Source organism: Nonomuraea glycinis (genome assembly GCF_014646515.1).
Lineage (GTDB): Bacteria > Actinomycetota > Actinomycetes > Streptosporangiales > Streptosporangiaceae > Nonomuraea > Nonomuraea glycinis.
Genome location: NZ_BMNK01000017.1, coordinates 111,375 through 162,951 on the forward strand (window position 1 = coordinate 111,375; position 51,577 = coordinate 162,951).

The 51,577-nt window shown below is 70.5% G+C and carries 51 protein-coding genes and 1 riboswitch (1 of these 52 running past the window's edge); of the genes, 37 read left to right on the forward strand and 14 right to left on the reverse strand.

The genetic code is table 11. The annotated features are described in order from the left end of the window. Both IEY87_RS35860 and IEY87_RS35865 read right to left on the reverse strand, forming a co-directional pair. Positions 1 to 614: the 5' portion of an aldo/keto reductase family protein gene (locus IEY87_RS35860; protein ID WP_189143281.1), read on the reverse strand. Its footprint begins 388 nt before the window's first position; only the first 614 of its 1,002 coding nucleotides appear in the window; its start codon is at positions 612 to 614; the stop codon falls past the left edge of the window. Between the two features lie 170 nt (positions 615 to 784). Then, positions 785 to 1,369, reverse strand: coding sequence for a DUF3043 domain-containing protein (locus IEY87_RS35865; RefSeq protein WP_225277985.1), 585 nt, complete (start codon positions 1,367 to 1,369; stop codon positions 785 to 787). Positions 1,370 to 1,546: 177 nt separating this feature from the next. On the opposite strand from IEY87_RS35865, the gene IEY87_RS35870 reads away from it, so the two are divergent. The 7 genes from IEY87_RS35870 (at position 1,547) to IEY87_RS35900 (ending at position 8,516) form a co-directional block, all read left to right on the forward strand. Beyond that, complete coding sequence (locus IEY87_RS35870; protein ID WP_229699434.1) at positions 1,547 to 2,338, forward strand: PspA/IM30 family protein; 792 nt, start codon at positions 1,547 to 1,549, stop codon at positions 2,336 to 2,338. Beyond that, entirely contained in the window at positions 2,335 to 2,613 is a 279-nt protein-coding gene (gene pspAA / locus IEY87_RS35875; protein ID WP_189143282.1) for a PspA-associated protein PspAA, read from the forward strand. Before IEY87_RS35870 ends, pspAA begins: the two co-directional genes overlap by 4 nt. 4 nt (positions 2,614 to 2,617) lie before the next feature. After that, a complete protein-coding gene (htpX, locus tag IEY87_RS35880; protein WP_189143283.1) occupies positions 2,618 to 3,517 on the forward strand; it encodes a zinc metalloprotease HtpX in 900 nt (299 codons plus the stop codon). A 5-nt stretch (positions 3,518 to 3,522) separates the two neighbouring features. Next, positions 3,523 to 4,080, forward strand: coding sequence for a PspA-associated protein PspAB (gene pspAB, locus IEY87_RS35885; RefSeq protein WP_189143284.1), 558 nt, complete (start codon positions 3,523 to 3,525; stop codon positions 4,078 to 4,080). 25 nt (positions 4,081 to 4,105) lie between these two features. Then, positions 4,106 to 5,461, forward strand: coding sequence for an alpha/beta fold hydrolase (locus IEY87_RS35890; protein WP_189143285.1), 1,356 nt, complete (start codon positions 4,106 to 4,108; stop codon positions 5,459 to 5,461). Between the two features lie 72 nt (positions 5,462 to 5,533). Further along, positions 5,534 to 7,870 carry a serine/threonine-protein kinase gene (locus IEY87_RS35895; protein WP_189143286.1) on the forward strand — a complete coding sequence of 779 codons (2,337 nt, stop codon included), beginning with the start codon at positions 5,534 to 5,536 and terminating at the stop codon, positions 7,868 to 7,870. 40 nt (positions 7,871 to 7,910) lie between these two features. Then, positions 7,911 to 8,516 (forward strand): SIMPL domain-containing protein, encoded by a 606-nt coding sequence (locus IEY87_RS35900; protein WP_225277971.1) that lies wholly within the window; start codon positions 7,911 to 7,913, stop codon positions 8,514 to 8,516. Between the two features lie 75 nt (positions 8,517 to 8,591). Here the strand turns inward: IEY87_RS35900 and nadA are convergent, their stop codons facing one another. Then, positions 8,592 to 9,743, reverse strand: coding sequence for a quinolinate synthase NadA (gene nadA, locus IEY87_RS35905; protein ID WP_189143287.1), 1,152 nt, complete (start codon positions 9,741 to 9,743; stop codon positions 8,592 to 8,594). Between the two features lie 163 nt (positions 9,744 to 9,906). On the opposite strand from nadA, the gene erpA reads away from it, so the two are divergent. Together erpA and IEY87_RS35915 are read left to right on the forward strand one after the other, a co-directional pair. Continuing rightward, on the forward strand, positions 9,907 to 10,260 hold the full coding sequence (erpA, locus tag IEY87_RS35910; protein ID WP_189143288.1) for an iron-sulfur cluster insertion protein ErpA: 354 nt from the start codon (positions 9,907 to 9,909) through the stop codon (positions 10,258 to 10,260). A 114-nt stretch (positions 10,261 to 10,374) separates the two neighbouring features. Further along, positions 10,375 to 11,361 carry a carbohydrate kinase family protein gene (locus IEY87_RS35915; protein ID WP_189143289.1) on the forward strand — a complete coding sequence of 329 codons (987 nt, stop codon included), beginning with the start codon at positions 10,375 to 10,377 and terminating at the stop codon, positions 11,359 to 11,361. A 43-nt stretch (positions 11,362 to 11,404) separates the two neighbouring features. Here IEY87_RS35915 and IEY87_RS35920 read toward each other — a convergent pair whose 3' ends face one another. Beyond that, on the reverse strand, positions 11,405 to 11,650 hold the full coding sequence (locus IEY87_RS35920; protein ID WP_189143290.1) for a sulfurtransferase TusA family protein: 246 nt from the start codon (positions 11,648 to 11,650) through the stop codon (positions 11,405 to 11,407). After that, complete coding sequence (locus IEY87_RS35925; RefSeq protein ID WP_225277970.1) at positions 11,647 to 12,789, reverse strand: cysteine desulfurase family protein; 1,143 nt, start codon at positions 12,787 to 12,789, stop codon at positions 11,647 to 11,649. The genes IEY87_RS35920 and IEY87_RS35925 overlap by 4 nt, the downstream gene beginning before the upstream one ends. Positions 12,790 to 12,980: 191 nt before the next feature. Here IEY87_RS35925 and ctaC point away from each other — a divergent pair, with 191 nt between their 5' ends. The 4 genes from ctaC to IEY87_RS35945 all read left to right on the forward strand — a co-directional run bounded on the left by ctaC (position 12,981) and on the right by IEY87_RS35945 (position 17,176). Beyond that, positions 12,981 to 13,763 carry an aa3-type cytochrome oxidase subunit II gene (ctaC, locus tag IEY87_RS35930; protein ID WP_444544172.1) on the forward strand — a complete coding sequence of 261 codons (783 nt, stop codon included), beginning with the start codon at positions 12,981 to 12,983 and terminating at the stop codon, positions 13,761 to 13,763. Positions 13,764 to 13,819: 56 nt separating this feature from the next. After that, complete coding sequence (gene ctaD, locus IEY87_RS35935; RefSeq protein ID WP_189143391.1) at positions 13,820 to 15,427, forward strand: aa3-type cytochrome oxidase subunit I; 1,608 nt, start codon at positions 13,820 to 13,822, stop codon at positions 15,425 to 15,427. Then, positions 15,427 to 15,840 (forward strand): cytochrome c oxidase subunit 4, encoded by a 414-nt coding sequence (locus tag IEY87_RS35940; RefSeq protein ID WP_189143293.1) that lies wholly within the window; start codon positions 15,427 to 15,429, stop codon positions 15,838 to 15,840. Before ctaD ends, IEY87_RS35940 begins: the two co-directional genes overlap by 1 nt. Before the next feature lie 136 nt (positions 15,841 to 15,976). Then, entirely contained in the window at positions 15,977 to 17,176 is a 1,200-nt protein-coding gene (locus tag IEY87_RS35945; RefSeq protein ID WP_189143294.1) for a L,D-transpeptidase, read from the forward strand. A gap of 102 nt (positions 17,177 to 17,278) precedes the next feature. Here the strand turns inward: IEY87_RS35945 and trpD are convergent, their stop codons facing one another. Then, complete coding sequence (gene trpD, locus IEY87_RS35950; protein WP_189143295.1) at positions 17,279 to 18,325, reverse strand: anthranilate phosphoribosyltransferase; 1,047 nt, start codon at positions 18,323 to 18,325, stop codon at positions 17,279 to 17,281. Positions 18,326 to 18,334: 9 nt separating this feature from the next. Next, a complete protein-coding gene (locus tag IEY87_RS35955) occupies positions 18,335 to 18,733 on the reverse strand; it encodes a response regulator transcription factor (RefSeq protein ID WP_189143392.1) in 399 nt (132 codons plus the stop codon). Between the two features lie 196 nt (positions 18,734 to 18,929). On the opposite strand from IEY87_RS35955, the gene ctaE reads away from it, so the two are divergent. Genes ctaE through qcrB form a run of 4 tightly spaced genes read left to right on the forward strand, consistent with a single transcriptional unit; the run spans position 18,930 to position 23,174 of the window. Continuing rightward, entirely contained in the window at positions 18,930 to 19,583 is a 654-nt protein-coding gene (ctaE, locus tag IEY87_RS35960; protein WP_189143296.1) for an aa3-type cytochrome oxidase subunit III, read from the forward strand. A 14-nt stretch (positions 19,584 to 19,597) separates the two neighbouring features. Beyond that, on the forward strand, positions 19,598 to 20,407 hold the full coding sequence (gene qcrC, locus IEY87_RS35965; protein WP_189143297.1) for a cytochrome bc1 complex diheme cytochrome c subunit: 810 nt from the start codon (positions 19,598 to 19,600) through the stop codon (positions 20,405 to 20,407). Beyond that, positions 20,404 to 21,531 carry a cytochrome bc1 complex Rieske iron-sulfur subunit gene (gene qcrA / locus IEY87_RS35970; protein ID WP_189143298.1) on the forward strand — a complete coding sequence of 376 codons (1,128 nt, stop codon included), beginning with the start codon at positions 20,404 to 20,406 and terminating at the stop codon, positions 21,529 to 21,531. The genes qcrC and qcrA overlap by 4 nt, the downstream gene beginning before the upstream one ends. Next, entirely contained in the window at positions 21,528 to 23,174 is a 1,647-nt protein-coding gene (gene qcrB / locus IEY87_RS35975; RefSeq protein WP_189143299.1) for a cytochrome bc1 complex cytochrome b subunit, read from the forward strand. The genes qcrA and qcrB overlap by 4 nt, the downstream gene beginning before the upstream one ends. Positions 23,175 to 23,390: 216 nt before the next feature. Here qcrB and IEY87_RS35980 read toward each other — a convergent pair whose 3' ends face one another. Both IEY87_RS35980 and IEY87_RS35985 read right to left on the reverse strand, forming a co-directional pair. Continuing rightward, positions 23,391 to 23,678 (reverse strand): Lrp/AsnC family transcriptional regulator, encoded by a 288-nt coding sequence (locus tag IEY87_RS35980; RefSeq protein WP_189143300.1) that lies wholly within the window; start codon positions 23,676 to 23,678, stop codon positions 23,391 to 23,393. 18 nt (positions 23,679 to 23,696) lie between these two features. Next, complete coding sequence (locus tag IEY87_RS35985) at positions 23,697 to 25,421, reverse strand: DEDD exonuclease domain-containing protein (RefSeq protein WP_189143301.1); 1,725 nt, start codon at positions 25,419 to 25,421, stop codon at positions 23,697 to 23,699. Between the two features lie 86 nt (positions 25,422 to 25,507). Between IEY87_RS35985 and IEY87_RS35990 the strand changes: the two genes are divergently transcribed. The 5 genes from IEY87_RS35990 (at position 25,508) to IEY87_RS36010 (ending at position 32,374) form a co-directional block, all read left to right on the forward strand. Further along, complete coding sequence (locus IEY87_RS35990) at positions 25,508 to 27,013, forward strand: serine/threonine-protein kinase (RefSeq protein WP_189143302.1); 1,506 nt, start codon at positions 25,508 to 25,510, stop codon at positions 27,011 to 27,013. After that, positions 27,003 to 28,445 (forward strand): serine/threonine-protein kinase, encoded by a 1,443-nt coding sequence (locus IEY87_RS35995; protein WP_189143303.1) that lies wholly within the window; start codon positions 27,003 to 27,005, stop codon positions 28,443 to 28,445. Before IEY87_RS35990 ends, IEY87_RS35995 begins: the two co-directional genes overlap by 11 nt. A 147-nt stretch (positions 28,446 to 28,592) precedes the next feature. After that, the gene (locus IEY87_RS36000; RefSeq protein ID WP_189143304.1) at positions 28,593 to 30,074 is read left to right on the forward strand and encodes a hypothetical protein; all 1,482 of its coding nucleotides are present in this window, start codon (positions 28,593 to 28,595) and stop codon (positions 30,072 to 30,074) included. Positions 30,075 to 30,407: 333 nt separating this feature from the next. After that, positions 30,408 to 31,721, forward strand: coding sequence for a sensor histidine kinase (locus IEY87_RS36005; RefSeq protein WP_189143393.1), 1,314 nt, complete (start codon positions 30,408 to 30,410; stop codon positions 31,719 to 31,721). Beyond that, a complete protein-coding gene (locus IEY87_RS36010) occupies positions 31,718 to 32,374 on the forward strand; it encodes a response regulator transcription factor (RefSeq protein ID WP_189143305.1) in 657 nt (218 codons plus the stop codon). The genes IEY87_RS36005 and IEY87_RS36010 overlap by 4 nt, the downstream gene beginning before the upstream one ends. Here the strand turns inward: IEY87_RS36010 and IEY87_RS36015 are convergent. Next, positions 32,364 to 33,425 (reverse strand): phosphotransferase family protein, encoded by a 1,062-nt coding sequence (locus tag IEY87_RS36015; RefSeq protein WP_189143306.1) that lies wholly within the window; start codon positions 33,423 to 33,425, stop codon positions 32,364 to 32,366. The genes IEY87_RS36010 and IEY87_RS36015 overlap by 11 nt on opposite strands. Positions 33,426 to 33,628: 203 nt before the next feature. Here IEY87_RS36015 and IEY87_RS36020 point away from each other — a divergent pair, with 203 nt between their 5' ends. The 6 genes from IEY87_RS36020 to IEY87_RS36045 all read left to right on the forward strand — a co-directional run bounded on the left by IEY87_RS36020 (position 33,629) and on the right by IEY87_RS36045 (position 40,625). Further along, entirely contained in the window at positions 33,629 to 34,891 is a 1,263-nt protein-coding gene (locus IEY87_RS36020) for an NYN domain-containing protein (protein ID WP_225277968.1), read from the forward strand. A gap of 85 nt (positions 34,892 to 34,976) precedes the next feature. Further along, the gene (locus IEY87_RS36025; protein ID WP_372462281.1) at positions 34,977 to 35,945 is read left to right on the forward strand and encodes a C40 family peptidase; all 969 of its coding nucleotides are present in this window, start codon (positions 34,977 to 34,979) and stop codon (positions 35,943 to 35,945) included. 368 nt (positions 35,946 to 36,313) lie between these two features. Continuing rightward, positions 36,314 to 36,473: riboswitch (cyclic di-AMP (ydaO/yuaA leader) on the forward strand. 73 nt (positions 36,474 to 36,546) lie between these two features. After that, complete coding sequence (locus IEY87_RS36030; protein WP_225277966.1) at positions 36,547 to 37,047, forward strand: C40 family peptidase; 501 nt, start codon at positions 36,547 to 36,549, stop codon at positions 37,045 to 37,047. A gap of 167 nt (positions 37,048 to 37,214) precedes the next feature. After that, a complete protein-coding gene (locus IEY87_RS36035) occupies positions 37,215 to 38,021 on the forward strand; it encodes a gluzincin family metallopeptidase (RefSeq protein WP_189143309.1) in 807 nt (268 codons plus the stop codon). Between the two features lie 73 nt (positions 38,022 to 38,094). Next, entirely contained in the window at positions 38,095 to 39,531 is a 1,437-nt protein-coding gene (locus tag IEY87_RS36040; RefSeq protein ID WP_189143310.1) for a M48 family metallopeptidase, read from the forward strand. After that, positions 39,528 to 40,625: a glycosyltransferase family 4 protein gene (locus tag IEY87_RS36045; RefSeq protein ID WP_189143311.1), complete on the forward strand. Its 1,098-nt coding sequence runs from the start codon at positions 39,528 to 39,530 to the stop codon at positions 40,623 to 40,625. Before IEY87_RS36040 ends, IEY87_RS36045 begins: the two co-directional genes overlap by 4 nt. A 59-nt stretch (positions 40,626 to 40,684) precedes the next feature. Here IEY87_RS36045 and IEY87_RS36050 read toward each other — a convergent pair whose 3' ends face one another. Continuing rightward, positions 40,685 to 42,463 (reverse strand): AMP-dependent synthetase/ligase, encoded by a 1,779-nt coding sequence (locus IEY87_RS36050; RefSeq protein ID WP_189143312.1) that lies wholly within the window; start codon positions 42,461 to 42,463, stop codon positions 40,685 to 40,687. Between the two features lie 139 nt (positions 42,464 to 42,602). On the opposite strand from IEY87_RS36050, the gene IEY87_RS36055 reads away from it, so the two are divergent. The 7 genes from IEY87_RS36055 to IEY87_RS36085 are packed head-to-tail and all read left to right on the forward strand — an operon-like array spanning position 42,603 to position 48,350. Beyond that, complete coding sequence (locus tag IEY87_RS36055; protein ID WP_189143313.1) at positions 42,603 to 43,370, forward strand: metallophosphoesterase family protein; 768 nt, start codon at positions 42,603 to 42,605, stop codon at positions 43,368 to 43,370. Positions 43,371 to 43,408: 38 nt separating this feature from the next. Then, entirely contained in the window at positions 43,409 to 43,846 is a 438-nt protein-coding gene (locus tag IEY87_RS36060) for an SRPBCC family protein (protein WP_189143314.1), read from the forward strand. A 3-nt stretch (positions 43,847 to 43,849) separates the two neighbouring features. Continuing rightward, positions 43,850 to 45,064, forward strand: a complete 1,215-nt coding sequence (locus IEY87_RS36065; protein ID WP_189143315.1) for an ArsA family ATPase — start codon at positions 43,850 to 43,852, stop codon at positions 45,062 to 45,064. Positions 45,065 to 45,098: 34 nt separating this feature from the next. Continuing rightward, positions 45,099 to 45,539: a hypothetical protein gene (locus tag IEY87_RS36070; RefSeq protein ID WP_189143316.1), complete on the forward strand. Its 441-nt coding sequence runs from the start codon at positions 45,099 to 45,101 to the stop codon at positions 45,537 to 45,539. A 15-nt stretch (positions 45,540 to 45,554) separates the two neighbouring features. After that, complete coding sequence (locus IEY87_RS36075; RefSeq protein ID WP_189143317.1) at positions 45,555 to 46,487, forward strand: ROK family glucokinase; 933 nt, start codon at positions 45,555 to 45,557, stop codon at positions 46,485 to 46,487. 17 nt (positions 46,488 to 46,504) lie between these two features. After that, on the forward strand, positions 46,505 to 47,200 hold the full coding sequence (locus IEY87_RS36080; RefSeq protein WP_189143318.1) for an endonuclease/exonuclease/phosphatase family protein: 696 nt from the start codon (positions 46,505 to 46,507) through the stop codon (positions 47,198 to 47,200). 37 nt (positions 47,201 to 47,237) lie between these two features. Further along, a complete protein-coding gene (locus tag IEY87_RS36085) occupies positions 47,238 to 48,350 on the forward strand; it encodes a hypothetical protein (protein WP_225277965.1) in 1,113 nt (370 codons plus the stop codon). A gap of 54 nt (positions 48,351 to 48,404) precedes the next feature. On the opposite strand, the gene IEY87_RS36090 is transcribed toward IEY87_RS36085, so the two are convergent. After that, positions 48,405 to 48,878, reverse strand: coding sequence for a hypothetical protein (locus IEY87_RS36090; protein WP_189143319.1), 474 nt, complete (start codon positions 48,876 to 48,878; stop codon positions 48,405 to 48,407). A 45-nt stretch (positions 48,879 to 48,923) separates the two neighbouring features. After that, a complete protein-coding gene (locus tag IEY87_RS36095) occupies positions 48,924 to 49,682 on the reverse strand; it encodes an alpha/beta hydrolase (protein WP_189143320.1) in 759 nt (252 codons plus the stop codon). A gap of 146 nt (positions 49,683 to 49,828) precedes the next feature. Here IEY87_RS36095 and IEY87_RS36100 point away from each other — a divergent pair, with 146 nt between their 5' ends. Beyond that, on the forward strand, positions 49,829 to 50,530 hold the full coding sequence (locus IEY87_RS36100; protein WP_189143321.1) for a lysophospholipid acyltransferase family protein: 702 nt from the start codon (positions 49,829 to 49,831) through the stop codon (positions 50,528 to 50,530). Between the two features lie 4 nt (positions 50,531 to 50,534). Here IEY87_RS36100 and IEY87_RS36105 read toward each other — a convergent pair whose 3' ends face one another. Further along, the gene (locus IEY87_RS36105; protein WP_189143322.1) at positions 50,535 to 50,990 is read right to left on the reverse strand and encodes a MarR family winged helix-turn-helix transcriptional regulator; all 456 of its coding nucleotides are present in this window, start codon (positions 50,988 to 50,990) and stop codon (positions 50,535 to 50,537) included. A gap of 81 nt (positions 50,991 to 51,071) precedes the next feature. On the opposite strand from IEY87_RS36105, the gene IEY87_RS36110 reads away from it, so the two are divergent. Continuing rightward, the gene (locus IEY87_RS36110) at positions 51,072 to 51,500 is read left to right on the forward strand and encodes a DoxX family protein (protein WP_189143323.1); all 429 of its coding nucleotides are present in this window, start codon (positions 51,072 to 51,074) and stop codon (positions 51,498 to 51,500) included. Positions 51,501 to 51,577: the final 77 nt, after the last annotated feature.

Below are 51,577 nucleotides of genomic sequence, written 5' to 3' on the forward strand. Positions count from 1 at the left end.
AAGACGATCTGGCCGAGCCCTTCACGCTCGCTCAGCGGCACGACCTCGCCCTCGATGACCCGCCACAGCATGGAGTATTGAGGCTGGTTGGACACGATGCGGTCGAAGCCCATCTCGTCGGCGATCTTCAGCGCCTGGGCGATCTGGTCGGCCCGCCACTCGCTCACGCCGACGTACAGCACCTTGCCCTGGCGGACCAGGTCGTCGAAGGTCTTGAGCGTCTCCTCCAGGGGCGTCGCGGCGTCGTAGCGGTGCGCCTGGTAGAGGTCGACGTAGTCGGTGCGCAGGCGGCGCAGGGAGCCGTTGATGGACTCGGTGATGTGCTTGCGCGACAGACCGTGGTCGTTGGGGCCCGCGCCGGTCGGCCAGTAGACCTTGGTGAAGATCTCCAGTGACTCCCGCCGGACGCCCTGGAGCGCCCGGCCGAGCACCTCTTCCGCCTTGGTGCCCGCGTAGACATCGGCGGTGTCGAAGGTGGTGATGCCCTCGTCGAGAGCCGCCTGCACGCACTGCTTGGCGGCGTCCTCCTCGACCTGGGAGCCGTGAGTGAGCCAGTTGCCGTAGCTGATCTCGCTGACCATGAGACCGCTGCGGCCGAGGTGACGGAATTCCATACATCCGACCTTAGAGGCCTATCTGGTCTTCCGGGGACCGGTGTTCCGCTTGTGGAGATCGTCCGCATAGCGAAAAGCTCGACGGCGGACGATCCACCGTCGAGCTCAGTGTGCTGGGACGCGTCGAACGCACCGGCGGGCGATCGCCCGGCCGGTGACGGCCTCCCGGCCTACTTCTTCTGGGGCACCGGCTTGCCGCCCGGCAGCACCGAAGGCGGCGGGAAGCGCAGCTTGCGGATCTGCAGGGCGCGCATCGCGGCGTAGAAGCCCACGCCCTTGAGGCTCTCGTCGGGCATCTTCGCCGCCACCTCCCTCTTGATCTTCCAGGCGACGTAGATGGAGGTGAACAGCACGCCGACCATCATGACCGGCCAGCCGAACACGATCACGCCGTTGAGCACCTGGACGCGGATGGCCGGCGGCCACGGGACCCAGGTGGCCACCAGGATCAGCAGCGAGAAGGGCAGGAAGTACTGGCTCGGCAGGCGCCGCGAGTCCACCCAGTCACGGGCGAACTTGCGCGCCGGGCCCTTGTCCCGAGCGGGGAAGTAGCGCTCGTCACCGGCGAGCATGCCCCTGCGGGCCCGGTCCCGCTCGGCGGCCTGCTTGGCGCGCATCGAGCGGTAGGCCTCTTTGCGGTCCTTGGGAGCGCTGACGGGCTGGCGCCGTCTGCTCTCGGCGTCTCTGCGCTTGGGAGTGGGACGACCCTTACCCTGGGGCTTAGGATCGTCAATGGGGACGGGGGTGTCGTCCACGGAGGTTTGGGAACGGCGTCGCAACACGACCTCAACCCTACCTGTAGTGCAACTTAGTGACGCCCACGTGCGTTATGCGTAGGGTAATCCCAAGGCGGCTGGGCTGCACTGGGTGAAACACAGCATGACCTAAGAAGGGGACGGCCGACGCGCATGAGCGTGATGAAGAGACTTTCGATGATCTTCAAGTCCAAGGCCAACAAGGCCCTGGACAAAATGGAGGATCCACGCGAGACCCTCGACTACTCCTACCAGCGGCAGCTTGAGCTGCTGCAGAAGGTGCGTCGTGGAGTGGCGGACGTCGCCACCTCTCGCAAACGCGTAGAGCTGCAGATCAATGGTCTTGAGCAGCAGGGCAAGCGCTACGAGGAGCAGGGCCGCAAGGCGCTGTCCGTGGGCCGTGAGGACCTCGCGCGCGAGGCGCTGCAGCGGCGCTCCAACCTGCAGACGCAGATCGCCGACCTGAAGATCCAGCACGACAACCTGCAGGCCGAGGAGGAGAAGCTGACCACGGCTTCCCAGCGGCTGCAGGCCAAGGTGGACTCCTTCAGGACCAAGAAGGAGACGATCAAGGCCACCTACACCGCGGCCGAGGCGCAGACGCGCATCAACGAGGCCTTCTCCGGCATCTCCGAGGAGATGGGGGACGTCGGCCTGGCGATCCAGCGCGCCGAGGACAAGACGGCCAACATGCAGGCCCGCGCCGGCGCCATCGACGAACTGCTCGCCAGCGGCGCGCTCGACGACTACAGCGGCAGCCGCACCGACGACATTCAGGCCGAGCTCGACCGCATGGGCGGCGGCATGGACGTGGAGCTGGAGCTGGCCCGGATGAAGTCCGAGCTCGGCCAGGGCCCCGCGCCCAAGAGCGCGATCGAGCAGGGGCAGCCCCAGCAGCAGCCCCAGCAGCAGCAAGCCCAGCCGAACCAGCAGACGCAGCAGTTCCGTCAGCCTGGGGAGGGCGCATGATCATCCGCATCATGGGCGAGGGCCAGGTCGAGATCTCGCCCGACGACATCTCCGTGCTCAACGATCTCGACACCGAACTCGAGGCGGCCATCGAGTCCGACGACGAGAAGGCGTTCCGGGTCAAGCTGCACGCGCTGCTGGACAAGGTGCGCCACGTGGGCAAGTCACTGCCGGACGACAGCCTTGAGCCGTCAGAGCTGATCCTTCCCCCCGCGGACGCCTCGATCGAGGAGGTCCGGGAGATGCTGGGCGACCAGGGCCTCATCCCGGGCTGACGCCGTGCGCTCGCGCTTCGCGGCCGACCCGGGTCTGACCCGCCGCATGGTCGTGACGATGTTCCTGCTCGGACTGCTGTACGTGGTGTTCGTCGGAGCCCTCGTCGCCCTGGGCGTCCAGGCGGTGGCCGTGCTGCTGATCGCGGGGGTCCTGCTGCTCGCGCAGTACTTCCTGTCCGACCGCATCGCCCTGTACGCGATGGGCGGGCGGGAGGTGTCGCCGCAGGAGGCCCCCGAGCTGCACGGCCTGATCGACCGGCTGAGCGCGCTGGCCGACATGCCCAAGCCACGGGTGGCGATCGCGCAGTCCGACGTCCCCAACGCCTTCGCCACCGGCCGCAACCAGAGCAAGGCCGTCGTCTGCGTGACGACCGGCCTCCTGCGCCGCCTGGAGCCGCACGAGCTCGAGGGCGTGCTCGCCCACGAGCTGTCGCACGTCGCGCACCGGGACGTGGCCGTGATGACGATCGCGTCGTTCCTCGGCATCGTCGCCGGACTGATGACCCGGGTGGCGCTCTACACCGGCCTCGGCGGCCGCCGCTCCGACAACCAGGGCGGGCTGCCGATCGGCCTGATCGTCATGCTGGTCTCGGTCCTGGTGTACGCGGTCAGCTTCCTGCTCACCCGTGCCCTGTCCCGCTATCGGGAGCTGGCCGCCGACCGGGCCGGGGCGCTGCTCACCCAGCGTCCGTCCGCGCTGGCCAGCGCCCTGGTCAAGATCTCCGGCGAGATGGCCAGCATCCCGACCCGCGACCTGCGTGAGGCCGAGCCCTTCAACGCCTTCTACTTCGCCCCGGCGCTGGCCAAGGGCACGACGCTGGCGAACCTGTTCGCCACGCACCCGCCGCTTGACCGGCGCCTGGAGCAGCTCACGCAGATCTCCCACCAACTCGGAAGGGGCTGACCGTCATGGGCTGGCTCGATGCCATCCTTGGCCGCTCCAAACCGGTTCCCCCCAACCTCGACGCGCTGTTCGCGCTGCCGTCCGCGGCGGTGACGCTGCAGGCGGCCACCGGGCTCCGGCCCACCGGCAACGGTTCGGTGTCCTTCAGAGCGGCCGAGGGCGGGGCCTTCGCCACGCTGGAGAGCGAGGTGAAGCAGTTGCTCGACGGCCGGGTGGAGGAGTTCACCGACAGCTACGGCTACACCTGGCTGGAGGTGCGGCGCGCCCCCGACCAGGTCTCGGACCTGGTCACGGAGTTGCACGCGGTCAACTCCTCGCTGGAGGGGGCCGGGTTCGGGCCGTCGCTGCTGTGCTCGATGGTGTCGTTCGCCGACGCCGACGGCAGGCGGCTGGCCATCGTCTACCTCTACAAGCGCGGCACCTTCTACCCGTTCGCCCCGCTGTCCGGGCAGATGCGGGACAACGCCCTGGAGCTCCAGGCCAAGGGAGTGCTGGCGGACGAGCTCCCGCTGGAGGAGGACCTCAGCCGCTGGTTCCCCGTCTGGGGCGCTCCAGGGTTCTGATGGCACACGGTGATGTAATCATCACGTGGAGCGAAGATTGTACGTGCTCGCGGCTTCCGCCTTCATCGCGGCGGCCGTGCTGTACTGCGCGTGGATCACCGGCCAGTTCACCACTCCGGCGGTCGACAGGGCGCACGGATTCGTCGGTGAGCTGGCGGCCCGCGATCAGCCGTGGACGCGCCTGTTCCGGGTCAGCGACGTGCTGTCCGGGCTGGCGTGCCTGGCCGGGGTGGCGGTGGTGCCCCGGATCGAGCGCGAGTGGCCGGGCTGGCTGGCGTTGGCGGCCTTCGGCCTGTTCACCGTCGTCGGCGGCGTGTTCCCGCTGGACTGCGCGGCGCTGAGCGCCCCGGCCTGCGCGCGGGCGCCGGGGTCGGCGGCGCACCACGCGCACGTCGTGACCGGCGTACTGGCCACCGCCGCCGCGCTGACCGCCATGGTGCTGCTGAGCCGGCGCTGGCGGACCGCGGTGGCCTGGATCGTCACCGGCCTCACCGGGCTGCTCACCGCCCTGTCCGCCGCCGCCGTGGCCGCCGGTCAGCTGGCCGGGCTGGCCCAGCGCCTGCAGGTGACGCTGATCGCCGTCTGGCTGGTGTACGTGGCGCTCAGACTGCTGGTCCGCGACGCGCCCACGCTGGTGCCCGGCCCGCTGCACGTGGTGCGGCAGGGCGAGGGGCCCGCGGTGCTGATCGCCGCCGGCGCCGCCGCGGCCTGGTGCCACTGGGACGGCGTCGCGGCGGAGTTGTCGCGCGGGCACCGGGTGACCAGGTTCGACCGGCCGGGGCTCGGGCTCAGCCCCGCCTCGCCCGTGCCGCCCACCCTGCACGGGGAGGTGGCCAGGCTCGCCGCCCTGGCTCCCGCCCATCCCGAGCGGGTCACCGTCATCGCGCACGCGATGGCCGCCTGGCACGCCGAGGCGTTCGCCCGGCTGCATCCGCTGCGCGTGTCCGCGCTCGTGCTCGTGGATCCGAGCTGTGGCACCGGTCGAGGGCGCGACGGCTCGTCGTTCCGCCGGGCGTTCGGCGGGTGGCTGCCCGCGCTGGGCGGCACCTGGGGGGCGACGGCGCTGGCCAGGATCGCCGGGCCGGTCCTGCACCGGCTGCTGTGCGGCCGCGCCGACGCCCGCGGCCTGCACCGCAAGGGCCGGGTCCTGGCCGCCACCGTGGGGGAGTGGCTGGCGCGCCCCGGCATGGCCACCGACCTGCGCCGCATCAGGTCCGAGCACGCCTTTCCCGACGTGCCGGTGACCGTGCTGTGCGCGAACGTACGGCGCGGCTGCCTCAAGAGGCTGGCCGGGGAGCTCAACGCCAGACTCGTCCCGCTTCCCGCCGCTCGCTTCCCGGTGCAGCCGCTCGCCTCCGCCGCCATCGCCGACGCCGTGTAGGCCGAAGAGGTGACGCCCGCCCGCGCCAGCCACCAGAATGGCGGGAAAAGCAGCGATATATGGGGGATGTACATGCCGGACCTCGAGCCCCTGCGTACAGGGGACCCGGCCTCGGTGGGGGCCTACACCCTGACCGATCGCCTGGGGGAGGGCGGGCAGGGCACCGTCTATCTCGCCATGGCCCCGGGCGGGCACAAGGTGGCGGTGAAGCTGCTGCGCGCCGACCTGGCGGGCGACCACGAGGCGTCGGTCCGGTTCGTCCGCGAAGTGGAGCTGGCCAGGCGGGTCGCGCCGTTCTGCACCGCCCAGGTCGTCGAGACCGGGCTGTTCCACGACCGGCCGTACATCATCAGCGAGTACATCGACGGGCCCACCCTCACCGAGGTGGTCAGGACGCAGGGGCCGCGCTCGGGGACGTCGCTGCACCGGCTGGCCATCGGCACGGTCACCGCGCTGGTCGCCATCCACCAGGCCGGCATCGTGCACCGCGACTTCAAGCCGTCCAACGTGCTGCTCGCCTCCGACGGGCCACGGGTCATCGACTTCGGCATCGCCAGGGCGCTCGACTTCACCTCCACGCTGACCGCCAGCGCCATCGGCACCCCTTCGTTCATGGCGCCCGAGCAGCTCACCGAGGCGACTCCCGGCCCGGCGTCGGACATGTTCGCCTGGGCCTGCACCCTGCTGTACGCCGCCTCCGGGCACACCCCGTTCGGGCATGACAGCCTGCCGGCGGTGATCAACCGGATCCTGAACAGCGAGGCCGACGTCACGCCCGTCGAGGACCACGGGCTGCGTTCGCTGGTGGTGGACTGCCTGGCCAAGGACCCCGCCCGGCGGCCGTCGGCGAGCCAGGCCCTGATGCGCCTGCTCGGCCACGCGCCGGCCGCCCTCGTACCGGAGGGTTTCGCCCCTGGGCCGGGCGCTCCCATGCCCGCGCCGAACAGCGGCTTCCCCGCGCCGAGCAGTGGCTTCCCCGCTCCCAACAGCGGCTTCCCTGCCCCGAGCAGCGGCCTTTCCACCCCGAGCAGTGGCTTCCCCGCCCCCAACAGTGGCTTCCCTGCCCAGAACAGTGGCGCCTCCGGCCCGGTCGGCGGTGCGCCCGGCCCTGCGGGCGCTCCCGGGCCGGGCGGGCCGGCTCCTGGTGGGGGGCGCACGGCGCCCACGCAGTGGATGCCGGAGCAGGCGGCCGGCGTGCCCGGAATGGGGGCGCCCGCAGGGCTGCTGCAACAGGGCAGCGCGGCCGCCGCCGGTCCTGGGGGGTGGCAGGGGCACGGCCCGCCGCCGCCTCCGCACGCCCGCCCGTTATACCAGCAGCCCAGCCCGGCCCGCCGGGGCGGCAACGGCTGGATCGCCGCCGTCGCGGCGGCGGGCGTGCTCGTGCTGGTGATCGCCGCCGCGGTCGTCTCGACGCGGATCATCGCCAGTTCGGGCACCACCCCCTCGCCGACCCCCGCCGACACGTCCGCGTCCCGCGAGCCGACGCCGAGCCCCTCACCCACACCCACCCCGACCTCGACTCCGGCCACCCCCACCACGATCGAGTTGCGGGGCAGCGCGGTACGGATCGAGGAGCGGGATTCCGACCCGCTCAAGCTGGCCTCGTACAGCATGAACTCCGGAAAGAACCTTTACGTCCGGCAGCCGGGCACGGACGTCTTCACGGCCGACACCCGCTACTTCGAGTACGCGCTGAACGGCGACGGCACACAGGCGCTCGGCACCGACGTGGACTACAGCACCGACAAGTACGCCCTGCTGTCGGTCATCGACCACCGGGCGGGCACCAAGCGCGCCATCAAGGTCAGCGCCAACCCGGTCTTCCCCACCACGCCACGCTGGTCGCCCGACGGCAAGCTGGCCCTGGTCACGCTGTACACCAACACCGGGGGCGAGAGCGTCGAGTACGGCTTCGGCATCGTCGACGTGGCGGCCGGCACCGCGCGCACCTTCCGGGTCCGTGAGAAGGGCGCGGGCGAGTGGCGCTTCTTCTGGGACGCCGACGGCCGGGCGGTCGGCACCTGGGTCGGGGGCAAGATGAAGTTCTACGACCTGAACGGCAAGGAGCTGCGTACGCTGTCGGACGTGGGCAGTCCGGTGTGGGTGGAGGGCGACGACGTCTCCTCGTCCGGCAGCCGGTTCCTCGCCCACTGCACGACGACGCGCACGACGATCTGCCTGCGGTCCACCTCGGGTGACGACTCCGAGCCCGTGACCGTGCCGTTCGCCAGCGACCGGCTCATCGGCTGGTGGGACGAGGAGCACCTGGCCGTCTGGCGGAGCAAGGGCGCCGGCCGGGAGGCGGTCGTGATCGACCTGTCCGGCAAGGTGGTCCGCGTGCTGGCGACGGCGCCCAAGCGGGCGGAGTTCGACAAGATGGCATTCCGGTTCAGCAGAGGCACGCCCTAGATCGACCCAGAGCCCGCCAGGGCCCAGCGAAGGAGTCGGCTTGGACAGCACCGAGATCACCGTCATCGGGGAGGGCGCGGTCGCCGCCGCGCCGGACGTGATGCGGCTGCACGCGGGCGTCGAGGTGCGCAGGCGGTCGGCGGCCGAGGCGTTCGCCGAGGTCAGGGCCGCCGCCGCCCGGCTGGCCGAGGCGCTGCGAGGGGCCGGGATCGCCGATGAGGACCTGCGCACCACCGAGTTGTCGCTCGGCCCCGAGTACGACGCCTATCCGCAGGTGTCGGCCTACCGGGCGGCGCAGGGCGTCGAGGCGGTGGTCCGCGACCTGGCGCGGGCCGACCAGGTCATCGACGTCGTCGCCGGGGTGGGCGAGCAGGCGAGGCTGAACGGGGTGGCGTTCGAGGTGTCCGACCCGGCCGCGGCGCTCAGGCGGGCCAGGGACCGGGCGTTCGCCGACGCCGCCGCCAAGGCCGCCCAGTACGCCGAGCTGGCCGGCCGCGGGCTCGGCGGGGTCGTCTCGGTGAGCGAGCAGATCGAGCAGGGACCGCAGCCGCTGCGGGTGGTCGCCGCGATGGAGGACACGCGGTCGGTCAGCCCCGGACGACAGACGCTGACGGTCGTCGTCCGGGTCGGCTACCGGTTCCGCTGAGAGGCCGGCCACCCGCTCGGCCGAGAGGCCGGCCACCGGCACGGCTGAGGGGTCGGCCACCGGCTCGGGTGAGAGTCAGGCGAGGGCGAGCATCCGGTCCAGGGCCACCTTGGCCCAGTGGGCGGTGTCGTCGTCGACCGTGATCTGGTTGACGACCTCGCCGAGCGCCAGCGACTCCAGCGCCCACACCAGGTGCGGCAGGTCGATGCGGTTCATGGTCGAGCAGTAGCAGACGGTCTTGTCCAGGAACGAGACGTTCTTGTCGGGGAACATCTGGGCGAGCCGCTTGACCAGGTTCAGCTCGGTGCCGATGGCCCAGCTGGAGCCGGCGGGCGCCGCCTGCAGCGTCTTGATGATGTGCTCGGTGGAGCCCACGTGGTCGGCCTTCAGCACCACCTCGTGCCGGCACTCGGGGTGCACCAGCACGTTCACGCCGGGGATGCGGTCGCGTACGTCGTCCACGGACTCGGGCGTGAAGCGGCCGTGCACCGAGCAGTGGCCCTTCCACAGGATCACCCGCGCCCGCTCCAGCTGCTCCTGGGTGAGCCCTCCGTTCGGGCGGTGCGGGTTCCACACCACGCAGTCGTCGAGCGACATGCCCATGTCCAGCACCGCGGTGTTGCGGCCCAGGTGCTGGTCCGGCAGGAAGAGCACCTTCTGGCCCTGCTCGAAGGCCCAGTCCAGGGCCCGCTTGGCGTTGGAGGAGGTGCACACCACGCCGGCGTTCCTGCCGCAGAAGGCCTTGATGTCGGCGCTGGAGTTCATGTACGTGACCGGGATCACCTGATCGGCCAGGCCCGCGTCCTCCAGGGCCTCCCAGCACTCTTCGACCTGGTCGAAGGTGGCCATGTCGGCCATCGAGCACCCCGCGCCCAGGTCCGGAAGGATGACCTTCTGGTCGGGCGTCGTCAGGATGTCGGCCGACTCGGCCATGAAGTGCACGCCGCAGAAGACGATGAACTCGGCCTCCGGCCTGGCGGCGGCCTGCTGCGCGAGCTTGAAGGAGTCGCCGGTCACGTCGGCGAACTGGATGACCTCGTCGCGCTGGTAGTGGTGGCCCAGCACGAACAGCCGGTCACCGAGCGCCTGCTTGGCCTTGCGCGCCCGGTCCACCAGGTCCGGGTCGGATGCGGGCGGCAGCTCGCCGGGACAGTCCACGCCCTTCTCACTGTGCGGATCGGCGCCCTGGCCGAGGACGAAGAGCGGCAGCCCAGTCTGGGTAGCCATGGCCGTACCCCCTTATCGTCTAACTGACGATACCGATGATGACACATGCCGCCGGCGATTTATTCCGGGGGTGGGGGGAGGGAGGAATGTGTAGCACCGGCCGGGTGTTGGTAGCGTCATAGCAGGACGTCGAAAACAGACAGCCGGGTTAGGGAGTCAGCAGATGACGGTTGAGAGCAGCGAGACCACGACGCAGGGCCTGATCCTGACCGAAGCGGCCGCCGCGAAGGTCAAGAGCCTGCTCGAGCAGCAGGGCGAGGAAAGCCTGCAGCTGCGCGTGGCCGTACAGCCTGGCGGCTGTTCCGGTCTGCGTTACCAGCTCTTCTTCGACGACCGTTCGATGGACGGTGACGTCGTGACGGACTTCGGCGGCGTGGGCGTGGTCACCGACAGGATGAGCGCCCCCTACCTGATGGGCGCCTCCATCGACTTCGTCGACACGATCGAGAAGCAGGGCTTCACCATCGACAACCCGAACGCCACCGGCTCGTGCGCCTGTGGCGACTCCTTCAACTAGCCGCAGTCGAGCTAGAGGTCGTCTCGCAGGTCCCGCTCCGCCTTTGTGCGGGCGGGACCTTCGCGTATTCTCTTGGGGCTCATTGGCTTGCTGACAACGAGGAAGAAGAATCCCGTGCGCATCGCCGTCACCGGCTCCATCGCGACAGACCATTTGATGACCTTTCCCGGCAGTTTCGGCGACCAGCTGATCGCCGAGCAACTGGACCGGGTGTCGCTCTCGTTCCTGGTCGACGACCTGCAGATCCGTCGCGGAGGCTGCGCGGCCAACATCGCCTTCGGCATGGCCTGCCTGGGGTTGAAGCCGATCCTGGTGGGCGCGGTCGGCAACGACTTCGCCGACTACCGCTCCTGGCTGGAGCGGCACGGCGTCGACTGTGACTCGGTGCACGTCTCCGAGACCCAGCACACCGCCCGGTTCCTGTGCACCACGGACGAGCACCACAACCAGATCGCCTCCTTCTACACCGGCGCGATGGCCGAGGCGCGGCTGATCGAGCTGCAGCCGGTCGCCGACCGGGCGGGCAGCCTCGACCTGGTGCTGATCGGCCCCAACGACCCCGACGGCATGCTGCGGCACACCGACGAGTGCCGCCACCGCGGCATCCCGTTCGCCGCCGACATCTCCCAGCAGCTCGCGCGGATGGCGGACGAGCAGATCCGCCAGCTCGTCGACGGGGCCGCCTACCTGTTCTCCAACGACTACGAGAAGGGCCTCATCGAGCAGAAGACCGGCTGGTCCGACGAGGAGGTGCTGAGCCGGGTGGGCGTCCGGGTCACCACGCTCGGCCCCAAGGGCGCCGTCATCGACCGCCAGGGCGAGCCGTCCCTTCACGTGGCCCCCGCCCCCGAGAACGGCAAGGCCGACCCGACCGGCGTCGGCGACGCCTTCCGGGCCGGCTTCCTGGCCGGTCTCGCCTGGAACCTGCCGCTGGAGCGGTGCGGCCAGATCGGCAACCTGACCGCCACGCACGTGCTCGAGCGCGTCGGCGGCCAGGAGTACGAGCTCGGCCAGCGGGCCTTCATGGAGCGCTTCAGCGCCGCCTATGGAGCCGAGGCCGCCGCGCAGATCGCCGACCACGTCCGCTGCTACCACCCCTGACCGCTCCCCGCCGACGACCCCGCCGCCACCGCGGCGGGGCCCGTCAGTAGTTACGTCGTACGTGAATCGCCCAGCCACCCTCGGGAAGCTCGTAGGAGCCCACGTGCCGGTGTGACTTGAGCCGGCACCACGCGGGCACGTCCGTGACCGCCGCGGGATCGTCGGCCAGGACGGCCACCACGGCGTTGAGCGGGACGTGATTGATCTGCTCCGCGAGCATGATGATCGGGATGGGGCATTTCTTGCCGAGCGCGTCGACCGTCAGTGCCGGCTGGGTGGTCTCGGTCATGTGACTCCTGCGTCCTGGCGGATTCGGCGCACCAGCTCGGGCAGCACGGCGAGGAATCGGTCCACCTCGGCCGCGGAAGCGCCCCTGGGCAGTGACACCCGGACATTGCCATGTGTGAGCACGCCCATCGCTTCCAGGACGTGCGATGGTCGAAGCGTACTAGCGGTGCAGGAGCTTCCGGACGAGACCGCGAATCCCGCCTTGTCCAACTCGGTGAGCAACGCCTCGCCGTCGACGTACAGGCAGGAGAACGTCACGATGTGCGGGGCCCGTTCGACGGGGTCGCCGATCACCTCGACGTCGGGGACGACCTTGGGCACGGTCTGTCTGATCTTGTCGACGAGGGCGGAGAGCCTGGAACGCTCCTGCGCAGCCTCCGCCGTCATCGCCCGCAGGGCCGCCGCGGCGGCGACGATGCCCGGCACGTTCTCGAAGCCCGGCACCCGCTTGCGCTCCCGCTCGTCCTCCGGCAGGTACGAGCGGAACCGGGTGCCCTTGCGCACCGCGAGCACGCCCACGCCCGGCGGGCCGCCCCACTTGTGCGCGCTGGCCGTCAGCACCGACCAGCCCGCGGGCACCGGCATCCGGCCCGCCGTCTGCGCCGCGTCGACCAGCAGCGGGACGCCGTTGCGGCGGCAGGCCGCGGCGACCTCGGCCACCGGCTGGAGGGTGCCGACCTCGTGGTTGGCCGTCTGCAGGCAGGCCAGGGCCGTGTCCGGCCGCGCGACGGCCTCGGTGAAGACGGCCGGATCCACCCGCCCCAGCAGATCGACGCCCACGGTCTCGGCCGTGCCGCCGTCGCGCTCGTGCAGGGCGGCGGCGTGCAGCACGCTGGAGTGCTCGACCGCGCTGGTGACCAGATGGCGGCCTACGCGCCGCCTGCCCTGTAGGGTGCCGAGCACGCCGAGATGCACCGCCTGCGTGCCCGATGAGGTGAAGGAGACCTCGTCAGGCCGCGCGCCGAGCGCCTCGGCGACCTCCGTGCGGGCCTGCTCCAGCAGCAGGTGAGCCCGGCGGGCCTGGTTGTAGAGTCTCGCGGGATCGGCCCAGCCGACGTCGATCGCCGCCAGGAGCGCCTCGCGTGCCTGGGGGTGCAGCGGCTCGGTGGAGGCCGCGTCAAAGTACGCCACGAGACCCATCGTCCCACTCGCGGCGCGCCACCGAGGGGGCGCGCGGGAGGGCAAGGGCGTTGCGCGCTAATGTGTCTGCATTCAGCTGTCCATCGTGAAATACGAGCGCTCAGGAGAAGACTCCTGGGCTTCATCTGTGGGGTAGGCGATCCGTGAGTCCGACCCGCCGTTCGACGCGGCGTTCGTTGGCCCGTCGCAGAGTGCCACGCGCCGCCGCTCTGGCGTTGCTGCTGGCCTCCGCTACGGCGTGTGCTAATGACGTTCCCGAGGCCAATCTGGAACGTGGCCTCCTGCCGGGGCACATCACTACGCAGGCCGGCGTGGTCCAGAGCTTGTGGAACGGAGCGTGGATCGCCGCGCTGGCCACCGGCTTCGTGGTCATCGCCCTGATCGTGTGGGCGTGCATTTTCCACACCAAGCGCAAGGCCAAGGCCGAGCTCCCGCCGCAGGTGCGTTACAACCTGCCGATCGAGATGCTCTACACCCTCGTGCCGCTCGTCATGGTGTCGGTCTTCTTCTTCTTCACCGCCCGCGACAGCGAGGTGCTCACCGCGGAATCGAAGAACCCTGACGTCACGGTCAAGGTGGAGGCGTTCCAGTGGAGCTGGCGCTTCACCACCACCGTCCAGGGCAAGCAGACCACGCCGGTCACCGGCCTGCCGGTGAGCGACTACCACCAGGGTCCGCAGCTCGTGCTCCCGGTGAAGAAGAAGGTCCGGTTCGAGCTCAACAGCGATGACGTCATCCACTCGTTCTGGGTGCCCGAGATGCTGTTCAAGCGCGACATCATCCCCGGCATCCCGAAGGACAGCCCCGGCCGGTTCTTCGAGGTCGACACGCTCGACAGGCCCGGCGTCTACGCCGGCCGGTGCGCCGAACTGTGCGGGGTCGACCACAGCCGCATGCTCTTCTCGGTGAAGCTCGTCCCGCAGGACGAGTTCGACCGGTACCTCGCGTCCAACCAGGCTGGGAGCGCCCAGTGACCGCCATCCAAGAGCCCATCTCGACGACACCAGGAACCAGGCCCACCACCAAGGGCATGGTGATCACCAAGTGGCTGTCCTCCACCGATCACAAGGTCATCGGACACCTCTACCTGATCACGTCGTTCATCTTCTTCCTCATCGGCGGCATCATGGCGCTGATCATGAGGGCCGAGCTGGCGCAGCCCGCGCTGCAGTTCGTGAGCAACGAGCAGTTCAACCAGCTGTTCACCATGCACGGCACGATCATGCTGCTGATGTTCGCGACCCCGCTGTTCGCCGGGTTCGCCAACGAGCTGATGCCGCTGCAGATCGGCGCCCCTGACGTCGCCTTCCCGCGGCTCAACATGGTCAGCTACTGGCTGTTCCTGTTCGGCAGCCTCATCGCGCTGTCGGGCTTCTTCACCCCCGGGGGCGCGGCCTCGTTCGGCTGGTTCGCCTACACGCCGCTGTCCAACGCGATCAGCTCGCCGGGGATCGGCGGCGACCTGTGGATCATGGGCCTGGCGCTGAGCGGCCTGGGCACGATCCTCGGCTCGGTCAACTTCATCACCACGATCATCTGCATGCGGGCCCCCGGCCTGACCATGTTCCGGATGCCGATCTTCACCTGGAACATCCTGCTCACCAGCATGCTCGTGCTGATGGCCTTCCCGGTGCTGGCCGCCGCGCTGCTGGCGCTGGAGGCCGACCGCAAGTTCGGCACCCACATCTTCAGCCCGGAAAACGGCGGGGCGATGCTCTGGCAGCATCTGTTCTGGTTCTTCGGGCATCCAGAGGTCTACATCATCGCGCTGCCGTTCTTCGGCATCGTGACCGAGATCCTGCCGGTCTTCAGCCGCAAGCCGATCTTCGGCTACATCAGCCTCGTGGGCGCGACGATCTCGATCGCCGGCCTGTCGATCACGGTCTGGGCGCACCACATGTTCCCGACCGGGCAGGTGCTGCTGCCGTTCTTCTCGTTCATGACGTTCCTCATCGCGGTGCCGACGGGCGTGAAGTTCTTCAACTGGATCGGCACGATGTGGCGTGGCCATCTGAGCTTCGAGTCGCCGATGCTGTTCTCGATCGGCTTCCTGGTGACGTTCCTGCTCGGCGGTCTGACTGGTGTCATCCTGGCCTCGCCGCCGCTGGACTTCCACATCAGTGACACCTACTTCGTGGTGGCGCACTTCCACTATGTGGTCTTCGGCACCGTGGTGTTCGCGATGTTCGCCGGCTTCTACTTCTGGTGGCCCAAGTTCACCGGCAAGATGCTCGACGACAAGCTGGGCAAGCTGCAGTTCTGGCTGCTGTTCCTCGGCTTCCACGCCACGTTCCTGATCCAGCACTGGCTCGGCGTGCTCGGCTTCCCGCGCCGCTACGCCGACTACAGCCCGGCCGACGGCTTCACCGACCTGAACATGATCTCGTCGGTCGGCGCCTTCGTGCTCGGCGCCTCCACGCTGCCGTTCTTCTACAACGTCTGGAAGACCTGGCGCACCGCGCCCAAGGTCACCGTCGACGACCCGTGGGGCTACGGCGGCTCGCTCGAATGGGCGACGTCCTGCCCGCCGCCGCGGCACAACTTCACCTCGCTGCCGCCGATCAGGTCCGAGCGTCCGGCATTCGACATGAAGTACCCGCACGTGTCCGCCAAGACCCCCGTGGAGGTTGAGGCCTGATGAAGGTTCAGGGTTGGCTGTTCCTGCTGTGCGGCCTGTTCTTCGCCGGTGTCGACGTCGCCTACTGGTTCTGGACCAAGGCGGCCACCGGCACGGGTGAGCCGGTCGGCACCACCGCCATGGCCATCTCGGTCGGCTTCGCGTTCATGATCGGCTACTACCTCATGTTCACCGCGCGGCGCATCGGGGACCAGCCGGAGGACAACAAGCAGGCCGACATCAGCGACGGGGCCGGTGAGATCGGCTTCTTCAGCCCGCACAGCTGGTGGCCGCTGTTCGTCTGCCTGGCGGCGGCCTTCGCCTTCGCCGGGTTCGTGATCGGCTTCTGGATGTTCCTGATCGGGCTGTTCCTGATCATCCTCGCGATGATCGGATTCGTGTTCCAGTACTACCGGGGTCACTTCTCGCACTGAGGCTCCACACAACGGGCGTCCCTCTTCTGGAGGGACGCCCGTTTTTTGGTGTTCTTTACCGGGGTGCGGATGTGGTCATTCGATCACTCAGGGTAATAAGGGAGGTGAATCAGCTCGACTCGGACGGAGACTGCTCGTGGGGCGTGTTGCGTATCGAACAGCCGGCCTGCTGGCCTTGGTGGTGCTGACGGCGTGCTCCGGCTTCGCCGGCCAGGCGGACAACATGGCGGTCAAGGCCCCAGACGCCTCTGTGGAGGTCCTGCCGCTGGACAAGTCGGCCCAGGTGCCCACGGACCAGCCCGTGGTCGTAGCGGTGCGTGGAGGCACGCTCAGGAGCGTCACCGTCCGCGGCGGCAAGGCGGGCGCGCTGCCCGGCACCCTCAGCGGTGACCGGACCCGCTGGCGCAGCACCGGCACCGCCCGCCCCGGCGCCACCTACACGGTCACCTCGGTCGCGGTCAACGCCGAGGGCAAGGAGAAGAAGCAGACGACCACCTTCGCCACCGCCAAGGCGGTCACGAGCTTCGACGTCGAGCACATCACGCCGAACAAGTACGACACCGGCCTGACCGTCGGCGTCGGCATGCCCATCATGATCGCCTTCGACCAGCCCATCACCGACCGGGTCGCGATCGAACGCAACCTCACCGTCCGCACCTCCAGGCCCGTGGAGGGCGCCTGGCACTGGTTCGACGACCGTCACCTCGACTTCCGGCCCAGGAAGTACTGGCCGGCCCGTACCAAGGTCCGCGTCGAGGCGCACTTCGCCGGCGTGCACGCCGGCAAGGGGGTGTACGGCAAGCGCGACCTCGCCGTCGACTTCAGGATCGGCCGCTCGCAGATCACCAAGGGCACCACGAACGAGCACGTCCTGACCGTCCGGCGCGACGGCAAGAAGGTCCGCGTGATGCCGATGAGCGCCGGCCAGGGCGGGCAGTGGAAGTACTACACGACCTCCGGCATCCACCTGGCCATGTCCCGCGAGCCGGTGACGGTCATGACCTCGCCCGGCATCGGCCCCGGCTCGGCCGGCTACTACCGCCTCACCGTCTACAACACCGTCCGCATCTCCAACAGCGGTGAGTACGTGCACAGCGCGCCCTGGTCCGTGGGCTCCCAGGGCTACGCGAACGTCAGCCACGGCTGCGTCAACGTCAGCCCGGCGAACGCCGCGTGGTTCATCGCGAACACGCTGATCGGGGACCCGATCATCATCACGGGCTCGCCCAGGAAGCTTGAGCCGACCAACGGGTGGGGGCACTGGCAGGAGACCTGGAAGGAGTGGCTCAAGTGGAGCTCACTCAAGGACGGCCCCACCCTGTCCTTCTCCTCCTGAGGTCGATCCTGCGGCTCTGGGGGCGCCTTCGAGGGGCTCCCGGCAGGGGCGCGTGCAGGCCGTACGACTTCGAAGTCGTACGGCCTGGACGGGTGCGGGGTGTCAGGCGGCGGGGAAGGAGCCGCTGACCTCGATCCAGCGGTCGAGGGTCGCGGAGGCGTTGCCGGAGTCGACCGCCTGGACGGCGCGGGCGTAGCCGTCGATCATCGCCGAGTCGAGGTCGTCGCCGGGGCCGTCGAGGGCCACCAGCGCGGCCGCCGCGTTGAGCAGGACGGCGTCGCGGACCGGGCCGGTGACGCCGCGGACCAGGTCGTGCACCGCCTGGGCGTTGAAGTCGACGTCGCCGCCGCGCAGCGCGTCGGCGTCGGCCCGGGGGATGCCGAGGACCGCCGGGTCGAAGGTGGTCTGGGTGGCGGCGCCGTCCTTGACCACCCACACCGTGGAGGTGGTGGCGATGGTGAGCTCGTCGAGGCCGTCGTCGCCGCGGAAGACCAGGGCGGAGACGCCGCGCTCGGCGAAGACGCCCGCCAGGACGGGCAGCATGCCGGCGTCGAAGACGCCGATGGCCTGGGCGGCGGGGCGCGCGGGGTTGGTCAGCGGGCCCAGGAAGTTGAAGATCGTGGGGACGCCGATCTCCCTGCGGGTGGGACCGGCGAAGCGGAGGGCGGGGTGGTAGACGGGGGCGAAGCAGAAGGCGATGCCGGCCCGATCGGCCACCTGGGCCGTCTGCTCCGGGGAGAGGTCCAGGCGGATGCCGAGGCGCTCCAGGACGTCGGCGGCGCCGCAGGAGGACGAGGCGGCGCGGTTGCCGTGCTTGACCACGCGGGCGCCCGCCGCGGCGGCCACGATGGCGGCCATCGTCGAGACGTTCACGGTGTGCGCGCGGTCGCCGCCGGTGCCGACCACGTCGACGACCGGGCCTTCGACGTGCAGCGGAGTGGACAGCTCCAGCATGGTGCGGGCCAGGCCCACCACCTCGGCCACGGTCTCGCCCTTGGCGCGCAGCGCGACCGCGAAGGCGGCGATCTGGGCGGAGGTGGCTGAGCCGGACATGATCTCCCGCATCGCCCAGGCCGTCTCGTCGGCCGACAGGTGCTCCCCGGACAGAAGAGCCGAGAGCAGGGCGGGCCAGGTCGTCCGCGTGTCCACAGAAGGCACCTACTTGGCGTTGAGTCGGCTGGAGGAACGGCGGCGCATCAGGTCGGCGACGGTGTCGGCCAGCACGATGGGCTCAAGGGGCTGGGGGACGACGGCGTCGGCCTTGGACCAGTCGGCGAGCCAGCGGTCGTCCCGCCTGGCGATGATCAGGCAGATGGGCGGGCAGTCGTAGACCTCGTCCTTGGCCTGGCGGGCGACGCCCATGCCGCCCGCGGGCTGGGTCTCGCCGTCGAGCACGGCCACGTCGATCTCGCCGGAGGCGAGCCACTGGTGGACCTTGGGCTCGGTGGCGCACTCCACGATCTCCACGAAGGGGACGTCGGCGGCCGGACGCCGGCCGATCGCCTCCCGGACCTCCTGACGGGTGGCGGCGTCGTCGCTGTAGACGAGGACCCTCATCGTGTCGTCGGTGCTCACGGTCGCGCTCACTATCGGTCGTAGCGGTATGGTCACCTGGGATCGTACCGGTGGTGCGGGGTGCAGTCCCAGGCCGTCACCTCAGCCGAGGCGATTTGCCCCAATTATCCCAGCTTGCTGCAAGTTTCTTCCCCCTAACGGGGGGTCGTGCGAAGGACCGACCAGAGAAGCCGCAATAATGCTGCCCGTGGCGACAGCATCCGCAATAACTTCGACGACGACAGCACAGCCGTTCCGCAGACCCAACCTGGTCAGCGTCGGGACGATCGTCTGGCTGTCCTCTGAGCTCATGTTCTTCGCGGCGCTGTTCGCGATGTACTTCACCATCCGGTCGGTGAGCGAGGGCCAAGGCATCGAATGGGGGCCTTCCTTCTTGCCCGCGGGAGCATCCGCCGAGGGCATGGCTCACCTGAACATCCCGTTCGCGACGGTCAACACGATCATCCTGGTGCTGTCGAGTGTGACGTGCCAGCTCGGTGTGTGGGCCGCGGAGAAGGGCCAGGTCGCCAAGCTCCGCTTCTGGTACATCGTCAGTTTCCTGATGGGCAGCGTCTTCGTCGCCGGTCAGATCTACGAGTACATAGAGCTGGCGAGCGAGGGCGCGACCCTGTCCGCCAACCCCTACACCTCGGTGTTCTACCTCACGACAGGTTTCCACGGCCTGCACGTGACCGGTGGGCTGATCGCGTTCCTGTTCATGCTGGGACGTACGTACGCCGCGAAGCGCTTCACGCATGAGCAGGCCACCAGCGCGATCGTCGTGTCCTACTACTGGCACTTCGTCGACGTCGTCTGGATCGGTCTTTTCGCGACCATCTACATCATTCGGTAAGGAACGGGATCTCTGTGACCAGGATCACCGCTTGGCGGCGGCATCCCCTCGCGAGATATGCCGTCCTGATTTTGGCGTTGGCGCTAGTCGGGATGGTATACGCCGCCTTTGTGCAGGTGAGCAAGCCCGCGGACGCGGCGCTCGCGTCCGGCAAGGTGGACGACGTGGCGAAGGGCAAGAGTCTTTTTGACGCGCACTGCTCCAGCTGCCACGGTCTCAACGCCGAGGGCACGTCGACGGGACCCACGCTGATCGGCGTCGGCGCCGCGTCCGTCGACTTCCAGATGAGCACCGGCCGCATGCCGGCCGGTCAGCCGGGCGCTCAGGTGCCCAGCAAGCCGTTGCCCCAGTGGGTCGACGAGGAGGCCATCAAGAACATCGGCGCCTACGTCCAGTCGCTCGGCGGCGGTCCGCAGGTGCCCGGCCACGAACAGGTCGACGCCAAGCTCGGCGATGCCGGCAAGGGCGGCGAGCTGTTCCGCGCCAACTGCATCCAGTGCCACAACTGGGCGGGCGCGGGTGGCGCCCTCACGCAGGGCAAGTACGCCCCCAACCTGAACAACGCCTCTCCCACGCAGATCTACGAGGCGATGGTCACCGGCCCGCAGGCGATGCCGGTGTTCAACGACTCGACGATCACGCCCGAAGAGAAGCGCAACATGATTGCCTACATCACCCAGGTCCGTGAGCAGAAGGATCCCGGAGGTTTCGGTCTCGGGCGCATCGGCCCGGTCACCGAAGGTCTCGTCGCGTGGATCGTGGGCATCTTCGCCCTCGTGCTCGCCGCCATCTGGATCACCGCGAAGAAGCGACAGAAGTCATGACAGACAACGAGCACGAGATCGAGCAGCCGGATGACCGCGTGCCCAGACGCGTCATCGGCACCCCCGGCCCGGGCACCTCGATGCTCGGCGAGGTGGAGACCAAGACGGAGGCGCGTCCGCCGCAGGACGACACCACTCCCGGCGTCATCCTGCAGGACGAGCAGAAGGCCCGGAGCGCCGAGAAGATCGTGGCGCTCTGCTTCACGATCACCTTCCTGGCGGCCGTCGCCTTCATCATCTCCTACGTGGTCTTCCAGGTCGGAAGCCCGGAGGCGACGGGCGTGTCCAACCTGGCGCTCGGCAGCACCCTGACGCTGGCGGTGCTGGGGCTGGCCGTCGGCATCGTCATCTGGGTCCGCCGGATCATGCCGAAGTACGCGCTGGTCCAGGAGCGCCACGAGATGGCCTCCGCCGTGGCCGACCGCGCCGTGGTGGCCGACACGTTCGTGCAGGGCGCCAACGAGAGCGGCTTCGTCAAGCGCAAGCTGCTGCGCCGCACGCTGCTGCTCGCCGCCGCGCCGCTCGGCCTGATCCCGCTGGTGCTGCTGCGCGACCTCGACAACAGCAAGATGACCGGCGCCAACTTCAACAAGTTGCTGCGCCACACGGTCTGGGGCGAGAAGAACAAGGAGGGCAAGCCGCTGCGCCTCGTCGTCGAGGGCACCGGCCAGCCGATCCGCGCGGCCGACTTCAACTCGCCGGGCGGCATCCTGTCGATCGTGCCCGAGGGCTACGAGCACGACCTCAACGTCCTCGCCAAGGCCACGCTGATCCTCATCAAGTTCCGCCCCGAGGAGCTCAAGGCCGGCGTCAACAAGAACTGGACGCACGAGGGCATCGTCGCCTACTCGAAGATCTGCACGCACGTGGGCTGCCCGGCCGCTCTGTACGAGCAGACCACCCACCACATCCTGTGCCCCTGCCACCAGTCGACGTTCGACGCCGCCGACGGCGCCAAGGTCATCTTCGGGCCGGCCGCCCGGCCTCTGCCGCAGCTGCCGATCTCCGTCGACGACCAGGGCTACCTCGTCGCGCAGGGCGACTTCGCGGTGCCGGTCGGTCCCAGCTTCTGGGAGCGCGGCGACGCCGAGGCCGAGGCCAGGGCCAAGGGAGGCCAGGCATGAGTGACCTGAACGAGGTCCCCCCGGGCATCGCGGGACCGGCTAACGCCCTCGACGCCCGCCTCGGCGGGGCCAACTTCTTCAAGCGCAACCTGCGCAAGGTGTTCCCCGACCACTGGTCGTTCCTGCTGGGTGAGATCGCCCTCTACTCGTTCATCATCCTGCTGCTGACCGGCACGTTCCTGACGTTCTGGTTCAAGCCGAGCATGGGCGAGATCGAATACGCCGGCTCGTACGCCCCGCTCCAGGGCGTCATGATGTCCGAGGCCTACGCGTCGTCGCTGGAGATCAGCTTCGACGTCCGTGGTGGACTGCTCATGCGGCAGATGCACCACTGGGCGGCCCTGCTCTTCGTCGCGGGCATGATGGTCCACATGCTGCGGGTGTTCTTCACCGGCGCCTACCGCAAGCCGCGCGAGATCAACTGGATCATCGGCGTGCTGCTGCTGACGCTGGCTCTCGCCGAGGGCCTGACCGGCTACTCACTCCCCGACGACCTGCTCTCCGGCGCCGGTCTGCGGATCACCGAGGGTGTGGCCATCTCGCTGCCGCTGGTCGGCACGTACGTCACGTTCTTCCTGTTCGGCGGCGAATATCCGGGCACTGATGTCGTCTCCCGGTTCTACTCGCTGCACATCCTGCTCATCCCTGGCATCCTGCTGGCCCTCATCAGCGCCCACATGGTGCTCATGTGGGTGCAGAAGCACACCCAGATGCCGGGCAAGGGCCGCAACAACGAGAACGTGGTGGGCGCGCCGTTCTACCCGGCCTTCATGGCCAAGGCGGGCGCCTACTTCCTGTTCACGCTCGGCGTGGTGGCCGGGCTCGCGACGTTCACCCAGATCAACCCGATCTGGCTGTTCGGACCGTACACACCCGCGGACATCTCGGCGGGCTCCCAGCCCGACTGGTACATGGGTTTCCTGGAGGGCGCGCTGCGCATCATGCCCGCCTGGGAGTGGAACCTGTTCGGCACCTCCCACATGGGCACGCTGCCACTGAGCGTGATCATCCCGGCGCTGGCGCCTCTGGGCCTCATCATGACCGGCCTGGCGCTCTATCCGTTCCTCGAACGGTGGATCACCGGCGACCACCGCGAGCACCACATCGCGGAGCGTCCGCGCAACAACCCGCACCGCACCGCGATCGGCATGTCGGCCATCACGTTCTACGGGGTGTTCTGGCTGCTGGGCGCCAACGACGAGCTCTCGGCGTTCTTCCACATCAACCTGAACATGACGACCTACGTCGGCCGGGTGCTGGTGTTCGTCGCTCCGGTGCTGGCCTACGCGATCACGTACCGGATCTGCCTGGGCCTGCAGCGCTCCGACGCCGCGATCCTGCACCACGGTGTGGAGTCCGGCGTGATCAAGCGTCTGCCGCACGGCGAGTTCATCGAGGTGCACACGCCCCCGGCGGAGGACATCGAGGCGCACATCCGAGGCAAGGAGGCGGTGCTCACGCTGCCTGTGGCCGAGGACCCCGCGGGCATCCCGCCCAAGGGCATGCGTGGCCCGCTGGGCAAGCTGCGCGCCAAGATGTCCAAGACGTACGGCGGGGAGAAGATCCCGCTCGACGGCGACCACGCTCACGACGAGGAGCACGCCGCCGTCACGTCCGGCGAGGACAAGTCTCTGACCCACTGAGACGACTGCCACGAAGGAACGGGCCCGGACGACGGAAAGTCGTCCGGGCCCGCTCCTTTTCCGCAGGCTCGACCCGCTCGGAACAGGAACGCCGGAACCCCCGCGCCACGGCACGCGGGGTTGCGGAGGCCGGGCGCACGGAGTCGAGCGAACGCGCCGCGAGCCCAGAGTCGCGAGCCCCGCGTCACGGGACGCGGGGCTCGGGTGGGGCGGGGGTCAGTCGGACTCGGGGAAGCCGATGGAGAAGGTCGCGTCCAGGTCGTGCTTGGAGTAGGTGCGGAAGGCGATGTGCGTCTCGGTGTGCAGCACGCCGGGGACCTTGTTGAGCCGGCCGGGGATGACCTCGGCGATCTGCTCGTAGGCGGCCACTCGCACCATGGCCAGCAGGTCGTATTCGCCGGTGATCGAGTAGACCTCGCTGACGCCGCCGATCTCGGCGATCGTCTCAGCGACCTCCGGGATCCGGTCCACCTCGGCCTTGATGTGAACGATTGCCGTGACCATGGGACCAACTGTATCGAATCACCGCAGAGGACGCCCCTCCCGGCCGCGAGCCTGGTCGAGGCCGCGGTAGGCGAGGTCGATGCGGGCCTTGTGGCGGGCGGCGCCGCGCGCGGGCAGGCTCCACTGGCCGTCGACCTCCACCAGCCGCACGCCGGGGGACTCCAGCCAGCGCAGGATGCACTCGGTCTCCTCGGCGCTGGCCGCGTGCACCGGGCCGGGGCCGGGGATGACAGCCTCGGCGGTGGCGGTGAGCGAGGCGACGAAGGGGGTGGGGTGGGCGCCACGGGGCATGACGCCGGCCGCCGCGAGCCTGCCGTATCTGATCACGTGGATCTCCCAGCCGCCGTCGAAGGCCGGGGCGGCGGCGACGAGCTGCGGGATGGCGGTGATCGCGGTGAGGCGTTGCATGCGGGCGGCGGCGCGGACGAACGCGGCCAGCCGGTCGCGGTCGACGGACGCCTCCTCGTAGCGCTGCTCGACCGCCAGGCGCTCCATGCGGGCCGAGACCGCCTGATAGACGGGGGAGGCATCGAGCAGCATCGCGCGGCGGGCGGCCTCCACATGCACCGCGTAGTCGGCCTGGCTCTGCTTGCCCTCGCACGGGGCGCCGCAGCGGCCCATCTCGTGCAGCACGCAGGCCGTGCGGCGGGTGCGGGCCGTGATGGGCTGGGTGCACTGGCGCAGGGGCAGCGCCTCGTGCAGCGCGTTGCGGGCGTCGTCGGCGAGCCGGGCACTGGAGAACGGGCCGAGGTAGGCGGCGCCGTCGTCCCTGACCTCGCGCACGATCGACAGGCGCGGGAACGGCTCGTCGGTGAGCTTGAGCCAGACGACCTTCTCGGGGAAGCGGGACTTGCGGTTGTAGCGGGGTTTGGCGCCGCCGATCAGGCGCAGCTCCCTGACCTCTGCCTCCAGCGCGGTCGAGCAGACGATGTGGCGGACCCGCTCGGCGATGCCGATCATCTCGCGGATGCGCGGCCTGGTCTCGCCGGCGGTGAAGTAGGAGCGCACGCGGTTGCGCAGGTTGGTGCTCTTGCCGATGTAGAGGACTTCGCCGCGCTCGTCCTCGAAGAGGTAGACGCCGGGGGAGTGCGGCACCGACTCGGCCAGGTGGCGCTTGCTCTGCTGCTCGGGCGTGGGGGCGCGGACGAACGACTTGAGCTCTTCGAGCGTGTGCACCTGGAAGGAGCCCGCCCGCTCGATGAGGCCGTGCAGCACGTGCACGGTGGCTCTGGCGTCCTCCAGCGCGCGGTGGCACGGATCGGTGGGGCTGCGGAAGAACCGGGCGAGGGTGGACAGCTTGGCGTTGGGCGTCTCGTCGCGGGTCAGCACCCGCCGGGCGAGGTCGACGGTGTCGACGACCGGGTTGGCCGGCGGGGGATAGCCGTGCGCGGCGCAGGCGGCCTTGACGAAGCGGGTGTCGAAGCCGGCGTTGTGGGCGACCAGGGTGCTGCCGCGGATGAACTCCAGGAAGCTCGGCAGCACCGACTCGATCCGCGGCGCTGCCACCACCATGGCGTCGGTGATGCCGGTCAGCACGGAGATGAACGGCGGGATCGGCCCGCCGGGATCGACCAGCGTGGAGAACTCCCCTAACACCTCGCCCGCCCGCACCTTGACCGCGCCGATCTCGGTGATCATGTGCTCGGCGGGCGAACCGCCGGTCGTCTCGAGGTCGAACACGACGAAGGTGACGTCACTCAGCGGAGTGCCGAGCTCATCGAGGGTGCCTTGTACCGGTTCCACGATCCAAGACCATAGACACGGCGACCGACAGTTGCGCCGCCGCCGCGAATAACTATTCGGCTTGAACCTTCGTTACCCTTCCCTTTATGTCCGGGGGAAGACTCGCCAACCGCTACTCCCTGATGCAGCCGCTGGGCAGCGGTGGCATGGGGCGGGTCTGGCTGGCCAGGGACGAGATGCTCGACCGCGAGGTGGCGGTCAAGGAGCTCACCCTGCCCGAGGGACTGTCCCCCAAGGAGCGGGCCGAGCTGGTCACCCGGGCCGTGCGCGAGGCCCAGGCGATGGCCCAGCTGCGGCACCCGGGCATCGTGGCGCTGCACGACGTCGTCGTGGAGCACGATCGGCCCTGGATCGTCATGGAGCTGCTGCGCGGCCGCACCCTCGGCGAGGCGGTGCAGGCGCACGGCCCGATGCCGGTGGAATACGTCGCGAGGATCGGCGCCGACATGCTCGACGCGCTGTCCGCCGCGCACGCGCGTGGCCTGCAGCACCGCGACGTGAAGCCGGGCAACGTCTTCCTCACCGACAGCGGCAGAGTGGTGCTCACCGACTTCGGCATCGCCAGGCAGGAGGGCCAGGCGACGCTGACCGAGCAGGGCATGACGATCGGCTCGCCCGGGTTCATCGCGCCCGAGCGGCTGGAGGGCGAGGCCGGCGGGCCGGCCAGCGACGTGTGGTCGCTCGGCGCCACCCTCTATCTCGCGGTGACGGGCACGGCGGCCTACAGCGGCACCGCCGCCGAGCGGATCAGGGCGACGCTGACCCAGCCGCTGCCGGTGGCGCCGGGGCCGCTCGGCCCGCTGCTGGCGGCCATGATGGCGGCGCATCCGGCGGCCAGGCCCGCCGCGCCGGCGATGATCCAGCCGCTGCGGCAGGCCGCCGCCGGTCTGCCCGCCGTCCTGCCGGTGCACCACGTGCCGACGGCGCCGCGCCCGGTCAGGCGGCGTCACGGGCCTCTGCTGTGGCTCGCCGCCGTAGCGGCGGTGCTGGTCGTGGCCGCGGCGGCCACCGCCGTCGTTCTGATCCTGAAAAATCGGGACAACGGGGTGCCTGCGGCGTTCACCGTACCGCTGAACGTGTGCTCCCTCCTCGGCCAGGAGGACGTCGGCCTGCTGCTGCGCACCCAGCAGCCGCCCGCGGGCAAGGCGAGCGCCGACGAGCTCGGCCCCCAGTGCGGCTGGACCACGCCGGGCAGAGGCATGGAGGTGCAGGTGCAGAAGGACTCCGACACCCGCGATCCGTGGGCCATGAGCCCTGAGTCGGCCCGCACCCTGTTCGGCAACCAGCACCGCTACTGGGCCAAGAACGACAGGGCCCAGTGGATCTGGCCGGAGATCGGCGTCACGAAGGCCCAGCCGGTGACGCGCACCCCGGTCCGGGCCATCGGGGGCGTCGGCGAGGAGGCCTTCACCTACGAGCTGAAGGGCCCCACGGGCCGGATGCTCTCCGCCGTCGTCTTCTACCGCCTGGCCAATCTGGTGGTGAGCGTCGAATACACCACGCTCGCCGACCGGCCCAGCGACGACGACATCAAGCAGACGGCCCTGAAGGCGGCTCAGGCGAGCGAGCGGGCGTTACTCCATGCGGGCTGAGGGTTACCTGCTCGCCGGCCGCTACCGCCTCGTGGAGCGCCTCGGACAGGGCGGCGCGGGCACGGTCTGGCGGGCGCACGACGAGACGCTGCACAGGCAGGTCGCGGTCAAGCAGGTCACCGTGCCGCGGGAGCTGACGCCGCGGGAGCGGGCCGAGTTCGCCGACCGGGCCATCCACGAGGCCAGGTCCGCCGGGCGGCTGCGCGACCCGGCCATCGTCCTGGTGCACGACGTCGTGCTGGAGGAGGGCCAGCCGTGGATCATCCTGGACCTGATCGCGGGCCGCTCCCTGGACAAGGTGATCAAGGAGCACGGCCCGATGCCGCCGGACCTGGTGGCCCGCGTCGGCCTGCGCGTGCTGTCGGCGCTGTCGGTCGCGCACTCCCACGGCATCGTGCACCAGGACGTCAAACCGGCCAACATCCTGCTCGACGCCGACGGCTCGGCGATGCTCACCGACTTCGGCATCGCGGTCCCGATCGGCGGCCGGGCCGACAAGTACGGCAGCGCCGGCTCGCCCGGCTACATGGCGCCGGAACGGCTCAACGAGCACCCCTCCGGCCCGGCCTCCGACCTGTGGTCGCTCGGCGCCAGCCTCTACACGGCGGTGGAGGGGCGAGCGCCGTTCGAGCGGGCGGGGCCCGCCGCCGTGGCCGCCGCGGTGCTGCTGCACGAGCCGCCGCCGCCGGTCAGAGCAGGCCGGCGGCTCGGCGGGCTGCTGACGGCGATGCTGGCCAAGGATCCGGCCGCCCGCCCCACGGCCGCCCAGGTGCGCGAGGAGTTGCACGCCGTGCTCGCCTCTCCCGCGCCCGGCGCCTCCTCGCGCCGCCGCTGGTGGCTCGTTCCGGCGGTGCTCGCCGCCGTCGCCTTGCTGGGCACGGGCGGCTGGTACGGCCTGACGGTGCTCGGCCAGGAGGATCCCGGCAGGTTCGCGGCCGCGCCGGCCCCGTGCGAGCTGCTGACCGACGCCCAGGCCGCCCAGCTGCTCAAGGGGACCGCGAGGCGGGCGGCGACCCGGGAGGGCGAGTGCCGGTGGCAGGTGCACCAGGGCTCCAGGAGCGTCCGCTCGATCACCGTACGGACCTGGGCGGAGCAGCCGACCGGTGACTTCGGCGGTCCCGAGGTGGCCGCGCTGCGCTTCGCCAACGAGCGCACGGTCCGCGGCGGCACCGAGGGCGTGGCGTTCCGCAAGTCCGTCGGCCCCGTCAGCGACGTGCGCGACGTGGGGGAGGCGGCGATCGTGCAGAGCACCTTCGAGCGCTCCATGGGCGCCCCCGACGAGGGCCGTGCCGACAGCACGGTGCTGCTGCGCACCAGCAACCTGCTCGCCGAGGTCGTCTGGCACGAGGAGGACGCCAAGCGGTCCTCGAAGGTCGACCAGAAGCCGGTGCTCGCCACCGCCCGCATGGTCTCGACCGCGTTGCGGGGATGAGTCACCGCAAGCGTCTCGCAAGCCGGATGACTAGCATGTTTCACCGCAAGTCATGGCAATCCCCTGGAGTCCCTGGTGAATCCCGGTAGCGAGTACCAACCCCCGCACCGTCAGGTGCCGAGTGGCGGGCCGTTCGAGCCACCGACCATGCCTCCCCGGTTTCCCGGACCGCCCCCGCCGCCGCCCTGGCAGCCGCCCCCCGGCCGGCCGCCGGCCCGGCGCCCGTGGATCCTGCCGGTGGTCGCCGTCTGCGTCGTGGTGCTCATCGCCGGCAGCGCCGGCGCCTACCTGCTGTACGGCCAGGTGCAGCGCACGTTCGGCACCCCGCTCGGCGGGGGGACGCAGGCGCCGCCGTCGCCGTCGAAGTCCGTGAAGGCGGCCGCGGTGACCGGCCCGGACGTGTGCACCATGCTGCCGAAGCTGGAGGCCGAGCGGCTGGTGCCCGAGGCGACGGTGGCCAAGGACTCCAGAGACGCCGAGTACACGGTCAACTTCTCCTGCAACTGGACGAACCGCCGCATCTCCTTCGGCGAGTTCTGGCGCAGCCGCGAGATCGACGTGAAGGTGGCCCAGCATCGGGGCAACGGCGCGAAGACCGGCCGGGCCATGGCCCAGAACTCCTATGACATCGACTACGGCGGCGCCAAGTTCGGCGAGACCGCCAAGCCCACGGCGAAGAAGGGCGAGAAGGACTACGTCTCCGCGGTGAAGGAGGTGCCCGGCGTCGGCGACGCGGCCTACGCCCAGTACACCTGGCGCCGCTCCGGCACCACGCTGTGGTACTCCTTCGGCACCGCTCGGGCCCGCGTCCAGGACCTGACCATCGAGGTCAGGTACCAAGCGAGCCAGCAGCGCAAGGACGCCCAGATCCTCAGCAACGAGACCATCCAGTCGGTCACCGAGGCCAACGCGATCCGCGAGGCCACCAAGGTGATCACGCACATCGCCAAGGGCGTGGCCGCTTGGAAGGCCGAGCACCCGGACGTGCTCGCGCAGCCGCACAAGGCGGCCACCGCCACGCCGAGCGCGGCCCCCACGCCCTCGCCGACAGAGCTGGCCGCCGTCCCGCCCGCCTGTCAGGCCGTCGCCGGGGTGGCCACCGGGCTCGTGCCCGGCCCGACCACCAGGACACGCCGGATGGAGGCGGGCAACGACACGCAGACCGAGTGCCGCTGGCTCAACCGGGAGATCCCCGTGGGCCAGGCGACCAGGATCCGCAGCGTGCTGATCACCGTGCACTCCTTCGCCAACCGGGCCGGCGTCGCCGACGCGACCGCCGCCAAGTCGTTCTACTCGAGCCGGCGCGGCAGCGACCGGAACATCGCCCGGTCGTCGCTCGGCGGCTTGGAAATCGGCAAGGTGATCGACCTCGAAGGTCTGGGTCAGCAGGCTTACGGCAAGTACGTCAAGACCAGGCGGGGCGAGGTGTCGGCGGGCAGCGGCTCGGTGATCGTGCTGCAGGGCGCCGTGGTGGTGGAGGCCGACTACGCCGGCGCCGAGCGGCCCAAGGACGAGCCGGCCAACTCGCCCAACGCGGTGCTGCTGGCCGAGAAGCAGGCTCGCGCGGGTGCGCTGACCGTGGCGCGAGCGTTCCTGCCGGCGCTGGCCGACAAGCCGATCGGAAGCTGACGTGGCGAGCTTGACTCCCTGCTGTTAAAGAACGTGCAACCACCCTGCAAGTCGGACAAATACGGTTATTTAAGGGAAGCGGTACGTGAGCCGCGTGGTCTGGTTCGCCCAGTACAGGGGCCTGGGCGCACCGAGGGGGATACGCGCGGCTCACTGCCGCGCCCGGCCGATCAGCCCGCCCGGCCGATCAGCCCGGCTGGCTGATCATCTCGGCCGGCTGTTCGGCCCGCCCGGCTGATCGGCTCGCCGGTCGCGTCGGGTCGAGGTCCGGGACGGTATCGACTTTGGTCGCTGTCGCCGTGCCCCTCGTACGGCATAGCCTCGGTGAACGTGATGGAGTCGCACGAATACCGGTGGGCGCTGCCGTCCATGCTGCTGGGCGACGGCGGGGACGGGCGGCCGGTGCGGCGCTCGACCCGTGACTGGGTCGTCGACGTCGTGATGTTCCTGCTGGCCTGCGGGCTCGCGCTGGTGACCGTCCCGGAGCTGAAGGGCCAGCCGGAGCCGGTGATCGCGCTGGAGCAGGTGGCCGGCGTCCTGGCGTGCCTGTCGGTGTGGCTGCGCCGCCGGTGGCCCGTCGGGCTGGCCCTGGTGACCACCATCCTGTCGTCCTATCTGGAGCTGACCGGCGGGGCCGCCGTCGTCGGGCTGTTCACGGTGGCGGTGCACCGGCCGTTCAAAGTCTCCGGCCCCATCGCCCTGCTCGGCCTGGTCACCCTGCTGCCGTACGTCTTCTTCAGGCCGGACCCCGAGCTCGGCCCGTTCGGCACGCTCGTCTTCAGCCTGGCCATCATGCTGACGACCTTCGCCTGGGGGGTGGTGGTGCGGGCCAGGCGGCAGCTCGTCTGGACGCTCAGGCAGCGGGCCGGGATCGCCGCCGAGCAGGCGAAGCGGCTGGAGCGCGAGCGGATCGCCAGGGAGATGCACGACGTGCTGGCGCACCGCCTGTCCATGTTGAGCCTGCACGCGGGCGCGCTGGAGTTCAGGCCCGACGCGCCGGCCGAGGAGATCGCCAGGGCCGCCGGGGCGATCAGGAGCAGCGCCCACCTCGCGCTGCAGGACCTGCGCGAGGTGATCGGCGTGCTGCGCCACCCCGACTCGCCCGGCGACGAGCCGGTGCCCGACCGGCCGCAGCCCACCCTGGCCGACCTGCCCGCGCTGGTGGCGGAGTGCGAGCAGGCTGGCATGGACGTCCGGCTCGACCTGGCGGTCCGGGACACGCCGGAGAGTCTGGGCCGCACCCTCTACCGCATCGTGCAGGAGGCGCTGACCAACGCGCGCAAGCACGCGGGCGGCGCCCCCGCCACCGTGGCGGTGGCCGGGGCACCGGGAGAAGGGCTGTCGGCCGAGGTCCGCAACACCCTGTGGCCGCGATCCGGCCCGCGCGTCCCCGGGTCCGGGTCCGGACCGCACATCCCCAGGTCCGGACCGCACATCCCCAGGTCCGGTCCGCGAACCCCCGGGTCCGGTCCGCGTATCCCGGGGTCCGGCTCGCGCATCCCCGGGGCCGGGGCCGGGCTCATCGGGCTGACCGAGCGGGCCGAGTTGGCGGGCGGGCGGCTGGAGCACGGTGCCACCCCCGACGGCGATTTTCTCGTACGGGCCTGGCTGCCCTGGCCGGCCGACCACCCCCGGGAGGATGCATGACCGCGCCGATCCGCGTCCTGATCGTCGACGACGACGCGCTCGTCAGGGCGGGGCTGTCCATGATCCTGGGCGGGCAGGACGACATCGCGATCGTGGGGGAGGCGGATGACGGGTCACGGGTGCCGCCGATGGTCGCCGAGCACCGGCCCGACGTGGTGCTGATGGACATCCGCATGCCGGACGTCGACGGGCTCGCCGCGACCGAGGCGCTGCGCGGCACCAAGGCGCCGCCCGAGGTGCTGGTGCTGACCACCTTCCACGCCGACGCGCAGGTGCTGCGCGCGCTGCGCGCGGGCGCGGCCGGGTTCCTGCTCAAGGACATCCCGCCGGCCGACCTGGTGACCGCGATCAGGAAGGTGGCGGCGGGCGAGCCGATCCTGTCGCCGGTGGTGACCCGCCAGCTCATCTCGCACGTGTCCACCGACGGCGCCGGACACCGCACCGAGCGTGCCCGCGCCCTGCTCGACCGGCTCAGCGAGCGTGAGCGCGAGGTGGCGGGGGCGGTCGGCCTGGGCAGGTCCAACGCCGAGATCGGGCGTGAGCTGTTCATGAGCGTGCCCACGGTCAAGGCGCACGTCTCGCGCATCCTCACCAAGCTGGGGCTGAACAACCGGGTGCAGATCGCGCTGCTGGTCTACGACGCTAGCCCGTGAGCAGCCGTTCGAGGGTGGCCCGGTGGACGACGAGGTCGTCGGGGTCGTCCGGCATGGCCAGCTCGCCGAAGTGGATCCTGCGCAGCCACACCCTGGCCATGACGATCCCGTGCCGCAGGGCCGCGTACATCTCGTGGAAGCGCAGGTCGCGCGGCTCGTGGCCGGTCAGCTCGCGGTAGGTGCGGCAGACGTCCTCGGGGCGCATGAAGTCCGGCAGGCCGGGCAGGCCCATGTCCACGGTCAGATCCTGGAAGAACCGGTGCAAGAAGATCATCCAGGCCAGGTCGAGCTCCCGTGGCCCGATCGCCGCCATCTCCCAGTCGAACACGGCCACCGGCGTGAAGTCGCGGTACATCACGTTCCCGATGCGCGCGTCGCCCCAGCACAGCACGTCGGCGCCGGGGTCGTCGGGCCAGTGTGCCTCCAGCCAGTCGAAGGCCCGCTCCAGCAGTGGGACGGGCCGCTCGCCGTGCGCCCACCGATAGTAGGCGCGCTGGGCCCGCAGGTGCTCGCGCAGGCCGCCCGCGCCGAGTCCGGGCACCTCCTGGTGGGTGAACCGGGCGTCGTGCAGCGCGGCCAGGATGCCCACGGTGGCGTCCTGCAGCCTGCGCCGGTCGGCGGGCGCCGCCTCGCACAGCCAGCCGCCGAAGGTGTAGGGCATGACATCCGGGGGCACCTCGCCGTCCTCGCGGGCCATCACGAAGAACGGCGTGCCGAGCGGGCCGGGGTCGGCCTCGAACCAGAGCGGCCTGGGGGCTGGGATCCCAGCTTTTCGCCTGGCCAGCCGCATCAGGTCGTACTGCGTGCGGAGGTCGTACACGGGGAAGATCGGAACGGCCTCCGGCGCAGGTGCGAGCCTCGCCACGCACCGCTCGCGGGTCCCCTCCCAGGAGGCGGTGAAGAACACGGTCTCGCTCGACATGCCGTTGGCCGAGGGGCGGGACACCTCGCTGACGGCCACCGGGGTCCCGAGGCGTCCGCTCAGCCAGGTGGCCAGCCGGTCGCGGAGTTCGGGCAGGTGACGGGTGGAGGTTCGGACGGGCTCGGACATGGCGCACCTCCTGGGCGAGCAGGGGTCCTCGCACAGTCGTACAACGCCAACCAAGCGCTTGTCCAGCTATGGGTGGCCGTTACGGACAGGTAGCCGACAGCCGTACCCTTGTCTGAAAGAGCATGTCATGAAGGGACAGTGGGATGAGTTCAGCGGGTGAAGGCCTGTCTCGCCCGCTTCCCGAGCAGGTTCGGCTGAATGTCGTGGACCTGGCGGCTCAGGTTCTCGGCTCGATGCCCGGTGCCGCCATCCCGCCGCCGCTGCGCGGCATCGCCAAGTTCGACCCGCGTAAGCGCGCCAGGCTGGGCAGCGCGCCCATCGCCGCCCAGCTGGAGAACGACAAGGAGTTCCGCGAGGCGGTCGCCGAGTCGGTGGCGGCCGGTTGGCCGGAGCTCATCACCTCACTGGCCGAGGGCAACGTGCCGCCCGCGGCCGATCCCGTGCTCGTCGCTGCGGCGGCCTACCTCACCAGGCCGCCCGGCTGGGCGGAGATGGTGGAGTCGGCCAGGGCGGATCTGGAGCGGTCGGTGGCCGCGGCCGAGGGCTCCGAGCGCGAGGAGGTCGTCTCCCGGCTGCGCGAGCAGCTCGCCGCCCTGAAGACCACCGCCAAGGAGGAGGCCGAGCGGCTGCGGGAGCAGCTCAAGGCCGCCCGGGCGGAGAACTCCGACCTGCGCCGCAAGCTGCACGAGGCGCGCGAGCGCACCAAGGCCGCGGTGCGCCGCGCCGAGGAGATGACGCACGCCGCCGAGGACGCCAAGGTCGCCGCCTCGGCCGCGGGCACCGCGGGCGAGTCCGAGCTGCGGCGGCTGCGCGAGCGCCTGGCCGACGTCGAGAAGCAGCTCGAAGCCTCGCGCAGGGCCGCCCGCGAGGGCCGGAGCATCGAGGACGCCCGCGTCAGAGTGCTGCTCGACGCGCTGCAGGACGCCTCGGCGGGACTGCGCAGAGAGCTGGCCCTGCCCACGACGATCAGCAAGCCCGCCGACTCGGTCGCCGCGGCCACCGGCGAGCGCCCGGGGGTGCGCGGGGTTCCCGCCCGCGCCCTGGCCGACGACGACCCTCAGCTGCTCGACCAGCTCCTCGCGCTGCCGCAGGTGCATCTGATCATCGACGGCTACAACGTGACCAAGTCCGGCTACGGCACCCTCACCCTCGCCGACCAGCGCAACCGGCTGATGACCGGCCTCGGCGGGCTTGTCGCCCAGACCCGGGTCGAGGTGACCGCCGTGTTCGACGGCGCCGAGCTCAACTCGCCCGTCCAGGTGGTCGCGCCGCGCGGTGTGCGGGTGCTGTTCAGCGCGCCGGGCGAGATCGCCGACGACCTGATCCGCCAGCTCGTACGTGCCGAGCCACCGGGCCGGGCGATCGCCGTGGTCTCCTCCGACCGCGAGGTGGCCGAGTCGGTGCGGCGGATGGGAGCCAGGCCCGTTCCGTCCGGTCTGCTGCTGCGCCGGCTGGGTCGCGCCTAATTTATTACAATATGACGTTTAGGTGAGACTTGCCCTGTCATTTCTGTATATTTCGCCCCAGGTATATCCCCTGGGAGGCGACGCTGTGAGGTTGGGCCGGATACCCCTGGCCACGGGTCTTGCGATCGGGCTGCTGCTGATCCCGATGGGAGGCGCACTGGCCGATCCCAAGCCCACGGTCAGCCAGGCCAAGGCGAAGCTGAAGAAGCTGAACGACAAGGCCGACAAGGTCGTCGACCGTTACAACACGGCGACCGAGAAGTACAAGACGGCCAAGGGCCGCTACGCCAAGCTCAACGAGAGCTACCGGCGCAAGCTGGCCACCGTCGCCGATCTGCGCGAGCAGGTCGTCTCGATGGCCGTCGACAGCTACAAGATGGGCGGCGACTTCGCCGCGCTGCCCACGATGATCACCATCGACGAGCCCGGTGACATGCTGTACAGCATGTCGCTGACCAGGCAACTCTCCCAAGAGCGAGCCGACAGGCTCGCCGCCTTCGACAGGGAGAACCGCGGCCTGAAGACCGAGCGGGACGGTGCCCAGGACGCCCTCGGCGACGCCGACAAGGAGCGCGACGCGGTCAACAAGGACCGCAAGGAGATCCTCGGGCTCATCGCCGAGCAGAAGAAGCTCCTCGACAGGCTCGGCGCCTACCGCGCCGGCAACCCGAACAGCACCGGCCTCAAGTACACCGGTCCCGCCTCGGGTAACGCCGCGTCGGCGCTGTCCTTCGCCTACGCCCAGATCGGCAAGCCGTACGTCTTCGGCGGCACGGGACCGGGTGGGTACGACTGCTCCGGCCTCACGCAGGCCGCCTGGCGCGCGGCCGGTGTCGAGCTGCCCCGTACCACCTGGCAGCAGTGGGCGTCCGGCCGTCCGGTGGACATGAATGCCCTGGAGCCCGGTGACCTCCTGTTCGCCCAGGGATTGGGTCATGTGGGTATCTACGCGGGCAACGGCCAGATGGTTCACGCCCCGCAGACCGGTGATGTGGTCAAGGTGGTCCCCCTTTCCGCGTACGGCCGCAGTTTCGCGGGCGCCCGCCGCCCGTAGATCGCACCCTTCGAACCGGGTCCTGGGACGTTTCCGGGGCCCGGTTTTCGTGTTGTCCGGGTGTCGCTGGATGTGACGCCTGTGACTGGAGGTACGGATGGGTCCTGACAAATCACGGTTTCGTCAACTGTGACAATGGTCACTTTTCAATAACGAACCCCCGTATTCCAGCAGGGCCGAAGGACTTGACTCAGTCTTTAGCTGATCTTGACTCCCTTGCTCAGGCTTTGCCAGACCTGGACCTCCGGGCGTAGCTTCTGGCCTCGCGGCGCCAAGCCATGACGCCGCGAACCGCCATCGGGACCTCTCCGATGTGGACCGATAAACATTCCAGCCGGTCATCGCCGCATCCCTTGAATCGCATCGAAGGCGGTGACCTGCCGAGTCCGTGCAGCCAGGAGGCACGGAGCCGGGGACCCAGCGATCCGCGTTTTCCGGATCAGGGGTGAATCGGCGCGACCCGCGCCGTAGGGCGACTTCCAGGCCCGAATCCGTCAGCTAACCCGGTAGGCGTTCGTGGAAGCTCCAAGGAGAAATCCTGTCTACCTCTTCGCACAACCCCCGCCTGTCCCGTATCGCCCTTGGTGGCGTGGTGCTGACCATGACCGTGACAGCCGGAGGTGTGGTCCTCCCTGCCACGACGGCGCAGGCGGCGACGACGAGCGAACTCGCCGGCCTCTCCGTGACGAAGGCGGCCAGGTCCGCCAAGTCCGCGAAGCAGGCGAAAGCCGCTCAGCAACAGGTGATGGCCGGTAAGGCGGTCGCGGTGGCCAAGAAACAGATCGGTGACCCGTACCGTTACGGCGGCACCGGGCCTGGTTCGTTCGACTGCTCGGGTCTCGTCCAGTTCGCCTGGAAGAAGGCCGGAGTGAAGATCCCGCGCGTCACGTACAGCCAGTTCGCGCGCATCAGGAAGAAGGTCTCCTTCAAGAATCTGCGGAAGGGGGACCTGATGTTCTTCAGCGGGCTCGGCCACGTCGGCATGTACGTCGGCGACGGCAAGATGATCCATTCGCCGCGGACAGGCGAACGGGTGCGCATCGAGAAGCTCTCCAGATGGCGCAAGTCGTCATTCGTGGGTGCCGTACGTCCCGGGTTGTGACCCCGGTCCGAAGGCCCCGTCCCTGCCTGGGACGGGGCCTTCGGCCGTCTCGAGGGCTGTCTGAGGGCTGTCTCGAGGGCCGTCTCGAGGGCCGTCTGAGGGCTGTCTCGGGGTCGGCTCGCGGCCGCTGACCCGCCCGCCGGCTGGGGCGGCTAGCATCGGGCAGCGTGTCCGTGCGCGTGAACCGTCGAGCGGTGCTGGCGGCCCTGCTGCTCGCCGGGACCGCCACGGCCGCCGCTCCGGTCCTGCCGGACGTCGCCGGGCTCCACGCCCTGTGGGGCGACGAGGCGATGGTCGTACGAGGGGAGAGCTCTTTCGTCGTCGGGCACCACGCGCCCGCCGAGCTTCTCGGCGACCTGGCGCGCCGGGCCGACGTGGCAGGCCGGCGGGTGGCGGCCGTGCTGGGCGGCCGGGTGCGGCCGGTGGTCCTGGTGCCCGCCTCCACCCCCGAGGCGGCCGGGCTCGCCGGGGTGGCGTCGGTCGACGGGCTGGCCGCCGTGGCGGACGGCGGCCGGGTGATCGTGGTGCCCGAGTTCTTCGCCCGGCTCACGCCGACCGGCAGGGACGTGGTGCTGACGCACGAGCTGACCCACGTCGCGGCGGGCACCGGCGGGCTGCCGATCTGGCTGCATGAGGGCTTCGCCGACTACGTGGCCTACCGGGACGCCGGGCTGCCCCTGCGGGTGGCCGCCGCCGAACTCGCCGCCGAGGTGCGCGCGGGACGCGTGCCACGCCGCCTGCCGGGTCCGGCGGACTTCGCCCTCCAGGGGGACGGCGCAAGGCTCGCGCGGGCGTACCAGGAGGCGTGGCTGGCGTGTCGCTTCCTCGCCGGGCACCGGGGTGAGAGGACCCTGGTGAGGCTCTACCGTGAAGCCCAGGAGGGCGGCGCCGACCGGGCGCTCGCCGCGCTGGGGCTCTCGACCGGCACGCTGACGGAGCGGTGGCGCGCGTACATGCTGGACCAGTTGGCGTGAGGAGTTGATGTTCGTCTGCTTTCCTCTTGATGCGGGGCGGAGGTCCAGAGAGAAACTCGATGAACGGACGCGCATGGACGACCAGAACAGCAACGACACGGCGGACGATGACGCCGGCGTCACCAAGGCGGGTGAGGTGGCCGTAGAGGCCGGCGAGAGCACCGAACCCGCCGACCGAGCCGTACCACCCGGCACGGGCTCTGGACGGGCCCCAGGGGGGCAGGGGAGAGGCGTGACGGGAGCGGGGGACGAGCGGCGGGCCGCGTCGCTGCGGCGGCAGGCCGGGGCGGCGCTCGCGGTGCTGGGCGCCGTGCTGGTGGGCGTGGTGGCGTTCACCACGCCGTGGCGGGCGCTGCCCGCGGCCGCCCCCGCCGTCACACCCGATCCGGCCAGGGACTTCACCGCGGCCCAGGTGGCCAGGTCGCAGGCGTTCGACGCGGCCACCAGCCTGCCCAGCTACCTGTCGCTCGGGATCGGCCTGGTGTTCGCGGGGCTGCTCGTCGCCACCCCGCTCGGCGCGAAGCTGCTGGGGTGGGTGCGCGGCCCGTGGTGGGTGCGGGTCCTGCTGGGCGTGTTCGCCATCACCGCGATCGAGGAGGCGCTGCGCTGGCCGCTCGGCATCTGGTTCGAGACGGTGCTGCGCGACTACGGGCTGTCCACCCAGGACTGGGTGGGGTGGACCGGAGACCGGCTCAAGGGCATCGGCATCAACGCGGCCCTGCTGGCCGTCATGGTCCTGGCGATCGTGGCCCTGGCGCGCAGGATCAGGCGCTGGTGGATTCCCGCCGCGGTGGGCGCGTTCGCGCTGACCGTGGGCGCCTCCTTCGTCTACCCCGTGGTGTTCGAGCCGGTGTTCAACGACTTCCACGCCATGCCCGCGGGACCGCTGCGCACCAACCTGATGGCGATGGCCGACCGCGACGGCGTCCCGGTGGAGGACGTTCTGGTGGCCGACGCCTCCCGCCGTACGACCGCGCTCAACGCCTACGTCTCCGGCTTCGGCGCCACCCGCCGGATCGTGGTCTACGACACCCTGCTGAAGGCGCCGCAGCCCGAGGTGGAGCTGGTCGTGGCGCACGAGCTGGGCCACGCGAAGAACCGCGACGTGCTCTACGGCACGCTCGTCGGCGCCATGGCGGCCGCGCTCGGCGCGATTCTGCTGTTTCTCGGCTTCCCGCTCCTGCGCAGGCGTACGGGCATCGCCTCGATCACCGATCCCCGCGCGGTCGGCGTGCTCATCGGGTTGATGACCCTGGCCACGTTCCTGTCCGGACCCCTGCAGAACGTGCTCAGCCGCGCCATCGAGGCCAGGGCCGACGTCCATGCCCTGGACCTGACGAGAGACCCGGTCACGTTCGTCGCGATGCAGAAACGCCTGGCAAGCACCAATATTTCCGACTTGTCACCGGATGCGGTGGAATATGTGCTCTATGCGTCTCATCCAACGACTCCTCAGCGAATCGCCCTGGCGCGTTCCTGGGCAGCGCTGAACGGCGTCCCCGGCCCGTGACCAAGGTGGTCTTCGTCACGAACGACTTCCCGCCCCGGCCCGGCGGCATCCAGTCGTTCGTGCACGGCCTCGCCCTGCGCACGCCGGACGTGGCCGTCTACGCCCCGGCCTGGCCCGGGTGCGCCGAGTTCGACCGGCGGCAGCCGTACCGGATCGTGCGTCACCCGGGCCGGCTCATGCTGCCCACGCCCGCCGTCGCCCGCCGGGCCGCCCGGCTGGTCGCCGAGCACGGCGCCGGCACGGTCGTGCTCGGGGCGGCGGCGCCGCTCGGCCTGCTCGCCCCGCGCCTGCGCGCGGCGGGCGCGCGGCGGGTGGTGATGCTCACCCACGGCCACGAGGCGTCGTGGGCGAGCGCGCCGGTCTTCCGCTCGGTGCTGCGCAGGATCGGCGAGCACGCCGACGTGGTCACCTACCTGGGCGAGTACACCCGCGCCCGGCTGGCCGCCGTGGTCCCGGAGGACAAGCTGGTACGGCTCGCGCCAGGTGTGGACACCGACCTGTTCCGCCCTCCGGCGGCCAGGACGGTGCCGCGCGAGCTGGCGGGGCTCGGCGGACGGCCGGTGGTGGCGTGCGTGTCCAGGCTGGTGCCGCGCAAAGGGCAGGACCAGCTCATCAGGGCCTGGCCCGAGGTGCTGCGGGCGGTGCCCGACGCGGTGCTGCTGCTGGTGGGCGGCGGGCCGTACCGGCGCGAGCTGGTCAAGCTCGCCGCGGGCCGCCCGTCGATCGTGTTCACCGGCACCGTCCCCGCCGCCGACCTGCCCGGCTACTACGCCGCCGCCGACGTCTTCGCCATGCCGTGCCGGACCCGATGGGGCGGCGTGGACGTGGAAGGGCTCGGCATCGTCTTCCTGGAGGCGTCCGCGACCGGGCTGCCGGTCGTGGCGGGCGACTCCGGCGGCGCGCCCGAGGCGGTACGGCACCGCGAGACCGGCCTCGTCGTCGACGGCGACAGCGTCGAGGAGATCGCCGCGGCGCTGATCGAGCTGCTGGCCAACCCCGACCAGGCGCGCAAGCTCGGCGCGGCCGGCCGCGACTGGATCGCCGCACAGTGGTCCTGGGACCAGGCGGCCGCCCGCTTCCGAGCCCTGCTCTAGCGCCGGTCGCCGGTGTGGAGCGCGTTTTCTGGCGCTGGCCGCCGGTGTAGGGCGCCTGTCTAGTGCTGGTCTCCCGTGTAGAGCGCCTCGATGTCGGCGGCGAAGTCCTTGGCGATGAGGTTGCGCTTGACCTTGAGCGTCGGCGTCAGGTGGCCGCTCTCCTCGGTGATGTCGGCGGCGAGCACCGTGAACTTCTTGATCTGCTCGGGCTTGGACACCATGCTGTTGGCCCGGTCGACCGCCCCCTGCACCTGCGCCCGGATCCGCGCGTCGGCGCTCAGCTCGGCCGGCGCGGCGGCGGACAGCCCGTTGGCCGGCGCCCACTGCTCCAGCGCCTCGGGGTCCAGCGTGATCAGGGCCGCCACGAACGGCCGCCCGTCACCCACGACCATGGCCTGGGAGATCAGCGGATGCGCCCGCAGGGCGTCCTCCAGCGGGGCGGGCGCGACGTTCTTGCCCGCGGCCGTCACCAGGATCTCCTTCTTACGGCCGGTGATGCGCAGGTAGCCGTCGGCGTCGAGCTCGCCCACGTCGCCCGTGTGGAACCAGCCGTCGGCGTCGATCACCTCGGCCGTGGCCACGTCGTTGCGCCAGTAGCCGCCGAACACGTTGCGCCCCTTGGCCAGCACCTCGCCGTCGTCGGCGATGCGCAGGGTGACGCCCGGCAGGGGCTTGCCCACGGTGCCGATCTTGTTGCCGCCCGGCATGTTGACCGAGCAGGGGGCGGAGGTCTCGGTCAGGCCGTAGCCCTCGAAGACCTCGATGCCGACGCCCTTGAAGAAGTGGCCCAGCCGCTCGCCCAGCGCGGATCCGCCGGACACCGCCGCCGACAGCCTGCCGCCCGTCGCCGCGCGGAGTTTGCCGTACACGAGCCTGTCGAACAGGGCGTGCCGCAGCCGGAGTCCGACGCCCGCCCCACCGGCGCTCTCGGCCTTGCTCCAGGCGACGGCCGCCTCCACGGCGGCGGCGAAGATCTTGCCCTTGCCGCCCGCGACGGCCTTCTGCTCGGCGCCGTTGTAGACCTTCTCGAAGACGCGGGGCACGCCCAGCAGGAACGTGGGCTTGAAGCTCTGCAGGTCGGGGGCGACGTTCTTCATGTTCGGGGTGTGCGCGATGACCGCGCCCGCCTCGATGAGCACCACCTGGATCATGCGCGCGAAGATGTGCGCCAGCGGCAGGAACAGCAGCCCGGACGGCTCCTTGCCGAAGAACAACGGCTCCAGCGGCCCCGACGCCACGTTGCGCGCCGTGAACAGCAGGTTGTCGTGGCTGATCAGGCAGCCCTTGGGCCTGCCGGTGGTGCCGGAGGTGTAGACGACCGTCGCCAGGTCGGCGGCGCTCACCCGGGCCCTGCGCTCGAGCACCTCGGCGTCCTCGGCGCCGGAGCCGTCGAGGACGGCGTCGACCCGCCAGACGTTCTTCAGGGCGGGCGCCGCCTCGCGCACCGCCTCCTCGTGCGCGTCCAGCTCGACGAAGGCGGCCTTGGCCTCGCTGTCGGACAGGATCCACCTGACCTGCTCGACCGAGGACGTCTCGTAGATCGGCACGGTCACCGCGCCGATCGTCCAGATCGCGTAGTCGATGAGGGTCCACTCGTAGCGGGTGCGCGACACCAGCGCCACCCGGTCACCGTGCTCGATCCCGGCCGAGACCAGCCCCCGGGCGAGCGCGACCACCTGGTCACGGAACTCGCCCGCGGTGACGACGGGCCAGCCGTCACCGACCTTGCGGCGCATGATGACCCGGCCGGGTTCCTGCTCACCCCGTTCGAAGACGGTGTCGGTCAGACAGGCTGAGGCGGGAACATCCACCAGCACGGGAACGGTGTACTCGCGCACGTATCCACACTCCTCCGGGTGCACGCCACGGATGACAGCCTGGACGTTACCGCGATAAGTTACGCGCGGGTAGCCCCTGTCATCCAGGCGTTATGTAGGACGTGCAACACGCTAGCAGCATGCTCGTAGGATGCCCGGCATGAGGCTCCACGTGGTCAGCGACGTGCACGGCAGGGCCGACGCGCTGGCCCGGGCGGGTGACGGCGCCGACGCCCTGATCTGTCTCGGCGACCTGATCCTGTTCATCGACTACGCCGACCACGCGCAGGGCATCTTCGCCGACCTGTTCGGCGCCGAGCAGGCCGGCCGGTTCATCGCGCTACGCACCGCCAAGCGGTTCGACGAGGCCAGGGCCATGGCCGCCGGGCTGTGGGCGAGCCTGGACGGCGACCCGCGCGAGCACATCGAGCGCAACGTGCGCGCCCAGTACCGCGAGCTGTTCGCCGCCATGCCGGTGCCTTCCTACCTCACCTACGGCAACGTGGACATCCCGCGCCTGTGGGGCGACTACCTGCGGCCGGGCCAGCGGGTGCTCGACGGCGAGACCGTGGAGATCGGCGGCCTGCGCTTCGGCTTCGTGGGCGGCGGCCTCAAGACCGACTACCGCACACCGTACGAGATCAGCGACGAGGAGTACGCCGCCAAGGTGGCGGCCGTCGGCGAGGTGGACGTGCTGTGCTGCCACATCCCGCCCGCGGTGCCCGAGCTGCTCTACGACGTGGTCGCCAGGCGCTTCGAGCGGGGCAGCGAGGCGACCCTGGAGGCGATCAGGCGCACGCAGCCGCGCTATGCCCTGTTCGGGCATGTGCACCAGCCGCTCTACCGGCGCACCCGCATCGGCCGCACCGAATGTGTGAACGTCGGCCATTTCCGGGGAAAAGGCGTTCCGTATGTCCTCGAATGGTGAGCCACCGCGATCACCCGATTCTGCACTACGGTGGTCGCATGGCTGATCGCACCACTTCGAGCATCACCATCGACGCCGGCCGCGCCGCCGTGATGGCGGTCATCGCCGACCTGGCGGCCTACCCCGAGTGGGCCGGGCAGGTGAAGAGCACCGAGGTGCTCACCACGGGCGCCGACGGCAGGCCGGAGACGGTCCGGTTCGTCCTCGACGCCGGCGTGATCAGCGACACCTACACCCTCGCCTACACCTGGCAGGACGACCGGAGCGTGAGCTGGCGGGTGGCCGAGCCCGGCAAAATGGTCTCGCGGCTCGACGGGAGTTATCTGCTCGGCGACGCGGGCAGAGGGATCGAGGTGACGTACGAGCTCGCGGTCGACCTCGCCGTCCCCATGATCGGGATGATCAAGCGCAAGGCGGAGAAGGTGATCGTGGACACCGCCCTCAAGGGTCTCAAGAAGCGCGTCGAAGGCCGCTGAGCGGTGAGCCCCCGGGTCCTGCTCTTCACGGGCAAGGGCGGCGTCGGCAAGACGACCGCCGCCGCGGCCACCGCCACCCTCGCCGCCAGGCGCGGGCTCAAGACGCTGGTCGTCTCCACCGACACCGCCCACTCGCTGGCCGACGCGCTCGGCGTGCGGCCGGACAGTGCTGATCAGGAGATCGCGCCCGGCCTGCACCTGCACCAGGTCGACACCCAGGCGACGATGGAGCGCCACTGGGGCGAGCTGCAGGACTACGCCACCAACCTCCTGGTCGAGCTGGGCCTGGACGAGATCACCTCCGAGGAGATCACCGTCCTGCCCGGCGCCGAGGAGATCATCGCGCTGCTGGAGCTGCGCGAGCACGCCCGCGAGGGCCGCTGGGACGTCATCGTCGTCGACTGCGCCCCCACCGCCGAGACGCTGCGGCTGCTCGCCCTGCCCGAGGCGCTCGAGTGGCACATGACCAGGCTGATGCCCGTCGGCCGCAAGCTGATGCGGCTGGTCTCCCCGTTCGTGCGCGGCGTGGCCCGCGTCAGCACGCCGGGGGAGGAGGTCATGGGCGCGGGCGAGCGCCTGCACCGCGGCCTGCTCGAGGTGCGCGAGCTCCTCACCGGCGACCAGGCCTCCGTGCGCCTGGTGCTCACCCCCGAGTCCGTGGTGCTCGCCGAGGCCCGGCGCACCCTCACCTCACTCAACCTGTACGGCTACCGCGTCGACGCGGTCATCGCCAACCGGGTCTTCCCCGCCGGTGGCGCCGACGAGTGGCGTGCCCAGTGGGTGGCGGCCCAGTCCAGGCTGCTGGCCGAGGCGGAGGAGTCGTTCGCGCCGCTGCCCATCCACGTCGTCCCCTACCTGCCGGCCGAGCCGGTCGGCAAGGACGCGCTGGCCGAGGTCGGCGCGGCGCTCTACGGCGAGGCCGACCCGTTCGCCGCACCCACGGCCGCGCCGCCGCTGCGGCTGGCCGCCGACGAGCTGACCCTCGCCCTGCCCGGCGCCGAGCGGGGCGAGGTCGATCTGGCCCGCAAGGGCGACGAGCTGATCATCACGGCCGGCCCCTACCGGCGGATCCTGGCGCTGCCCTCGTCGCTGGCCCGCCGGAAGATCAGTGGCGCGGTGCTCCGCGACGGCGTCCTCCGGGTACGGTTCACCTCGGAGGCGAAACCCGACGAAGCTAACGTAACGGGCCACCCGGATGCGGGACCGGCCGCGACGTGAGCCACGAGGGTGAGCGCACGAGCCGGGAGGGCACATGACTGACAACACCGCTAACAACGACAGGGATCCCATCGGGACCGTCGCGGAGGAGGCGCGCAAGCTCTTCGACGCGATCCAGGGGCGCGCCACCCGCCAGGTCGGCAAGAGCGTGTTCAACTCCTTCACGGGCGGGGGCGGCCACCGCCCGGAGAAGGACGTGTGGGGCGAGGCGGTCTCCGAGCCGGAGGACGAGTACATCTGCCGCGCGTGCCCCTTCTGCCGGGCCATCGCCGCCCAGCGTGAGGCGGCCGCGGCGGGGTCGGGCTCCGGGGTCGGCGGGGCGGCAGGCGACGTCGCCGGGCACATCATGGCCGCGGGCGGCGAGCTGTTCGCCGCGTTCCGGCAGGCTCTGGACTCGCTGAACAAGCCTGCCACCCCCCGTGGACCGCGGGACGACGACGGCCGCGACAATGTGGAACACATAGACCTGGGATAAAGGGGATCATCGGCAATGCTCACGATCGGTGTGGACATCGGCGGCACGAAGGTGGCCGCGGGTGTGGTCGACGACGACGGCACGATCGTCGCCCATACGCTCAGGCCGACCGCCGCCGATCGGCCGGACGTGGTCGCCGACACGGTCGCCGACGTCGTACGCGAGCTCTCGCAGGGCCGGCAGATCGAGGCCGTCGGCATCGGCGCGGCCGGGTTCGTCGACGAGACCCGCTCGATCGTGCGTTTCGCCCCCAACCTCGCCTGGCGCGAGGAGCCGCTGCAGAAGAAGATCAGCGGGCTGGTCGGGCTGCCCGTCGTGGTGGAGAACGACGCCAACGCCATGGCCTGGGCCGAGGTCAGGTTCGGCGCCGGGCGCGGGCAGTCCCACGTCATCTGCCTGACCGTCGGCACCGGCATCGGCGGCGGCATCGTCTTCGACGGCCGTCTCTACCGGGGACGGTGGGGGATGGGCGCCGAGCTGGGCCACATGCAGGTGGTGCCGGACGGGCGCCTGTGCGGGTGCGGCCGGCACGGCTGCTGGGAGCAGTACGCCAGCGGCAACGCGCTGGTCGCCGACGCCAGGGACACCGCCAGCGCGCACCCCGAACGGGCCGAGATCCTCCTCGGGCTGGCCGGCGGCACGATCGAGGGCGAGGAGGTGACCGAGGCGGCCCGGCGGGGGGACAAGGCCTCGCTCGACGCGTTCGCCAGTGTCGCCGACTGGCTCGGCCAGGGCATGGCCGACCTCGCCGCGGTGCTCGACCCGGGCTGCTTCATCCTGGGGGGCGGCGTGTCCCGAGCCGCCGACCTGTTCTTCGACCGGACCCGTGAGGCGTTCGAGGAGCGGCTGACCGGCAAGGGGCACCGGCCGGTCGCCGACGTGCGCCTGGCCGAGCTCGGCGCCTCGGCCGGTCTGGTGGGCGCCGCCGACCTGGCCCGCAGGCGCTGACCGGCCGAGAGCCGCCGGTGACCGTCAGGGCCGCCACCTACAACGTGCGCGGCCTGCGCGACAGCGTCCCGGCCCTGCGGCGGGTGATCACCGCCATGCGCGCCGACGTGGTGTGCCTTCAGGAGGCGCCCCGGCTGCTCAACTGGCGGGCCAGGCGCCGGGACCTGGCGGCCGGGTGCGGCCTGCGGGTCGCGGCGGGCCGCAGGCGCGGCGGCGTGGCCGTGCTCACCGGCCCCCGCGTCCGGGTGCTGCACGCCGAGAGCCACCTGCTCAGCGTCATCGCCGGCCTGGAGACCAGGGCACTGGCCGTCGCCGTGGTCGCGGTCGAGGGGGTCCGGCTCGCCGTCGGCTCCCTCCACCTCGACCTGCGCGAGGCGGCCAGGATCCGGCACGCCACCGAGGCGATGGCGCTGATGCGGCGCGCGGCCGCCAGGTTCGACGCCGGGATGCTGCTCGGCGGCGACTTCAACGAGCACCCGCCCCAGCCCACCTGGCGCTACCTCGCCGCTCAGCTCACCGATTGCTACGCCGCCGCGCCCAGCGGGGACGGGCTCACCTTCACCGCCCGGCGGCCCCGGCATCGCATCGACGCGCTGTTCGCCACGCGCGACCTCCGGGTCGTCTCCTGCGGTGGCGTGGCCGCCGCGAACGCCGACCTGACCGAGGCGAGCGACCATCTGCCGGTCCTCGCCGAGTTGCGAGTTGTCCCGTAACGGGCAATCGACGCCGCCCACCCAATAGCATTTGCTCATGACCCGTCGCACTCTGCGGCGTGCGCTCACCTTGATCCTGGCGACGTCCGTGGCCCTGCCTGCGGCTTCACCCGCCGCGCACGCCGACCCTCGCCCCGCCGCCATCGACGCCTGGCAGGAGTCGAGCACCGCCCGCCTCACGGCCGACGGATCGCTGTCCGACGTGCTGGCCCTGTCCTCCGGCGACGTGTGGGCGGTCGGCCAGCAGCAGATCTGGGACGTGTGGAAGAACCGCGGCACGATCCGCCACTGGAACGGCGAGCGCTGGAGCGAGGTCGCCATCCGCGACTCCACCGGCGCCGGCAACCTGCGCGCCGTCTCCGCCTCCGCGCCCGGCGCGGTCTGGGCGGCCGGGGACGGCCACGACGGCCTGCCCTACCTCGTCCGCGGCGACGTGAACGGTTTCGACCGGGTCAGGCCTGAAGGGCTGCGCAGCGGCGACTGGCTCGGCGGCGTGCACGCCGGGAGCGGGCGCGTGGTGGCGGTCGGCAGCCGTGACGACAACGGCCTCATCGTCGGCCTGCATGAGGGCGAGTGGACCTTCCAGGTCACCAAGGAGAAGGGCGCGCTCTACGCGGTGGCCGGCGCGTTCGCCGTCGGCGACACTGGCACCGCGCCGCTGATCATGCACCAGTCCGGCGGCACCTGGAAGTCCATGCCGGTGCCGTCCATCCCGGGCGGCTACCTGCGCGACATCCAGGTCGACAGCGGCAAGCGCGCGCTGGCCGTCGGCGGCGTCTATCGCGGCCCCGGCCAGGTGGAGCCGCTCGCGCTCACCTGGAACGGCAAGCGCTGGCGGCAGCTGCCGCTGCCGGTCCGGTCCGTGCGCCTGTACGGCGTCACGGGCGACGGCAAGGGCCGCTACTGGATCTCCGGGTACGATCCGGGGCGCGCGGCGAAGGCGTTCATGCTGCGCTGCGAGAAGCGCTCCTGCGAGGTGATCCGCGGCGGCGAGGTGGCGGGCAGGAGCAGCGTCAGGCTGCAGGCGGTCACCTATCTGGCGGGCAAGCAGGCGGTGTGGGCGGTCGGGCACGCCGTGGACGGCAAGGAGCGCTACACCGACGTGGTGGAATCCTTCGGGCCCGGTGTCCCCGAGCCCGCGAAGTCCTAGCCCGCCCTACAGAACCGCTTCATCGTCATGGTCATCGTCATGGCATCGTCCCGGTTACAGGACCGCTCCGTCGTCCCAGCCGCCGTCGTTGCCGGGTGGGCCGTCGCCCATCCGCACCACCAGCGCCACGAAGCCGCCGATGAACGCGGCCACGGCGGTGAACAGCACCCAACCTTCCATGTGCCAGTCCGCCACCGCGGCGAACAGCAGGTAGGCGGGGCCACCGAACAGCGCCACCCACGCGAGCTTGGTCGTCAGGTCCAGCTTGGGCAGCGGGGGCGGCTCGGGCGGCACGAAGTGCCCCTCGCTCTGCTCCTCGTCGTCCTCCTCGGACTCCTGGTCGGCCTCGTCCCGCTCACCGGCCGGCTCGTCGAACTCCTCCGGGGGCTTGACCACCCGGCGCAGAGGCTCGGCGGGGACGTTCTCGCTGTCCGGCCATGGCTGATCGGCCGAGTCGCGCTCGGCGGTGTCGTTGAAGGACGCGACGATCTGCCGCCAGACCTCGTCCTCGTCACTCTGGGGCGTCACTAGATCGGCCTCTCCGCAGCGATCGCGACTTCCCCCTGGGCGCGATCAGTCCCTCTGCAAGGGTACCGAGGCATGTGTCCGGATGAAGTCGAGGCTCCCGGCAAAGATCCTGTCGGCATCGTTGTCCAGCGTCGCAACATGGTAGCTATCGGTAAGCTCCTCGATCGTGGCCTGAGGCACCTTCTGGCGAATGATCGCCACGCTTTTCGGTTTCACCACGTGGTCCTCTGTGCTGTGGAAGACCAGCAGCGGCTGCACCACCTTGCCGAGATCGGCCTGGACCAGCGACCACAGCTCGGGCAGCGACGCCGCCGCCTTCACCGGAGTGCGGGCATAGGCCAGCTCGGTCACTCCCGGCTTCTTCACATCGTTGGCCACCCCCGGCACTGACGCGATGAACCACTTGAGCACCGGCGCCAGCCGCAGCAGCGGCACGTCGTTGGTGATCGAGGGATTGACCACCATAACGCCTCTGATCGCCTCGCCGTGCACCTCGGCCAGTCGCAGCGCCAGGCAGCCGCCCATGGACAGCCCCGCCACGAACACCTCCGCGCAGCGGCCCTGGAGGTCCTTGAACGCCTTGTCGACCTCGGCGTACCAGTCCTCCCACCGGGTGTGGTTCATCTCCTGCCAGGTGGTGCCATGTCCGGGCTGGCGGGGCAGCGACACGCTCACCCCGTGCCCGGCCAGGTGCTCGGCCCACGGCCGGAGCGACTGCGGGGTGCCGGTGAAGCCGTGGCACAGCAGCACACCGACCTCGCCTGCTTGATGGTGGTACGGCTCAGCGCCCGGCATGAGCGGCATAACAGCTCCTCCACGCATTTTCATCCCTGAACTGCCCGATCGTCGCACGATCCGGGGCAATTGTGCGAGCACTGGTGTATGAGCATCGGGGTCTAGGTGGAATGATGACTACGCTTGCGACCAAAGCATGAGGAAGAGGTGGCCAGGTGTTGTACTGGGTGGTCAAGGCCATCTTGGGGCCGATCCTCCACATCGTCTTCCGCCCATGGGCCGAAGGCGTCGAGAACGTGCCCAAGCAGGGGCCGGCCATCCTGGCCGGAAATCATCTGTCTTTCGCCGACCATTTCTTCGGCCCGCTGAATCTGCGCCGCAAGGTCATCTCACTCGGTAAGTCCGACTACTTCACCGGCCGTGGCATCAAAGGCTACCTCAGCAGGCTGTTCTTCAGCGGGGTCGGCACGGTGCCGATCGACCGTTCGGGCGGCAAGGCGAGTGAGGCCGCGCTGCGCACCGGCCTGCGCGTGCTGGGCGAGGGCCACCTGCTCGGCATCTATCCGGAGGGCACCCGCTCGCCCGACGGCCGCCTCTACAAGGGCAAGACGGGCGTCGCCCGGCTGGCGCTGGAGTCGCGCGCGCCGGTGATCCCGTGGGCGATGATCCACACCTTCGAGATGATGCCTCCGGGCCAGCACCTGCCCAAGCGCGGCATCCGGCCCGGCGTCAGGTTCGGCAAGCCGCTGGACTTCTCCCGCTACTACGGGATGGAGGAGGACCGGCTGGTGCTGCGCGCCGTGACGGACGAGATCATGTACGCCCTGATGGAGCTGTCGGAGCAGGAGTACGTCGACAAGTACGCCGCCAGCGCCAAGGTGGAGATGGAGCGCGAGGCCCGCGCCGCCGGCGGCTGAGGGGTCACCGGCGCAGTGCCTGCTCCGTCTTGCGCATGGCGGTGGTCATCGACTCGAGCTCTTCCCGGGTGAGCTGGTCGATCAGGTAGGCGCGCACCACGTCCACGTGGCCGGGGGCGACCCGGCGCAGGCACTCCAGCCCGGCTTCGGTGATCACGGCCAGGACGCCCCGCTCGTCGGACGGGCAGGTGGTCCGCTGGACCAGCCCTGCCTTCTCCAACTGGGTGATCTGGTACGTCAGCGCGCTTTTGGACGCCACGACGACCCGAGCCAGCTCTGACATGCGCATCTGTCGGCCCGGTGCCTCCGCCAACCACACCAGGACCTCGTATTGTGGATGGGTCAGCCCGGCGGCCGACTTGAGCTGCTCCTCGATGCGCCGTTCGAGCAGATGTGTGGTGGACACAAAGGCGCGCCAGGCCGCCATCTCGGTCGCGTCCAGCCACCGGGTCTCTGTCACGGGCCAATAGTACTGGTTGTTCAGTTTTGTCCCCCAGGCTAACCTACTGGTTCAAATCTGAACAAACAATGAGGAGTCAAAATGTATGACCAGGCACGTAATGTCTCGCTGCTGCTGGCGCGAGTGGCCATCGGGGTGATCTTCCTGGTGCACGGCTACCAGAAGTTCGCCACCATGGGCATCGCCGGCACCACCAAGTTCTTCGAATCGATCGGGATCCCGCTCGCCGGCCTGGCCGCCCCGCTGGTCGCGGTGCTCGAAGTGGCCGGCGGGATCGCGCTCATCCTCGGCGTCGCGCTGCCGATCGCCGGCACGCTGCTGGCGCTCGACATGGTGGGCGCGATCCTGTTCGCGCACCTGCCCGCCGGGTTCTCCGCGGCCGAGGGCGGCTACGAGTTCGTCCTGGCGCTCGCCGCGGCCAGCCTGGCCATCGGCTTCACCGGCGGTGGCGCCCTGGCCCTGGACGCGGTGCTCGGCCGCCGCCGTGGCGCGGCGTCCCTGTCCGCCTGACCGGCGTCCTCCGTCCCTGGGGCCGCCTGGCCGGCGCCCCTCGGCCCTGGCCCGCCTGGCCGGGACCCCTCGGGCGT

Excerpts from the sequence above, each read along its gene's own strand:
- IEY87_RS35940 (WP_189143293.1), top strand. The coding sequence starts at position 15,427 with ATGAAGGTTCAGGGTTGGCTGTTCCTGCTGTGCGGCCTGTTCTTCGCC.
- IEY87_RS35990 (WP_189143302.1), top strand. The coding sequence starts at position 25,508 with ATGTCCGGGGGAAGACTCGCCAACCGCTACTCCCTGATGCAGCCGCTG.
- pspAA (WP_189143282.1), top strand. The coding sequence starts at position 2,335 with ATGATCATCCGCATCATGGGCGAGGGCCAGGTCGAGATCTCGCCCGAC.
- IEY87_RS36060 (WP_189143314.1), top strand. The coding sequence starts at position 43,409 with ATGGCTGATCGCACCACTTCGAGCATCACCATCGACGCCGGCCGCGCC.
- IEY87_RS35895 (WP_189143286.1), top strand. The coding sequence starts at position 5,534 with ATGCCGGACCTCGAGCCCCTGCGTACAGGGGACCCGGCCTCGGTGGGG.
- IEY87_RS35925 (WP_225277970.1), bottom strand. The coding sequence starts at position 12,789 with ATGGGTCTCGTGGCGTACTTTGACGCGGCCTCCACCGAGCCGCTGCAC.
- IEY87_RS36040 (WP_189143310.1), top strand. The coding sequence starts at position 38,095 with ATGGACGACCAGAACAGCAACGACACGGCGGACGATGACGCCGGCGTC.
- qcrB (WP_189143299.1), top strand. The coding sequence starts at position 21,528 with ATGAGTGACCTGAACGAGGTCCCCCCGGGCATCGCGGGACCGGCTAAC.
- erpA (WP_189143288.1), top strand. The coding sequence starts at position 9,907 with ATGACGGTTGAGAGCAGCGAGACCACGACGCAGGGCCTGATCCTGACC.
- IEY87_RS36075 (WP_189143317.1), top strand. The coding sequence starts at position 45,555 with ATGCTCACGATCGGTGTGGACATCGGCGGCACGAAGGTGGCCGCGGGT.
- IEY87_RS36015 (WP_189143306.1), bottom strand. The coding sequence starts at position 33,425 with ATGTCCGAGCCCGTCCGAACCTCCACCCGTCACCTGCCCGAACTCCGC.
- pspAB (WP_189143284.1), top strand. The coding sequence starts at position 3,523 with ATGGGCTGGCTCGATGCCATCCTTGGCCGCTCCAAACCGGTTCCCCCC.
- IEY87_RS35920 (WP_189143290.1), bottom strand. The coding sequence starts at position 11,650 with ATGACCGAGACCACCCAGCCGGCACTGACGGTCGACGCGCTCGGCAAG.
- IEY87_RS36085 (WP_225277965.1), top strand. The coding sequence starts at position 47,238 with ATGACCCGTCGCACTCTGCGGCGTGCGCTCACCTTGATCCTGGCGACG.
- IEY87_RS35995 (WP_189143303.1), top strand. The coding sequence starts at position 27,003 with ATGCGGGCTGAGGGTTACCTGCTCGCCGGCCGCTACCGCCTCGTGGAG.
- IEY87_RS35955 (WP_189143392.1), bottom strand. The coding sequence starts at position 18,733 with ATGAGGGTCCTCGTCTACAGCGACGACGCCGCCACCCGTCAGGAGGTC.
- nadA (WP_189143287.1), bottom strand. The coding sequence starts at position 9,743 with ATGGCTACCCAGACTGGGCTGCCGCTCTTCGTCCTCGGCCAGGGCGCC.
- IEY87_RS35870 (WP_229699434.1), top strand. The coding sequence starts at position 1,547 with ATGATCTTCAAGTCCAAGGCCAACAAGGCCCTGGACAAAATGGAGGAT.
- IEY87_RS36110 (WP_189143323.1), top strand. The coding sequence starts at position 51,072 with ATGTATGACCAGGCACGTAATGTCTCGCTGCTGCTGGCGCGAGTGGCC.
- IEY87_RS36070 (WP_189143316.1), top strand. The coding sequence starts at position 45,099 with ATGACTGACAACACCGCTAACAACGACAGGGATCCCATCGGGACCGTC.
- IEY87_RS36005 (WP_189143393.1), top strand. The coding sequence starts at position 30,408 with ATGGAGTCGCACGAATACCGGTGGGCGCTGCCGTCCATGCTGCTGGGC.
- ctaE (WP_189143296.1), top strand. The coding sequence starts at position 18,930 with ATGCTGCCCGTGGCGACAGCATCCGCAATAACTTCGACGACGACAGCA.
- IEY87_RS36010 (WP_189143305.1), top strand. The coding sequence starts at position 31,718 with ATGACCGCGCCGATCCGCGTCCTGATCGTCGACGACGACGCGCTCGTC.
- IEY87_RS36030 (WP_225277966.1), top strand. The coding sequence starts at position 36,547 with ATGACCGTGACAGCCGGAGGTGTGGTCCTCCCTGCCACGACGGCGCAG.
- IEY87_RS36000 (WP_189143304.1), top strand. The coding sequence starts at position 28,593 with ATGCCTCCCCGGTTTCCCGGACCGCCCCCGCCGCCGCCCTGGCAGCCG.
- ctaD (WP_189143391.1), top strand. The coding sequence starts at position 13,820 with ATGGTGATCACCAAGTGGCTGTCCTCCACCGATCACAAGGTCATCGGA.
- IEY87_RS35980 (WP_189143300.1), bottom strand. The coding sequence starts at position 23,678 with ATGGTCACGGCAATCGTTCACATCAAGGCCGAGGTGGACCGGATCCCG.
- IEY87_RS36095 (WP_189143320.1), bottom strand. The coding sequence starts at position 49,682 with ATGCCGCTCATGCCGGGCGCTGAGCCGTACCACCATCAAGCAGGCGAG.
- IEY87_RS36055 (WP_189143313.1), top strand. The coding sequence starts at position 42,603 with ATGAGGCTCCACGTGGTCAGCGACGTGCACGGCAGGGCCGACGCGCTG.
- qcrA (WP_189143298.1), top strand. The coding sequence starts at position 20,404 with ATGACAGACAACGAGCACGAGATCGAGCAGCCGGATGACCGCGTGCCC.